This window comes from Candidatus Cloacimonas sp., from assembly GCA_035403355.1.
Lineage (GTDB): Bacteria > Cloacimonadota > Cloacimonadia > Cloacimonadales > Cloacimonadaceae > Cloacimonas.
Window position 1 is genome coordinate 1 of record DAONFA010000017.1, and the last position, 44,551, is coordinate 44,551.

The following is a 44,551-nucleotide window of genomic DNA, read 5'->3' on the forward strand; positions in this document are numbered from 1 at the left end:
GTGCGCTCTTTTTTATCCCTAAAATCCCTTTTATCCTGTTCATCCCATACCTATTTTTTTGGTTGATGAGGACGCCAACCCTCCTTTTTTTGGTTGGCGAGGACGCCAACCCTCCTACTCTTTTTGGTTGGCGAGGACGCCAACCCTCCGGATTTTTTATCTGCGTAATCTGTGAAATCTGTGAGAGCCATTCTTTTTTTATCTGTGAAATCTGTGTAATCTGTGAGAGCTATTCTTTTTTATCTGCGTGCGTTTTATATTATATCCACCCACGCTATTCCCTTATCCATATCTATTTTGTAAATAATAACTTTGCCTCTTTCTGTTGCCGGGTAGCTTTCGCTTTTAGCAGTAATTACAAATCCCCAGGGAATAAGTTCCAACCGCAAATAGCCATTGAGTCCTTTTCTAAAATATGTTTCCAGAGGGATGTTGATCCAGCTTTGCTGTAAATATTTCAACACCCAATAGCGTTCACTTTTATGAGCTATTTCTTTAATATATTGCAGTTGTTTTTCCAGGCAGGGAATATCTTTTTCCAATTCTTCCTTACTGAAGGGAGGTTTTTTCCCCTGTAAAATTGCTGTAATTTGCATTTGATTAACTAAATCCACATAGCGTCTTATGGGAGAAGTTGAATGCAGATAGGCAGATACCCCAATGCCGGGATGAAATTCCGGTTCCGTGGATAAATATGCCTGAAGGGATAGCGTATTATCATTAGAATCTGTATGTTGGCTTATATTGCGGTAAATTACAGGTATATTATGTTTTAAGGAAAAATCTGCCAGGCAGGAATTATACAGAATCATTAGTTCTTCCACAATTTTTCTGGCTGGACTTTGAGTATCCACACATTTCGCTTCCAAGCCCTGTTCCGTAGCTGTAATGTAATAATAGTAGCGTCCGTTTTCGGTAAGGGAATTTGCTCCTCTTTTTTGTGCCAGCTCAATACTCATCCGATTTAGAGGTGAAAAAAGCTCTCGGGCTATTTGTTTATCCACTTCCTGATAACTGAAATTAGTTTCTATGGCTACATTCATTCTTGTAATTTCGTAATGCTGCAATGTATAATTATCATCTAACCAAATAGTTAACGCAAGCACAGGATGTTCGCTATTTTGAATTAAGCTAAATTCTTGTTCAGAATAAGGGAAAGGAAAAAGAGGAATCACTGCATTTGCAGTATATAGAGAAGAGACCCTTTTTTGAGCTTGGGCAAAAAGTCCTCCCTGTAAATTAAGCCGTTCTGCAACCGCACTAACATAGAGATGTAATTTCCAAAAAGAACCCTCGCGGGTAAGATAGATTGCATCATCAAAATCCTTGGTGGTCTCATCATCTATGCAAAAAGCTTTTGCCAAAGGTCTTGTTTTATCCCAAGGCAAAAGTTCTTCACTACATAGCAAAGCGGAAAAGCCAACAGGAATTCCCGCACCGGCAATAACAGGATCAATATCTTCAGGTGTTTCTCCACAGAATTTCCGAAACTGCAAAATTGCTTCCTCCTGATTGAATTGAGGAAATCGGGCAGAGATTAGTTCCAGTAACTTTTGGGGTTTCTTATCCGTTTGCAGTTTCGGTAACCAGCAATAAAGCTGATGTTGATTCTCCTTGCTTAAATCGGCTCCTTTCAGCCAGGCATCAATATCCTGTAAAAACTGCTGTTCTTCTTGCTGTTTTTCCAGCTTTTGTTTATAGAGAAGGGATTCCGTCAGTGTTTTTAACCGGTATTTATCTTTTTTGCAGCTTATTTTATCTGGAGCGTTATGCAAATATAGATAGAGAGCAAAAATCCGGATATCATCTTGCAGCTTTAGTTTCTCAGCAATTTCCTGAAGAGTAAATTCGCTTTCTGCCAAGAAACTAAAAGCGGATTCTTCAAATTGCTCTGCGTAATTATAGACCTCTTTGCGGAAAGCTTGTATTCCCTTAACCGGCTCACTTTCCGGATGTTTTTCTCTGCCTTGTAGAACAAAACGGGCAGCAGAAAAAACAATGAGAATTCCCTCCTCCGTTATAACCTGATAATAGCTATTTTTTAAAGCATTCAAGTAGCCAAACTTAAGAATTCCCTTCTCGTAATAGGCAACAAAAGTAGGTAATGGTATATCTGCCAATTTGTTATCTCACTATTTTTATTGGCGCCCCAGAGATGACTTGAACATCCGACCAACGGTTTAGGAAACCGCTGCTCTATCCACTGAGCTACTGGGGCGCATTTTTTTATTTACCAATCTTGACAGTGGGCTTTTTTGTCAAGTTTACATTGACAGCCAATCGCTATTTAAAAAAATGAGAGTTCTTAGCATTGTAGCTAATATACGGAAAAAAAGGAAAAAAGAGAAAATGAAAATAGCAATCGTTGGTGCAACAGGTGAAGTAGGCAGAATGATGATTACCTGCCTGGAGGAAAGCAATTTAACTATTTCCGAAGTGGATTTATATGCTTCCAAAAGGTCTGCAGGAACTGTTCTGTATTATACCGATCAACCTTTAAAAGTACAGGAACTGAAAGAGGATTCGTTATTGAAACATTATGACTATGTTCTATTTTCAGCTGGAGCTGGGGTTGCCAAAACTTATGCCCCCATTTCCGCTCAAGCATCTGAAATAGTAATAGATAACTCTTCCGGTTTTAGAAGAGAGCCCAATATTCCTCTTGTCGTTCCGGAAGTGAATGGAGAATTACTTTTAAGCTATAGTGGCATAGTTGCCAATCCTAATTGTTCAACCATCCAGATTATCTTACCCTTGGCTGTTTTAGATAAACTCTTTTGCCTGAAAAAACTGATTGTCTCTACCTATCAATCAGTTTCCGGAAGTGGACATCAGGGCATTGTAACTTTGTTAAATCAACGCAAAGGGAAAAAGGATAAGGGTATTTATCCTCATCTGATAGATTTGAATGTTATTCCTCAAATAGGGGGTATTTTAGATAGCGGATATTGTCAGGAAGAAGAGAAAATGCACTTTGAAAGTCGTAAGATACTGAATAAGTGGGATTTGCTTGTTAGCGCTACAACAGTTCGCGTTCCAGTTATTTATGGACATAGCGTTGCAGTATATGCAGAATTTGAAAAAGAGGTAGATATCCCCAAGGCAGAAAAGACATTACAAAATTCTCCCCGTATTGTCTATTATCCCAATACCTATATTACTCCTCTGGATTTGGGCTCTTCCAATGACTCGCATATATGCAGATTGCGTTCTGGAACCGATGAAAAATCCCTGAATTTCTGGAATGTAGGCCATAATGTTCGTTTAGGCGCTGCAGCGAATGCAGTTAATATCTTAATAACTCACGCAAAATATGCCGGTCGTTTATAAAGATGGATATTATTGAATTGCGGCATAAACTGCATCGCATTCCGGAACTGGCTTTTCAGGAATTTAAGACCAAAGCTTTGCTGGAAGAAAGCATCCGGGAAATTCTTGAAAAGCAATCAAAGCATATTTGGAAATTACATTATTTTCAAAATAGTCCCGGTTTACTTTTAGAATATACTATTACCAATGAGCCATACATTTTATTTAGAGCCGATATGGATGGTTTGCCTGTTTGGGAAAAAACGGGGGTTGATTATGCTTCGGAACATTCCGGTTTGATGCATGCCTGTGGACACGATGTCCATTTAAGCATTTTGCTCGGTTTAATTCAATCAGTTGCATCTTCCTTGCCGAAGCGTAATCTGCTATTTCTTTTTCAGCCGGCAGAAGAAGGTGAAGGTGGAGCTCAAAGTGTTCTTGCGGAAGGTATTTTGCAAAAGTTTGAAGTTGATTCCGCTATCGCTTTGCATATAGGCAGCGACCTTCCTGTGGGCACAGTTTCCACCAGGGAAGGTATCTTTTTTGCTGTTCCGCAGGAATTCAATGTTTGTTTTTACGGAAAAGCAGCTCATATTGCCTTCCCCGAAAAAGGAATTGATGCCCTCTCAGCCGGAATTATGTTTATGAATACTATTCAGCGAAAGCTGGCTGAATTCAAAAAACAGGAACGCATCATTTTTCATATCGGTAAAATGACCGCCGGCACCATTCGTAATATTATTGCCGATAAATGTGTTTTGGAAGGAACTCATCGTTCTCTTTCCCGAAAAACAAGTCAAAAAATAAATGGCATCATAGAAGAGACCACAAATCTGGTAGCGGCGAAAACGAAAACCAAAGGCGAAGCTATATTTCTTGCTTCCTACGATCCCGTGATCAATAATCCGGAATTAGTTAAGCGATTACAGTATATTTGCCTGCAGCTGAAAATAAACTTTCTCCCTGCAGAGATAGCTATGACGGGAGAGGACTTTGGTTATTTCACAACTTTATATCCCGGATTGCTTTTTTGGCTGGGTAGTGGATGTCCCTATCCTTTGCATTCGGATCAATTCCTGCCTAAGGATGAATGCCTGGAAACAGGGATAAAAATTTTGAGGGCTTTCCTGGAATAGGGTTTAAATTGGTAACAAGGATTTTAGGATTAAAGGAATACAAGGAATTTTATCAGGAGTCCATACTGCTGAATAACTTTGCAGATAGAATTTAAGTTATTCAGCAGAAAGAACTCCTGTATTTTGTGGAGGTTGATGAGGACATCAACCATCCCGTAATCACCTTATTTCATCAGCAGCATTTTATGGGTTGCCTGATAGTTTCTGCTCTGTAAGCGGTAGAAATATACTCCGGAGGCAACACTGCGTTCATTTTCATCTTTTCCGTTCCAAACCAAGGTATGCATTCCCGAAGGTAAATCCTTATTTACTAAACTTTTTACCACTTGCCCTTTAAGGTTATAAATAACTAAAGAGGTCTTACCGGGTTTGGCAAGCGTGAAAGAAATAGTAGTAGTAGGATTAAAAGGATTGGGATAATTTGCGTTGAGTTTGGTTACTAAAACGGGAATTTCATTACCCTGATTTCCTTCATAAGGTAAAGCTATATTTAATATCGGGCTTGGTGTTCCATCCGCATTCTGATATTTAACTACGATATAGAATTTATATTGCCCATACAAAGTGAGCACTTCGTGATAAAAGGTCTCTGGGGAATCCTGAACAAGGTAAAATTGATCAGTATTGAATTTGCGATATACTTTAAAACCCACTATAGGTAAAACAGTATCCTCCGGTGCATTCCAATAGATATACAAATCACCTGTTTCATTATCTCCCGTATAGTTAATGCTTTGTGGTTGAGGTAAATCTATCAGGGTAAATTCTGTATAATGCACAGGATTTTCCGGAGTGATAATAATGGAAGTTAAAGTTGATGATTGATGATATGGCATAGTAGCAGTTACCGTATGAATTCCATTGGGTAAAAAGAGAATAAAATTACCTTCGGAATCCGGATTACAGGTAAATCGTTGATTAGATTTAAGAGTTGCCATTGAGGGATCAAGACCCGAACTGGGAAAAACAACGCCATATAGATAACCTGTTTTCATAATTACATTGTTGAGGTTAAAATTGTCTATAAACCATCCTACCCCTCCTGTTGCCCCATCTGAGCCAAAACGAAAACGGAACATCACATTCTGCCCTGCATATTGAGTAAGGTCAAAGCTTGCAGACAGCCAACCGCTGGAATTTCCTGTCCAACCCTGTTCCCCATTCAATCCGTTTAAAGAATTTCCGTTATAACCATTTACCGGATATAGCAAATTCCAGGCATTTCCGTTATTGGTGGAAATTGCTACATTGCCTCCATCATAACCATATTCACAGGAATAATAATGCATAAACTGCAACTGACTGTTTTCCCCTAATAAAAACTTTGGAGAATAAAGATTGTAAGTAACAAGATCAGGATAAGTTCCGCCTAAATTCGTTGCCCAAACCTTAGTTCCGGAATAAGGAGTTACTTGAACGGGAGTTCCCCATGTCCAACCTGTTTCAGAACTGAATAAACCGTTATTCAGCTCAAAATCCTGAAACACACCTGCATTATTGTAATTAATATTAAAAGTAGTACTGGTGGAGCTTCCATTAGCTGCCATAGCAGTAAATATAAAGGGAATTTGCGTAATAGAGGGCTCCAGCGATGTAGTATTGATGGAGAAAGAGGTCTGATAGATTTCGTTTGGTCCGATTGCCTCCACTGCAATAATCGGATTCTCTATCAAAACCTGCTGCAGAGAAGAACTTAATGTTGCCTGAATATCCGTTGCCTTTACAGCAGCGGTATTTTCCAGATTAACTATCAGGTTAAATGGTTCTCCGGCAGTTATTATTCCATCATAAGTTCCCAGGTGGTCATCTATAAAATAGGAATTATAACTTAAACAGGAGGCGGAAACCTGTAAACTGAAATAGCGTGTCCATTGCATTTCTCCGGCTGTAATTAACAGGTCAAAATTTACTACTTGGGCATCGGGACAGTTTCCGGCAATGGTGAAAGTGAAGGGCTGTTTATTTACACCATCCATTCCTGGTTCAAGAGGATAATATTCAGCAACGGCATTGGTTATTGTTACATATTGATTAGTAGTGCTGATTTGTCCAATTACATTTTCTGCCGTAAGATTCCCGGCATTTTGGATTTTCGTTCCCACTTCCACAATTTCACTTGGTTCGCAGATTCCATTCATATTGGAATCAGTGATATAAGTTGCTTCCAAAATTAGATGAGCAGATGAATGATAGATGGGAACATTGGTAATAAATAATGCCTTACCGTTACTTAAGGGAGCTGCAGCAGTAGGATAGCTATTATTAAAAGTATATTCCAAACCCACTTGCCCTGTATGATCTTCAATTCCGATAGTGCAATAGTTACCGTGTCTGTTTCCGGATTGAGAATCAATATTATTGAATGTTTGATATTGGAATTTGATAGGTCCGTCTCCAAAACTTGTAGGATAAGCTGCCTGGTCGTATAAAATACACTGGAAAGTTTCTAAGGCAGTTCCCCCATTGCCATTTTTCAGTTTATACCATTCTATTATAAAGGAATGATGATTACGGTCAAACCAGGTATAAATTCCACTCCCTGTTGCAGTTGCCAAATCATCCCAGAAGGGAGCAATCATAGGATTGGGACCCATAGGACCGGGTATCCGGTAATTCCTAAATTCCGCATTGGCAGTAACCCCCATAGCAATAAAACCATTGGAACAGACAGTTATTTGATTGTAGAGGATGCCATAAAACTGAAAAGGAAAAGGTAAGGATACAACTTCCAAAGCATCAGAACCAACTTGATCGCCTTCATTATTACTATTGAAACCATCAGAAATAGCTAAGGTAGTTCCCAAACCACCTTCCAAAGGCGAAATCTCAATCCAGTCATAAACCGCGGCTTCGGCATAATTAGTATCTGACCAATCATAAATTACATAGCCATAAGTATCAGGACCAAGAGGATCGTGTTGAGATACCAACCCTACCGTAAATGAAAAATCCAAATATTGTTCAAAACCATTGGCATTGTATAGCTTAAGGCGCATAGGAATAATCATTCCGGGTAAAACTTCCGGTCGGGCAATAAGAGCAAAACGATTAGTTCCACAAGTAACCTGAACTCCCGTAGGTAAATTACCGAATTCGGCATCGGCATCACTAACTCCAACTAAGTCATTCTGGGTATATAAAATGCCCATAATATTCTCTGCTTCTACGGTTCCGGTATTTTTAACCGTAATACTGAATTCTGCTGTTTCTCCCGGATCAAGATGTTGATTATTACTATCTATTACCAGGTAGGAACCAAATTCTACAAAGGGCGCTTCCACAGAAATAAATTCGGAAATATGATACAATGTAGAATTGGCATCACTCAGGTTCAAATATAACCGCAACATTGTTTGATGAGGAGTATTAGGGGCTATCTGAATAACTATTGGTAAAGTGTTTACTCCTGACTGTCCACCTGATATTGCAGGATAGCTAATAAGGGAATCTGCTATTGTAATATATGGGCTGTTGGAACTGATTGTGCCGGTTATTCCACTGATAACACTCATTCCCGTATTGGTTAAACCAATATTCAATTCAATTGTTTCTCCGCTTCCGGCAATTGCATTTCCATTACCTTGCGAAGGAGCTATGCTATCATCATCAATTGCTATACTTCCAGGAACCAGAGTAGCAATACTTTGCACAGGAATTATCATTTGACTGGGCTTAAAATTATGTTTACTAACTGTTAAAGTTGCATTTCCGGCAAGCATATCGGAAGGAAGAACTAAAATAGCTGTTCCATCAGCTCCCGTATAATTGCGGGCTAAAATAATACCTCCCATATTTAAAACTACTGCTGCACCTTCTACAGGATTTCCCGTATTATCATGAACTGCTACATCGTATAAACTTAAACCTAAAGGAATGGAAGTTTCTGCAACTACATTAAATTGAGACGGGATTCCAGTAAAGACCTCCATCGTGGGATCACCCATCAAATTACACCAGGCAGCAAAATCAATTGCATCACTCGGTGAGGAAACACCAAAAAGCTGATTTAAATATAAACGCCCGTTTAATAATGCTTCACCCATAGATCGCATTTCATAAGCAAAAATTCCGGCAAAGATTCCTCCGTGGATAGCATTATTGAAGGTAGTATGCGTGCTGGAGGTACACATTCCTATTCCGGTTACTGCACCCTTGGGAGCTGCAATAGTTCCATAGCGGACCATTCCTTCCACTTCTCCGGTGGAATTGTAATTATTGGTACCACAGGTAATATTTACGGCATGAAATAGTTTATAACCATTGTATAGAGAGGATTCGTCAGGTGGGACCCAATCAATATAACCTCTGAAACTATAAAAGCCCACTCCCTGATTTAGGGTCTGATTAATAATTGAGTAGTTAGGAGAAGAACCATAATCCTCTGTAAAAGTATAATCAGGATTGGTAAGTAAACTCATTTCCTTGATATACTTTTGAATATACATCGTAGAAATCCCGGATGGAGAATTATCTCCCGAAAGCATCATTCTATTTAACCAACTGGCATTAGCTATATTAATATCGCGTTCATAAAGATAAATTTTATTTAGAACTACCAGAAACTGCGATAAGTTCTCAACTGAAATACGCCCGATAAAACAATCGCCCAATTGATCGGTCCCTGCCAAAAAAGTATAATTATAGTCCGTTGCTCCACTGGATTGAGTATAATAAGGAATTGTATAACTGCCTACTGTATCACCTATAAAAACAACAAAATCAGGACGGGTTTCAACATTATTATATTTATTTTGGATATAATTTTTTATGCTGGTAGTGGAATTTCCTGCTTCGCTGGTAGCAGTGCTGGCAACCATTACATCCGCACCTTTCTGTTTTTTCCAGAGCACATACTCATTCAGGGCATTGGCAAAATTCGTATCGGTGTTGTTACCATAAATAATTAAATAGCGGGGTGGAGTATTAGCTACCATTGTATTACGGTAATCATTGAAGTTCAATATTATGGATTCATAAATCTTGGCAAAACTGGCGGAAATATTTGTCGGTTCACTTACCAGTTCATTTATTCCCTGTTCATCTGTAAAATTCAACCGGAAGGAGATATCTTGATAAACTGTTAAATCTCCACTTTGAGCATTGTAAGCGAAAGGATTTATTTGGATAGTAATAATCCGAAAGTCCCTTAAAATACTTGGTTCACTAATTTCCATCAGGGTTTCGGGATAGGTGCCTCCGCTATTATAATAACTATTGTTTATTACAAAGCTCTTGGGGCTTTCCAAATTATTTCCCTGTTGCACGGGATAGGGAAGAAAATCGGGAATAACGGTTTGTCGGGTAGTAAGCACTTCAAAATTTACGGTTCCTTTACAGGGAATGGCTATGGAAGTGCAAATTACAGGTAATTCCGGCATTCCGGAATCTAACAGGGTTCCGGAAAGAGGGAGCTCTATTTTCCGGTAAACCGTTTCACCTTGTGTTTCTTCCTGCAAGGTATATTCCGGTAAAGTAAAATTTACTTGCAGATAAGAGCTGTTTTTAACTCCCAAAGTGAAAGCGGAATTTAAATTAGCCGGCAGGTCATTTTCTCTATCGGCATAAGCGATGCTTAATGCCAGCAATGCCATTATCAGGATAATATTTCTCTTCATTGGACTTCCTTTATATACGGATAGGATAGTTCCTAAATGAAGCAAAAATTATTCCAATGAATATCAAAGATTATAGTATAGCATAAACTCCTGAGGATGGGGACGCGCTGAAATTGCCTCAAATTCCTTCATTTTTATTTCAATATGGCTTTCAATCAAGTCCTCGTTAAAAACATTTCCTTCCAGTAAAAATTGGTGGTCATCTTTCAGTGCCTGCAGTGCTTCTGCAAGATTGGCAGGAATAGAAAGCAATTGTGCTTTTTTATCTTCACTCCAGGCAAAAACATTATCATCATAAGGACCCAGATTATATTTGGCAGGATCAACCCGATTTTTAATACCATCCAAGCCAGCTAATAAAATTGCACTCATCGCCAGGTAAGGATTGCAGGTTCCGTCACCGGTTCTAAATTCAAAGCGTTTTGTTTCAGGTGTATTAGCATATTTGGGAATCCTGATAGCGGCACTACGATTGGCAAGACCATAGAATAATTTTACCGGTGCTTCAAAACCAGGCAGCAGTCGTTTGAAACTATTGGTTGAAGGATTGGTGAGAGCAACTAAGGCACGACCGTGAATTAAAATTCCCCCAATAAACCAAACTGCTTCTTCGGAGAGGTCTGCATAGCCACCTTTTTTATAGAACAGGTTTTTCCCGTCTTTATGCAGCATAATATGAAAGTGCATTCCGTTTCCGGCATTGCCAAAAACCGGTTTAGGCATAAAAGTTGCCGTAAGCCCATATTGCAAAGCGGTTCTGCGAATAATATCCTTCATAATCATTACATCATCACAAATTCGGGGAAAGGCAAGCAGTTCCGTTTCTATTTCTTCCTGCGCAGAAAGACCAACTTCATGATGATGATAACGAACTTTAATATCCTGCTCTTCAATAAGTTCCACAATTTTTTGCCGAATTTCATAGAACTGATCAAAAGGGGTATCTATATGATAACCCTTCATCCCTTGCATAGAAAGCGCATCCAGGTCTTCATTTTCCTCCGGAAGAGCTTCTTTGCATTCACTGGAGGTTATATTATAACCTGCGGAATAAGAATCAGAGTAATATTGAACGGAATCAAAAAGATGAAATTCCAGTTCCGGTATCCAAGTGGACATATCGGCTATGCCTGTGGAAAGCAAATATTGATGAGCCCTGAGAGCAACACTGCGAGGGTCTTTTTTTACTCCGATCCGGGTGTCCGCATCACAAATTGAACATAGCATTCTCAGTGTTGGGGTCTCATAAAACGAATCAAGATGAGCTGTTTCGGCATCAGGCATTAAAACCATATCGCCACTTTCCACACTTCTCATTCCAGGAATGGAAGAACCGTCAAAGGGTATTCCAATTTCCATCACTTCCGCTATATTCCGCGCTGGAAAAGTAATATGATACCATTTGCCATCCAAACCGCAATATTTAAGGTCTATGGCTTTCACTTTATTTGCCTGGATCATCTGTTGTAATTCCTTCAGTTCCATTTTAGTTCTCCTTATTCTTTTATTTAATTCTTTTTTAGCTGGAAAACGACATCTTGTCGTTTTTCCTATAAACCGGGCTATCCAGTTTTCTATTAAGTAACTTCAGACATCTGTTGCTGGAATTTACGAGGACTTCAACATTTCGGTTTCCGGCGTTATTTTTAGTCCCCAAAATCCTTTTCCTCCGGTTCATCACAATGAGGCAATATTTTGTAGCTGCACTCCCATTATTTGCATTACGAAATTTACCGGTGGAATAATGATTTTCCCAATAATATTCCAACCCAGCAAAGTAGTAATTATAATAAATGCAAATAAATACATCATTCCTTTGCGTTCCTGCATCGTCCATTTATAATATGCCTGATCAGTTAAAAACATTCCAATTACTTTTGAGCCGTCCAAAGGGGGCACCGGAATCAGATTAAAAAAAGCAAGCAGGAGATTAAGGTAGATTACAAAGAAACAAATATATTGGATTAAAACCGAAAAACCGCATAGATGAAAGATCAGGGCAAAAAAGATTGCCAGCAGAAAATTGGCAAGAGGTCCTGCCAATCCTGTTAATCCGGAATCTCTTTTATAATTTTTGAAATTATGAGGATTGAAAGGAACCGGCTTAGCATAACCATATATGAAACCAGCTGTTAAATATAAAAATAACGGCAAGATCACAGTTCCAAACCAATCAATGTGTTTCAAGGGATTCAATGTTAAACGCCCTGCTCTTTTAGCAGAATCATCACCCAGCCAGTATGCCATTAGAGAGTGGCAGAATTCATGGATAATAATGCTGTAAAAAACCAGAACAATTACTACCGCATTTAGCAGAAGCTGAGGTATATTAGGACTTTTCATATCTTCTTTATCTTTATGTAATTCCGTTTTCCGGCGCGAATGATATCTCCGTTTTTAAGATTAACTACAGTATCAAAGGCAGTAACCTTTTCTCCGTTTAAGGATACAGCTCCGCTTTGAATAAGTCGTTTGGCTTCACCGTTAGTTGCACATATTCCACTATCCACCAAAAGCTTGGACAATTTGCAGCTACTTTCGTGAACAGCAAAATCGGGTATATCAGAGGGAATTTCCTTGAAGGAAAATTGTTTTTCAAAAGCAAGTTCTGCCTCACTTGCCTCTTCTGCACTATGATATAATGTAACGATTTCCCTGGCTAAGCGTTTTTTAATCAGCATTGGGTTAGTTCCGGATTCCAGTTCTTTTTTAATTTTTTCAATTTCTTCTTCGGGCAGGGTTGTAGCATAATAGAAATAGTTCAAAATTATATTATCCGGAATGGACATCACCTTGCCGTATTTTTCTTTGGGAGAATCAAATACGGCAATATAGTTATTAAGTGATTTGCCCATTTTATTCACGCCATCCGTTCCAATTAGAATAGGAGATAGGATAGCAACCTGTTCTTCCAAGCCAAAATGGTGTTGCATATCTCTTCCACAGAGAATATTGAATTTTTGTTCCGTAGCCCCGAGTTCAACATCGCTATTAATGGCAACGGAATCATAACCCTGCAAAACAGGATACAGAAGTTCATGCATTCCCAAAGCTAAACCCTGTTCATAACGCTGACGAAAAGTTTGATGTGCCATAAATTGAGCTAAGGTAAACTTTCCCATCAATTTAATTACTTCGCTCATCCCCATATTTTTAAACCATTCACTTTGATAACGAACTTCCGTTTGCTCCGGTTTAAGCACTGTAAATAATTGCTCCATAAATCGTTCGCTGTTTTTTTTCACTTGTTCAGCTGTTAAGGGAGGACGGCTTTCATCCCTGCCTGTAGGATCACCAATTTGAGCAGTAAAATCTCCGATAATAATTACTCCGATATGACCTAAATCCTGAAATTGACGCATCTTCCGAATAGGGACTAAATGTCCCAAATGCACATCACAACCTGTAGGATCAATACCGTATTTTATTCTAAGCGGATTGCCCGTCTTTTCTGCTTTGGCAAATTTAGCTTTCAGTTCTTCCAGAGTTATTATTTCATCCACACCTCTGCTGATTAATTTCAATTCTTGTTCGTAAGCCATTTAATCATCCTGTTTTCAATATATTACTTATTTGGGGACAGGAACGGAGAAGCCAATATTTGTCAAGGTGGAAAACAGTATTAGAAAAAGGTATTAGACGCAGCGTAAATCCCTCGTTAAAAAAGGTTGAGACCACCGGAAGGTTGACCTCCCGGTCAACCAAAAACTCGGAAGGTTGACATCCCGGTCAACCACAAAATCGGAAGGTTGACCTCCCGGTCAACCAAAAAAACCGGATGGTTGATGTCCTCATCAACCACAAACCGGAAGGTTGACCTCCCGGTCAACCCAAAAACCGGAAGCACCTAAAATAAACAAAAAATCCCTAAAATCCCTTGAATCCTGTTCATCCCCTGCCTATTCATCCAAAATCCTGTTCATCCCTCACCTATTAAATCTGTGTAATCCGTGAAATCTGTGAGAGCTAAAACTTTCAATCCCCCAAAGAGATTCCCAACCCCCTTGCAGTAGCAACAAGATCGGAATTTACATCAATGTAATTATATTTTTCAATGGCTTCGGTTAAAGGGACAGCAACAATATCGGGATGACGATAAGCGACCATAGAACCCCATTTTTCTTCTAAAACCAATTCCACTGCTTTCACCCCAAACTGGGAAGCCAGTATTCTATCAAAGGCATTGGGAGTTCCACCTCGTTGTAAATGCCCTAAAATAGTTACCCGAATATCAATTGTGCAGCCGGCATTTTTAAGTTCTTGAGCCAAACGCAAACCGGCTCCTCCCAATTTTATTTTCATTGCGCCCGGTTCGTCACTCTCAATATAAATCATTTCTCCATCAACAGGTCTGGCTCCTTCGGCAATTACAATATTAGCAAAATCGTGTCCTCTATCAACCCGTTCATTGATGGCTTGCATAATGTTATTGATATTATAAGGAATTTCCGGAATGAGGCAAACCTCTGCCCCACCTGCAATTGCAGAATGGAGAGCAATCCATCCGGCAAAACGGCCCATAACTTCCAAAATTAAAATACGATGATGGCTGGCTGCAGTAGTAACAAGTTTATCCACAGCATCGGTAGCAATATCCACTGCGGTTTGAAAACCAAAGGTAAAATCCGTAGCGGAAAGATCGTTATCAATAGTTTTGGGAACTCCGATAACCGGACAACCCAATTCAAAAAGCTGTTGAGAAATGCGTTGTGATCCATCTCCTCCGATATTGATTAGTGCTTCAATATTTTGGTAACGAAGGCGTTCTAAAAAATCTTGGGAGCGATCTACGGTAGTCCAGGTTCCGTCAGAATTTTTTATAGGCCAGTTAAAAGGACCGCCTATATTGGTAGTTCCGATTATTGTTCCCCCCTGAACATGAATTCCGACAACTCTTTCAGGAGTTAGTTCCACAATATGCATCGGGTCTCGTAAAACGCCATTGAAGGCATCAATGCTTCCTAAGACCTCCCAATTATGTTCCAGAGACGCTCTTTTTACGATAGCTCTAATAACAGCATTGAGTCCAGGACAATCACCTCCGCCGGTTGCAACAAGTAGTCGTTTTTTCATAATTCCGCCTTTTTTTCAGGAAACACCCAAACCAGGTTTGAGGTATTTTCGGTTGATTATATATCCCTTTTAATCAATACTCTGTAGCCGGAAAGTTCTTTAAAGCCGAATTTTTCGTAAAGATGCCAGGCAGCGGGATTATTTACATTTACTTCCAGTTTTAGTTGATAGCCAATTTCGTTTGCCAGGGCAATACATTCTTCCATAAGCTTAGTTCCAATACCTTGATTTTGTTTTTCGGGTAGAACAGCCATGTGATGAATGTAAAGACGGCGGGAATCATTAGTTATCCATACAGTTCCAACAACATTTTCATCCTCTTCCGCTAAAATTAATACTCCTGTTTCGCTCAGATTATCTTGCACGGTTTTTAAGGAATCTTTACGCTCCGGATTGCTGATTCCTGTTCTCTCCCAAAGCCGGGAGACCTGCAGAAAAAGTTCGTCATTTAGCTGTTTAGTTCTTTTAACGGTAATCATCTCAGCCCAGTTCCTGCATTTTAAAAATATCGGGATGACGCGTGAAACGAAAAACGGTATCCCAAACTACTACAAATAACACCTTGGGATCGTTATCTACCATCATCAGATAATGCCCTTGGGTATAGTCAATAAATTTCAATTCCTGCAGCCGATTATTAGTTAAATATAGCTTAACCGTGCAATAGGGCTGCTTAAATTTCTCAGCATATTCAGCTTGGGCATTATCTACAAAGATATAGGTTTGCAGATTCTCCAGAACATTAAGAATTTTAATCATTGCTCTGTTTGCCGGATAAATATTAAATTCCTGATGGGCATCGTGATAGGTCCATTGGTAACCCTCTCGGGTAAGAGTATATTTATTTTTCGGATGAGTAACTTCAATTTTAAGCAGCTCATTCTCTTTATGGCTAACAATATGAGGAGAACGCCAATTAGCTAATTCCGCGTTGTAATTATTAGTAACTTTAGCTTTCAGCTGATAAATTTTGGTGGAACCGGCATAGCGAAAATAATCATAGGGATTGTTCAGATTGCTGAACAGAGTATGAATGCTTTTGTGCCCGTCACTTACAATTATATGCAATGCCTCTTCATCTTTCTGATGAAACTTTTCAATCGCTTCTTTACCTGTTCCCATTGGAGTTGTAGCATACTTAGCGGTAATCACCTCTCTGAAAAGATCGTGAATTTTTAAGCTATCCGCTTCCCAATGGACAGGGTATTCCAACCTCCAAATATTCTTTTGTTTAACCATTCTTAAAGTATCCTGCGCATCAAAAATCTCAATCCGTTTAATTGCCAAAGTATCCAAAGCAAAAACAGGAGCCAGTTTTTCTCTTGGACTGGTAGTTCTTAACAGAAAATATAATCCGATTAAGATAATTAACAACAGCAGTAAAATTAGTTTAGACCTCTTCATCTTGTAGCCCTATAGTGCGTTTACGATTTAGCGCAATTATGCCGCCAATGGCAATAAGAATTAAGGACGGTAAGATAGTTGCAGTAAGTTTTATTCCCAGTTTTATTCTTTGTTCCGTTTTTGCCGGATCACCCCAGGCAAGTTCTTTCTTATTAATATAATAAGGAATATCCAGAATACTTTCCTGCAAATGCCGAGACCTGATACTAAGCATATCATTGCGTTCCATCAGCCAGTCCACAGCATTAAGAATAAGCTGAAAGCGGTTATCATAAATAGGTTTATCGGAATCAACATAAAGTTCCCGATCTCCGAAAACAACTATCTTACCATCCTGAACGGTAGAAACGAAACCGGGATTGCGGGATTCGGGCTTATCGGTAAAATAGCTGGTAAATTTACCTTCCACAATTGCTCCAAGCGGAATAGGAGGATTTTGAAATACATCCGGATCGGGATGTAAAAACAAACGGGAATCCAATTGATAATCGGGTCCTTCCAAAAGAGCGCTTTTGGTAGAAGTAGCTAATATCGCTTGGAATTTCAAACCGGGCTTTCTGTTAAAAATGATGCCGTTACCCATATAAATTACGATGTTGGAAATATTGCGGGTAATGGGATGTTCTGAACCTCGCAGAACAGGATAAATCGGAAAAGAGATATTGGTATCCACACCCATCTGTCTGGAATCGCAAAAAATATCCATAGCTAAGTCACTGCTGAACTTGATGCCGTAGTTTTCCAGAAAATCAAACAAGTTGGACTGCAGTTCCCAAACCCGTTCACCGTCTGAAATAACTTTATCTGCTAAAACAACCAGTTTACCGCCTTTCATAATATATTGATCCAGATTGTAAAGTTGAACAGGAGATAAAGAAGCATAGCCGGAATGAAAAATCAGCACCGGTGTTTGTGCCAGTGGTTCCATTAAATTGGTAAAATGGATATTGTAATTGGCACTGAGTTCATCAGCATATTTCTGTTTAGGCATCAATAAATATAGCGAATCCGCAAAAGCAGAAATATCTGGCAATGTATAACGCGAAATTTTCTGTATTTTCAGGGTCATTGCATATTCCAGCTGGCTTTGCATTTTAGGCAACACATTCATAGATTCAAAATTGCCCTGATATTCAAAAACGAGCCCATAGACAATTTCTTTGGTAGTTGTCTTATCATTTTCAAATATGCGGAAATACATTGTTCCGATTCCAAATTGATTAGCTTTGTTTTTCAGTTCTTCCTGCGTAGGTCCGTTAATTACTTCGTAGTGGAATTTTCCTTTCCCGGCTTGTTTATATTCTTCTAAAAGGTCTTTCACATAACGGTCTAAAACCAGCATCTCAGCAGGCAGTTCCTTGCTGGTATATAATTTAACTACCATATTATCTTTCAATTTCCCTACCGCTTGCTTACTAACCGCAGAAAGGGAATATGCCTTATTCCTGGAAAAATCCCATCGGACTTTAGCATAAGAACCAATCAGCAAAATCATCAAGATTAAAGCCAGCTTAATCAGCAAGTTGGATAATATGGAACCGGTTTTTTTGGGCTGTTTCATCTTTAGCGCTCCTGCATCATATTCCTGCTTTGCAAATTAAACTGAGCCAGCAAAGCAAAAATAACTGTAACTGCAAGGAAAAAAAGAATATCCCGAGTATCTATCACTCCCTTCAGAAAACTGCTCAAGTGATAATCAAAACTTAAGTATTGCACAACCGGTAACAGAGAAAAAGGCAATATGGGTAAAATAAATTTCAATACATAAAAAACAGCCGAAATAAGCAACGCAAGCACAAAAGCAAGAATTTGATTACTGGGAAAACTGGAGGCAAAGACACCAATAGCAGTATATGCCAAACCGGCAAAAACAAGCCCGATATAGCCACAAATAATAGCTCCATAATCAATTCCTTCGCCGAAAATGACAATTATGCCGAAAAACACTAAAGAAAGGACTAAAATCGTTAATATCTGCAAAAAGACAGCCAGAATTTTTCCCCAGATAATGGAGGAAAGTTTTACCGGTAAAGTAGATAGTAATTCCAAAGTTCCGCTCTGTCTTTCTTTGGCTATGCTGCCCATAGTGATGGCAGGAATATAAAACAAAAAGACAATATGGATAATTTCAAATAAAAATCGCAATTCCGCTCTGGCTATTTTAAACACCATATTGGAAAAAATGAGACCGATAATAACTAAAAACAGGATAAAGACAATATAAGTGGAAACAGAACGCAGGGCAAGTTCATAGTCCTTTTTGGCAATTGTGAAAACTGTTCTCATTTCTGCTCCTTAATTTCTTCTGCTGCATCAGGTTCATTTAGTTCTACCGGAGATATTTCTTCCTGATTTGCATTTTCGGACAGTTCAGATTCGCTACTGTCCGCTCCTGTAAGTTCATAGAAAATAGATTCCAAACTTATATTGCCGGAGGATAATTCTAAAATCAGCCAACCCTTGTCACTAATAAAGCGTGAAAGTTCCTGCCGTAAATCTATCTCGGGTGTTTCATAAAATACAATTTTACAGCTGTTTTCATCCCGGGATAAGATTTCCAGCTCTAAAGAAGGATGCAAAGCTAAAAAAGCAGAAAAATCTATATTCTCACCTTGCACTTCCAGATTGAGTATTTTACTTCTTTTCAGGTAACCGGGCAATTTTTCAATAGCATCATCCACAATAATTTTACCTTTACTAATGATTACCACTCTATCACATAATGCCTGCACTTCCTGCATAATATGGCTGGAAAGCAACACCATTTTTTCTTTCCCCAAGTTACGGATAAGTTCACGAATTTCAATAATTTGATTGGGGTCAAGACCGGAGGTTGGTTCATCCAGAATTAAAATCCGGGGGTCGTGTAAAATTGCCTGTGCCAGACCTGTTCTTTGTCTATAGCCCTTGGAAAGAGTTCCAATTCTTTGAAATAATACTTCTTTCAGTCCACAGTTTTTTACTACGAATTTTAAGCGTTCCTGAAAATAATCCCTTTTCAACCGGCGTAAAGAGGCAAAATATGCTAACGCTTCAAACACCGTCATATCATCATAAAGAGGATTTTGTTCCGGTAAATAGCCAATTTGCCTGCTGGCTTTTAGCGGATCGGCAAAAATGCTTACTCCATCAATTTCTATGTTTCCGGAATTTGGTTGCAGGTAACCTACCATCATTCTTAAAGTGGTAGTTTTTCCAGCACCGTTAGGACCTAAAAATCCGACTATTTCCTGATCTCTGATACAGAAACTGATTTCATCCACAGCTTTAAGAGAACCGAAATTGCGGCTTAGTTTATCTATCTTGATCATTTTACATCATTAAGTTATTATTATTATTGGTAACCGGTTCATTCAGTAAAATCTGATCCCCTTCTTTTAATCCTTCCAATACTTCTACCTGCAATAAATCATTAGTACCAAGTTTAATGGGAGTAACAGTATAATTGGGAATGGGAGCAGTTTTCCCCTTGTTATTGCTATTTGTCTCTTTTGCAGGGCTTTTGGTCTCTTTAACCAGATATACAATATCCTGATTTATATCATTACTGAAAACAGCTCTAATGGGAATAACCAATACATTTTTTCGGGAATCAGCTAAAATAGTTACATTAGCTGTCATCCCGGGTTTAACGATTTTCCCGCTGGCATTAAGATTAATTTCAATGGGAAAAACCTTGGCATTGTTTTCTACAATTGCCTGAGGAGCAATTTTAACTACTTTGCCCTCATAATGTTCATAAGGAAGAGCATCCAAGCTAATTTCCGCTTTCTGATTCAGTTTAAACTTGGAAATATCCACTTCGTTGATGTTACTCTTCACAATCATTTTATTCAAATCGGCAATTTTCATTATCACAGTGCCTTCACCATAACTGGTTAAACTGGATTGAACCATTTCCCCTTCATTAATATTCCGCTCTATAACAACTCCACTGGCAGTAGCATAAACCCGGGTAACTTTTCCTGGAACATCCAGATCCCGAATCATTTCATATTGACTGCTGGCTTGAGCATATTCAATTTCTGCTTCTTTAAGGGCATCTGATGTTTTATTATATTCATCTTGGGAAATATACTGCTTTTGCAACAGGATTGTTTTATCTGCCAAATCCTTCCGGGCATTTGCCAGATTCATTTCTGCCTTTTGCAGCATCGCCTTGGTGTTAAACAAGGTATTTGCCTGATTGTAATCCGGCTCAATATCAGCAATTACTTGTCCCGAAGTAACATAATCATTTTCCCCGGCATAAAACTTAACGATTTTACCGCTTACCTTGGATTTTAACGAAACAACTATTTCCGGTTGCACTTCTCCTGTTATCACTATCCGGGAAGAAATATCTCCCCGCTTTACAGCATATATTTCCGTGTCCGTTTGCTTTGTTGATGCCGGTTGCTTTTTCTTACCGCAGGTTTTAACTGACAATAAAATGAGCAAGATCAGAACCGCAATAACTACTATAATCCACCATTTCTTACGCATAATACCTTTTTCCTGAATGTGTTATTATTTGTAAAACAAAAGTTGGCAAAGGGAATATTGTGTCAACTGAAAAAAGGGCAAGAGAGCAAGAAGTTAAGAAGTAGATAGGAAAAGAGAGCTGAGGGACAAAATAAAATTTCAAGATGAAAGCTTTGCTCCGGTCCTTATCTGGATTTATAAAATTATCTTGTGGATTGTGTTTAAATACCTGTTACAAGGTCATTTCCTTAACGACTCTTTAACGCTCCTTTAACGATACATTTACTTTGCTAAGGAGTCGTTAAAGAAGTTATCAAGAAGCATAAAAGATTTAGCTTGGCAGGGAATAATGAGCCGTGTAAATATAATTATCTGCTGTCAATGTAGTTCAGGAAAGCTGAAATAAAAAGAAAATAGAATTTTGGTTGACTTATATCCTGCTATGAAAAAAAAGGGATTTTACGAAAATTAGTGGTGAGACAATGAACAAGCTTTTTATGCCCGAACTGATTAAGATTGTAGAACAGTTCGAAAACAAAAATGCCTGCCTGCAATATATGGCTAACCTGCTTTCGGAAAGTGGTTGTTTAAGTTTTCCAGACCGTTTTCTGGCTGCAGTAAAAGGAAGAGAAGAAATAATGAGTACCGGTATCGGCAGAGGAATTGCTATCCCTCATGCCAGGGACTTAACTGTTAGTTGTTTACGCATTGCGGTTTGTTTGGTGAAACAGGATTTGGAATTTACCAGTTTAGATAATTCACCTGTCCATCTGGTATTTATGATTGCCGTTCCGCAAAGTTCTAATCAGGACTATATGAAAATATTACGTTCGCTCTCTGAATTTTTAAGGCAGGATGAAAACAGGGAAATATTATTACAAGCCAAAGACGAAAGAGATTTGTATGAAAAAGTTCAAATTCTTGAAGAAAAGTTGCTTCCTGAGCTTGGTGTTTAGCTTTCTTTTGATAATGCCATTATTGGGACAGCATCAGGATGCCGGAACTACCGGTTTTTCCACTTTGAAGATTATTTATTCTGCCAGAGCTAATGGTATGGGACAAGCGATGCTGGGAAGGGCAAAAAACTTTGACGGTATGCAGTTTAATCCTGCTTCAATCCTCAGAGTTCCCAATCAAGGTGTCTCTACTACTTTGGCAGACCATTTTGTTGGTTCCGGAGGCGGTTCTGTCAGCTATTTGGTACCCAAAAACATTTATACTTCTTACGGTTTTTTTCTTAATTACTGGAATTCGGGGTCCATTGATAGAACAGATATAGGTGCTAACGGAGAATTTATTGAGCTTAACGATACTTTTTCCGCTCAGGATATTTTAGCCGGTTTCACTTTGGCGAAATTTGTAAGCCCTGCTTTAGATGCAGGGGGAAGTTTTAAACTTGTTTTAGACCAGATAGACGGTAAATCTGCATCTGCCGCTTTATTAGATTTCGGCATTTTACATCATACTGCCAACGAACGCATAAAAGTAGGCCTGGCAGCCCGAAATTTGGGATTTCAGCTTACTCATTATACCGATAAAAATTTTTCGGAAGGTATTCCTCTTACTTATGGAGCAGGTTTAGGCATTGATGTAGGGAAAAATACTCTGCTGAATATTGATTTAACTAAGGCAAACGGAGAGAATTTTATCGGTAAATTCGGAGTGGAGCAACAAGTTCATCCTTCCCTTGTCCTTAGAGGTGGTTTTAAAACCAATGCGGGTGACTATGCTATGGGAGGAAATTTGGGTTGGAGTTCCGGAATCAGTTTAGGACTGGGTTGGGTTTGGAAAAAAATATCCTTGGATTACGCCGTTGCCTCTTACGGAGATTTGGGTTTAACGAATCAAGTAAGTATCAGATATAATATAGAATAATTACAAGTCAGGATGAATTTGGAAAGCAGCCGTTTTTTATTGGAATTGGGATGTGAAGAGCTCCCGGAAAAGCAAATAGCTATTGCCTGCAATAGCGTTAATTCATCTTTTGCCGATTTTTTGAAGGTTAATAAACTGAGCTGTAAAAACTATACTGTAAGCGGAACTCCACGCCGTATCTTTCTTGATGCTATTGCTGTGGAGGCAAGTCAAAAAGAGGAAGAAATCCTGAAAATCGGACCCGCGGTAAATATCGCTTACGATGCTGAAGGCAAATTAACCCCTGCGGGACAGGGCTTTCTAAAAAAAAATGCAGTGCAGGAAGAAGCAATATTCATTCAGGAAACGGAAAAAGGCAGGTTTCTGGCAGTAAAATATCTGAAACCGGGATTAACAACGGTAGAATTATTACAAAGCTGGATTCCGGCAATGATTTTACAAATACCTTTTGAAAAAAAAATGACCTGGAGTCAGCCGGAATTTACCTTTTCCCGTCCTTTGCGTTGGCTTTTAATTCTTTGGAATGATATACCGTTATCTTTGCCTTTTTTTAATGTCCCTTGCGGGAATATTACTTATGGCAACCGTTTTTTAGGGTTGGAAAAGAGCATCCCTATTAATAAGGCAGAAGAATATCTTCCTGCCTTGCGCGAACATAAAGTTATTGCTGATATTGAAGAACGCAGAACAGAAATAACTAACCAGCTGGCAAATATGTTTCCGGAAGGAGATTATCAGGTTATCCCCAATCGCAATTTGATTGAAACCGTAATGAATTTGGTAGAATTTCCTACTGCCGTAACGGGACAATTTGATAAAAAATATTTGTCACTGCCGGATAAAATAATAATCAGCACTATCAGTCAAGCACAAAAGTATTTTGCCGTGCAAGATAAACAGGGTAATTTAAGCAACCGGTTTGTTTTTATTGCTAACGGAAATCCGGAACACATCCAAATTATCAGGCAAGGCAATGAAAAGGTTGTAAATGCCCGCTTAGCTGATGCTTTGTGGTATTGGAATGAAGATACTAAGCACCCGCTGCAGAATTGGACCCTGCACTTGGATAATGTTATTTTCCAGGCAAAACTGGGAACGATGGCAGAAAAAACAAAGCGTATAATCCACTTGGTAACTGCCTTGGCTGAAGAACTGCAACTAACCGAAACACAAAAAGCAAAAGCTATTCGCTGTGCGGAACTCTGCAAAGCGGATTTAGTTACTAATATGCTGGGAGAAAAGGAATTTACAAAACTCCAGGGATATATCGGCAAACAATATGCTTTAGCTTCCGGAGAAGATGAAGAAGTAGCAGAAGGTATTTATGAACACTATATGCCCCGCAGTGCCAATGATAAACTACCTTCTACAATAGCGGGAACCCTTGTTGCCATTGCAGATAAAATTGATACTGTAGCTGGAATTATCGGAATCGGTATGCTGCCAACCGGTAGTGGCGATCCTTTTGCCTTAAGACGCGCTGCCAATGGAATAGTGCAAATTGTCAGTTTCCGGAAATGGGATTTAGACCTCTTTGCTTTTGCGGATAGAGCTTTGGCATTGATTAACCGACAAACGGAACTGGATATTAATGCTTACCCCAATGTGCATAACTTTTTGGAACAAAGGATTACAGGATTGCTGAAAACAAACGGTATCGCTTATGATGTAATAGATAGCGTTATGCACATTGATAAAAGCCATCTGCACGATTTGGAAAATAGAGCAGAGGCATTAAATGACCTTAAAGGAAAAGATGATTTTATTCATTTGGTAATAGGATTTAAACGGGTAGCCAATATAATTGCCGAAACGAAGGAATTTATTCCTCTGCAGAAGGATAAACTGCTTGAACCGGAAGAAATTAACCTGTATCAATCGCTCCAGGTACTTCATCAGGATATTGATTCCGCTTTACAAAAAAAGGATTATCCCCTGGCTTTGCAAAAACTGATTCAATTCGGTAAAGTGATAGATGATTTCTTCGCTGCCGTGCTGGTAAATTGTGAAGATAAAACTATAAGTGCCAATAGGCATTCCCTGCTGAGGGAAGTGAAAAAAGAATTTTTAAGGGTTGCAGACCTGTCTTTGATCGTTCTGGAAACCGGACAATAGGAATAAGTTATGTTTTTAATAGATGATTTAATGACCAGAGCTAAAGCTACCGGTGGTAGAATTGTGATGCCGGAAGCAACTGATGCTCGTATGCTTAAGGCAGTTGCCAAAATTGAAAAAGAGGGTTTGGCAAAAGTAACTCTGCTGGGAAAAAGAGAAATTATATTACAAACCGCTGAAACATTGCAGATAAAGCTTAATGAGGTTACTATCATTGATCCTGAAACCTCAGATAATATAACTGCTTTTGCTGAAGCATTTTATACAAGAAGAAAAGATAAAGGCGTTACGCTGTCCGAAGCAAGAGAAACTGTTAAAAATCCTCTCTATTTTGGCGCTTCCATGGTTAAACAGGGAATCGTAGATGGAATGGTTGCTGGAGCAGTAAATACTACAGCAGATGTTTTACGCGCAGCTTTACAGGTAATAGGTGTGATGTCTGGATTGAAAACTGTTTCCAGTGCATTTATTATGCCGGCACCCAATTTTAGAGGCGAGGGAAGAATTTTCCTGTTTGCCGATTGTGCCGTTATTCCGAATCCTACTTCAGAACAGCTTGCCGATATAGCAATTAGCACTGCTTTAACCCGTAAAGCAATAATTGGAGATGAACCCAAGGTTGCCTTGCTATCTTTTTCCACTTTAGGTAGCGCTAAACATGAAATGGTAGATAAAGTTACTGCTGCAAAAGCTATTTTGGCTGAACGCAAAGTGGATTTTGATTATGAGGGAGAATTACAGCTGGATTCGGCTATAATTCCTGAAGTGGCAAAACGAAAAGCACCTCAAAGTTCCGTAGCGGGAAATGCCAATATTCTTATTTTCCCTGATTTACAAGCAGGTAATATCGGTTATAAACTGGTGCAATATTTAGGTGATATCAAAGCCATCGGACCTATAATTCAAGGTTTGGCGGCTCCGGTTAGTGATTTATCCCGCGGTTGTTCTGCAGAGGATATTGTTAATACAGTTGCTTTCGTTTTGCTTTTGGCAGAACAACAAAAAAGATTATAAAAAAAGATATATGGGAGGTAAAGATGGCTATCAAGCTATCCAACCGCTGTCGTTTAATTAAGCCCTCGCCAACTTTAAGCTTATCTGCCAAGGCAAAGGAAATGCAAGATGCCGGAATTGATGTTATCAGTTTCAGCGTTGGAGAACCGGATTTTAATACTCCGGATTATATTAAGGCAGCCGCTCATAAAGCTATAGATGCCAATTTTACGCGTTATACCAATAATGCCGGAATTATAGAATTAAGACAGGCAATTTGTGAGAAACTGTTACGCGATAACGGATTGCAATATTCTCCCAAAGAAATTCTGGTTTCCCCGGGAGCAAAAGCATCCATTGTGAATGCGTTAACTGCTGTCTGCGATATTAAGGACCAAGTTTTAATGGCAACTCCCTATTGGGTTAGCTATCCCTATCAGGTTGCCCTGGCAAATGCAGAACCTGTTTATATTCCTACCCGCGAAGAAGATGGGTATAAAATTCTGCCTGCGGAATTAGAAAAAGCAATTACGGAAAATCCCTGTTCCAAAGTTCTAATTATCAATTCTCCCGGCAATCCTACAGGAACAGTTTATACTGAAGCAGAACTTGCCAATATAGCTGAGGTCTGCGTGAAACATAATATCCTGGTTATTTCCGATGAGATTTATGAACGCCTGGTTTATGATGAAGTGAAACATATCTCCATCGCCAGTATAAATGAAGAAATTAAACAGCGCACAATTGTAATCAACGGAGTTTCTAAAGCTTATGCAATGACGGGCTGGCGTCTTGGTTACGCTGCCGGACCCGCAGATATTATTGCAGCCGCAGGAATGGTTCAGGAACATACAACTTCCTGTGTAAATTCTATTACTCAAAGAGCTTGTGTAACTGCTTTAAGAGAAGAGGATGATTCCATAGAGCAAATGCGTCTGGAATTTGCCCGCCGCAGAGATTTCCTCTTTGCGGAATTGCAAAAACTGCCTCACATAACTTGCTTTAAACCTCAGGGCGCTTTTTATATTATGCCGGGAATAAAATGGTATCTGGATAATAATAATCTGAATATTAGAACTTCGGATGATTTCTGTGCTAAATTACTGGACGAGTATTATGTAGCTCTGGTATCAGGTAATTCTTTCGGAATGGAAGGAACCGTGCGTTTTTCTTATGCTAACAGTATAGAAAATATCAAAGAAGGAGTTCAGCGCTTTGCCTCTTTCCTGGCAGAGCTTTCCTCCGGGAGGTAAAATATGGATGATTTCAACGATAAAATGAAAGACCGCTGGCAGGATAAACGAAAGAAGGCATATAACTGGCCCAAACTGATTTTGATGGTGCTTGCTTTAATAGCCATTCTGTATCTGATGAATCATCTGGGAAATACCAAAAATGTGGTAACAAACCCGGCTGCAAGCGTTACCGATACTTTACAGGCAGATACATTACAAATGGAGAAAACACCTTGAGCTTAGTAATAGTTGGTTCTTTAGGATTAGATAATATTTCAACGCCTGCCGGCGAAGTTCAAAATGCCTTAGGCGGTTCTGCAATTTATGGAGCTTTAGCAGCTTCTTTATTTACCAATACATATATTGTAGGAGTAGTAGGTAACGATTTTCCGATTGAGGGTATGAATCTATTACAACAAAAAGGCATAAATCTGGACGGAGTTGAAATAAAAGAAGGCAAAACCTTTCGCTGGAGCGGAAAATATACTACTTGGAACAGAGTGGAAACTATATCTACGGAATTAAATGTTTTTGCCGATTTTTCTCCGCATTTGCCTGAAAGCTGTAAAAGCTGCCATAGTTTACTGCTTGCTAATATTCATCCCGCTTTGCAGTTACAGGTATTAAATCAGGTATCAGGTTATTCTCACCTTGCCTGCGATACGATGAATTTCTGGATAGAACTATGCCCCAAAGAGATAGAAAAGGTTTTAAACAGGGTAGAAATTGTTTTTATGAATGAGGACGAAATTCGGGATTATACCTCAAAACCGGATATCTATTCTGCCGCAAGAGAAGTTCTTGCCGTGGGTCCCAAGTGGGTAATCGTAAAAAGAGGTGAATACGGTTCCGTAGCTATTTCCGCGAATGATCTGTTTTTCGCACCTGCCTATCCGGTTGAAAATGTTAAAGATCCTACCGGAGCAGGAGATAGCTTTGCCGGAGCTTTTATGGGTTATTTAGCAGACCACGATTTGCTAAATCATTCTATTATCAAGGAAGCTATTCTTTATGGAACAGTTATGGCGGCTAAGAATGTCTCCAATTTCAGCATTCAGGGTTTAACGGATATAGCAAAATACGAATTAGATTCCTACAAGGAAAACTTGATTAAATGGACATCCTGAAAAATAGTATGGATTATTGTAACGCCGGAGTTAATATTGCTGCAGGTGAAGCAGCGGTTAAAGCAATTAAAAATAAAGTCCGCTCTACCTATAATACAAATGTTCTAAGTGAAATAGGTAGCTTTGGCGGATTGTATAAAATAGATAAACAAAGCTGGCAAAATCCTGTGCTCGTTTCCAGCACGGATGGCGTGGGCACAAAACTTTTAGTTGCTATAATGGCAAATGAATATCACTCTATTGGGCAAGACCTGGTAAATCACTGTGTAAATGATATCTTAGTCCAAGGGGCTAAACCCCAATTTTTTCTGGATTATATAAGCGTGGGTAAATTGGAACCGGCTATCGTGGAAATAATAATTAAGGGGATGATTGTTGCCTGCAAACAAAATTCTTGTGCTTTGATCGGAGGTGAGATGGCAGAAATGCCCGATCTCTATAAAGACAGGGAATTTGATTTGGCAGGAACGATTGTAGGAATTGTTGAACAGGAACAAATCCTTCCCCGTTCTAAAATTAAACCTGGAGACCAGCTTATCTCTTTGCCCAGCAGTGGATTGCATACAAATGGTTATTCCCTGGCTCGGAAGATTATTTTTACTCAACAAAAACTATCCTTAGAGAGCTACCTGACCGAATGTCAAGCTACAATAGGAGAACTTCTGTTAAGCATTCATCGCAGTTATTTTCCCCTGCTGGAAAGCTATCTGACCAGTCCCGATTTGAAGGGCTTAGCTCACATTACCGGAGGTGGAATTGCCGGTAATTTGAAAAGAATTCTTCCGGAAAATATCGGTGCCCGCATAACTCTTAAAAAAGAGGATATTCCCCCTTTCTTTCACTGGTTGCAACATACTGGAAAGCTTTCCGATGCCACAATGAGAGAAACATTTAATTTGGGAACCGGAATGCTCTGCGTAGTAGAGAACAGCTCTATTGACAAATACTTAACAATAAAGGGAGCAAGATGGGTCGGCGAAATAGTAGCCCGGAACCAGCTAATAGACAAAGTAGAATTTATTTAATGAAGCTTGGACAGGAGTTTTTTAGAAGATGTTTCTCCTTGCCAAAAAGGAAATTTGGATTAAATTATAAAAAAACCTCTTGACTATTTTCTCAATATCAGAAACAAGAGTTTTGATATAGATACTATAGCGGAAGAAAAGTTGCAAGCTGCTTGGGATTTAATAAGAAATAAAGAATAAAACCCGAAAAAAAAGGGAGGTCTTCGATGCGAAGAAATGCATTGATCCTGCTAATAATATTGCTTGTGGTTACAGTATTTTTAGAAGCTGCCACTACAGGAAAACTTGCTGTGCGCGTGCGCGATAATTCAGGCCGTCCATTGGAATTTGTCAATATCGTGGTATCGCAAGGAAATCAGCGTATTACCGGTAGTCAAACAAACGCTAAAGGAACGGCTATCATTATAAATATACCCCCTGGCTTATATACGGTTAAATTTTCCCTAATCGGTTATGACACTGTGGTTTATAGTGATGTTAAAATTATTGTGGATCAAACTACTACTTTAGCCCCCACCTTAAATAAAAGCGGATTTGAAATGAAAGCCGTAACGGTTACCGCTACAGAAGATAAGGTAGATAAAAACCGTATTGGCAGTGCCCGCAACATAGAAATGAATATCATTACCGATGCTGCTGTTTCAGATGTTTCCGATATCGTAGCTCTGCAAGCCGGGGTTACTAATATAGGCGGTGAACTCCATATTCGGGGAGGGCGCACAAATGAAGTTAATTTTACCGTTGATGGAATGAGCGTTTCCGATCCGGTAGATGGCGGAGCCACTTTACAGGTAGATACTGACGCCATTAAAGATATGAAAATTATGACCGGCGGTTTTCCTGCAGAATATGGCAATGCCCAATCGGGTGTTATAAATATCGTTACTAAGGATGGAGACCCTTACTTTTCGGGAAAAGTAGAATATAATACCGACCATCTGATTTGGGAAGGACGCAATTCTGATGTCTTGAAAGTAGCTATCGGGGGTCCTGTAGTCCCTTTTGGTTCGCAAGCATTAAAAGAAAAATTCACCTTTTATTTGAATGGCGCTGGAGAATGGCTGGATGGCAGGTTGAAAGATTACTATATCAGTGACCCCAACAGTGATTTTTCTTTTAACGGCAGGTCTTTAATTGATGCCGACTATCCTGTTTACGATCCTTATGCCGGAAGAGATAATATTTTGGGTATTGATATTGGCAACCGCAATTTCAATTCCTACAATGTAAACCTGAAAACAAAATATGCTATAAAACCGGGACAGGTAACAACTTTTGCTGTTCGGGGTGATAGAAGTTTGAACAATCCCTTCAATGAATATGCAGGTGAAAACAGATGGCGTTATGCATTACAGCATTTTAAGGAAGATGAAACAAATCAGCGCCAGTATATTGGTACTTATGACTATGTAATAAACGATAAAATGAATGTGAAGGTTAAAGCCAGCTATTATCAGAAAGATATTTATGAAGGACCCAAAGGCATAGACCGTGATTCTTATATGTTTATGACTATTGATCCTAATAATATCCCTTCTGATTATGCTCAAAGAGTTGCTTTGGGAGATTATGGTTATTCCAGCATTGATGCTAATGAGGATGGTATTTATGATTATGGCTTTTTACCTTCGGACTACTGGGAATATCGTTTGGAAAGCGTTGTAGAGCCAAGACCAATACCCGGTTATCTTCCTCCCGGAACCCTTTATACCAAATTTATTGATGATAATACAAAAACCATCAGCAGCCGGGCAGATTTTGAATGGCAAATAAATGAAACCCACATGGCAAAGACCGGATTAGAGATTATTAAACATAACATTAAGAAAAATCAATTGGAGAATTTTCTCTCGGTTGACGAAAAACGACGCGTCAAGTATTTAAACAGTATCTACGATATAAAAACCTTTGATTTGGCTAACTATGTTGATGCAAATCAAGATCAATATCTGGATGATGAATATGTTCCTGAGGGTGTGTATGCAATTTATTCTACTGAAACAGTTCCTACTTCCGTATCGGATTTAGTGCCTGTATATAAACCCCAGGATTATTATGCTGCAGCAAAAGCAGCTGCCGGAAAGCGGGACGGTTATAAAGCTGAACCCTGGCAAATGGCATATTATTTGCAGGATCAGATGGAATGGGAAGGAATGATCGTGAATGCCGGCTTGCGTTTTGATTTATGGTATTTAGGGACAAAATATTATGTGGCTCAGGATGACGGTAGCTATGATTTACGCGAATTTGATAAAAGTGATCTGTGGCAATTGATGATTTCTCCGCGGTTAGGTGTTTCGCATCCTATCACGGATAAAGATGTGCTGCGTTTCGCTTATAACTATCAGAATCAATTGCCTCAAATGAAATATATATTTACCAGTAAAACCCCTGAAGATGCTTATGGTGCGGAATCAACAATCAGTGTAGGTAATCCCAATTTGGAACCGCAAATAACGGTTACTTACGAAGTAGGGTTTTCCCACCAGATAAGTGATGATTATGTTCTGGATTTGACTGCCTATTACAAAAACTTGTATAACTATGTAAATACAAAGAAAGAACGCGATGAAATTGAACAAACGGTTTACTGGTATAAATATTACTCCGATGATTATGGCTCTGCCCGGGGAATTGATATGCAGATTGAAAAATTACTCTCCAATTTCAATACCTGGTCTTTTGCTTATTCTTTGGCTTGGGCACAAGGTAACAGCTCTGCAACGATTATTCAGGATGAAACAACTAATCTGCGGGAATTTCCTTTGGATTGGGATGTAAGGCATAACATCAGTGCCAGTTATACATTCCGAATTGCACCTGGAGAAGAGTATTTTATTCCTTTTACAGATTTCATTCTACCTTTGGATGATATTAGTTTCAATATCAATTGGTCTTATGCCTCCGGAACCCCCTATACTCCTCAAAATCCTGATTCAGGCCACGATTTGGATACTAACAGCAAAAGAATGGATAGCACTCAACAAACGAATCTGAAGATAACCAAAGGTTTTATCCTGTCTAATAAAATGAATATTAAGATTTTTGCAGAAGTAGAAAACCTGTTTAAAAATAAGAATGTGATAGATGTTTACCAAAAGACGGGATCTTATTGGTGGAATGGTGATCAAATAGAAGAAACGAACCTTCCGGGTTATGTTTATCCCGAGGTCTATTATACTCACTATCTTGCCAGTGATAATCCACTATTTTATAATGATTTCCGGGGAGTGACCCTCGGTATTTCATTTAACTTCTAAATTATTCCAAGGAGGAATTAATAAAAATGAGAAAATTCATCGGAACAATGCTGCTGATAGTGATGATGACCTTTTTCTGTGCAAGTATTGCTTATGCACAGGAAAGCGCTGCTACTGCTAACAAAGGTGGTGGCTTACAGAATTTTGCAGAGCTGGTATTTGGCAGCGGATTAGTAAAATGGTTCAAAGATGGTGGCTGGGCTATGTGGCCAGTTCTCTTCCTGGCAGTATATGGTTTAGCATATATTATCTGGAAGTTTATTGCCCTGCTCAATGGTAAAATAAACTTAAATGCTTTCCTTAATAAGGTTGTTCCCTTAATTAAAGAGAAGAAATTTGATGAAGCAAGACAAATTGCCAAGAATACAAGAGGACCTGTAGCTGCCATTATTTATGCTGGTCTGGAAAAAGTTGATAAAGGGCTTGGTGCCGTGAATGAGGCAATTGAGAATGCTTCAATGATAGAAATGAGTTATCTGGAAAAGGGATTCATTGAATTATCATCTTCCATAACTTTAGCTCCAATGTTAGGATTTTTAGGAACCGTTGCGGGAATGATTACTGCTTTTGATTCCATTGCTGCTGCCAGAGCAGTTGATGCTACCATTGTGGCTACAGGTATCAAAATTGCTTTAATCACTACAGAAGCCGGATTGATTGTAGCTATTCCGGTGCAGTTTTTTAATAATGTCTTTATGACGATGGTAGATGGTTTAATAATAGATATGCAGAGAGCTTCAGAGAAATTAACTGAAGTTTTATCTGAAAGCTTAGGTATCGCAAGATGAAAATCTCCCGGAAGAGGAAATATAAGGCAACAATACCAACTTCCTCCACTGGTGATATTGCCTTTTTGCTAATCATCTTCTTTATGTCCACTACCAGGTTTGATATAAAAGAAGGTATAAAACTGGTTCTACCTCAAGCAGCTGAAGCACAGGAAGGAAAAACTCAAACCCTTACTCTAACCGAAAAAGAAATGACTCGTTTCCAGATTCTTCCCGATGGCAAAATCGCTATTAATAGAGAGGAGCCCAGAGATATAGCCAATGAAGAATTGGATGTGATTATTCAGAAGAAAGTAAATATCAATCCCGATATGATCTTCAAGGTTATAACCGATAGAGAATCAAAATACAACGATATGATTAGAGTAATTGATCGCCTTAAAGCTGCTAAGATAGAAAAGATTTCTCTATCCACAAGTTAGGAGATATTATGGCTAAATTTAGTGGAAAAAAAAGACGCGATGTTGCCATTCCGCAAGCATCCACTTCCGATATTGCCTTCCTCCTGTTGCTGTTTTTTATGGTAACTACGGTTTTTGTGCAGGAAAAAAAGTTTTGGGTAGAACGCGACCGTTGGCCCTTAGCAGAAAGTATTGAACGCATTCCGCGTAATCATACCAGCACTATCTATATTATGCGGGATGAAACAATTCTTCTGGATGATATACCTACCCGCATTGAGAGCTCTGAAGATGTTTTCGTTTCTCAAACTCTTATCAGGAAAAAAGCGGAAGATTCGGAACTGATTGTTTGTTTTAGAACCGACCGCGATACAAAATATGGAGTAATTTCAGATGTAATCCGACAACTTCAGGATGCTAACGCTCTTGTAGTTGCCTTTGAATCTCAACCGTTACTGAAGAAATAAAGGGGGATACAATGAAGACACAGAATCAGGACTGGAAAGATATTGCCAATGCTCAATTCAGTAAGGCACTGGCTTTAGCCCTCACTCTGCTTATTTTTGGTATTATGGTAACGCCGAAAGTGGAAGTCCGTAAACAGGTCTTTCAGAACCAGCAAGTGGAAGTTGTTGATCTTCCTGTAGAAGAAAGACAGCGGATTGAAGCACCTCAAACAGAAGTTGATGTTAATGTTACATTCCAGATAAGCGATGTATTGGGAACCGAGGAAGTTGATATGGCAGCTTTCCAGGAAGCCCTGTCCCAAATTGGCAATATTTATAGTACAACTGCACCAGTTCAACAACAAGAGGATGAAACACCTGTCAATTTTGTACCTTATGATGATGCCCCGGTAGTTATCGGAAAAATTGAACCTGTCTATCCTGAATTTGCCAAAAGAAATAAATTACAGGGAACAGTTATTCTGGAAGTGGAAGTATTGAAAGACGGCAGCATTCGGGAGATAAGAGTCCGTCGGGGTATTGGAGGTGGTTTGGATGAAGCAGCTATTGAAGCAGTTCGGAAAGTAAAATTTCAACCCGGAAAAAGCAGTGGTCAACCCGTGGACTGTATGGTCATTATTCCGGTAGAATTTAAAATTCAATAATTTTGGAGTGTTTAATGAAGTTTTATAAAATAGGAATCTGCCTTTGCCTGTTGCTAATCTTTGCTTCAAGCACAGCTTATGCAGCAATGGCAGAACCCTCAACGGGAACAAAAAAACTGGATTTAACCAAATATCACAATGTGGGAAATATCTGGTTACGAGTTAGTAACTATGGATTCTTCGGCTCCGGAGATGACATTGTTCCTCAATATCCTTCTCTGGAATATCCAGGCGGCAGCGGTGTTGACTATTTATACCAGGGAGCTTTGTGGTTCGGAGCCAAAAAACTGCGTCGGGACAAATTTAATAAACCCTTATACTGGTTAGTTTACCCTCCATCCGAGATTCAAGATACGATCATCACAGCAGATGATCCTCGCTGGAATCCATCTAAATCCGCAGTATTGGATACTTTAGTAAGTGTAGGTTTTGACGGGGACTGGGATTTATACGAATTCTTGCCCGCCTATAATCCTTTGCTGGTTTCCAATTTGGCGCAAACTGATAACTATGCTTTATATAATAATCAGGATGGTATTAGTTATGCTACAACCAGAAAACAAAAGCGTGGTGTGGATGATGATGGTGATGGTAGAATTGATGAGGATGGTGCCGGTTTCACCTTTCCTTTTAGAGTTAGCTCGGAATTACCAACGCAATTCAGTGAAGATTTCGGAGGCCAGTTTTTAGCTGATGTTCCAGCAGGTGCTTTTACTATCCTGGATGATCCCGCCAATGCCGAAATCTGGTTTCCTTTAGGATTTATGGATTTATCATACAGAAGTACATATTCCAACTATGCTTTTTCCGCACCTTATGATGATGACGGCGATGGCAGATTAGATGAAGACGGGGCTCCCGTTTCCGAACAGGACTACATTTCATTTTACTATGATTACTGTCCTTTTGGAACATCTGGAGAAAGGGACTATGGAACACACTCCGGATCGAGCAAGCATTTTCCGTTAAATATTAGAGTGCGCCAGATGAGCTATCAGTGGAGTTATGAATATATTAAAAACCTGGTATATATTGAATTTGACATTACCAATATGAACCCTTTGGATTCTCTTTATGATTGTGCTATGGGTATTTATATGGATAGTGATGTTGGTCCTCAAACCTGGGGTGCCGATAAAGCATCCGATGATAAATCCGGCTATGTTAAAGGAACAGGTTATGAATTTGCCTATACTTATGATGCCGATTTTGATAACGGACTTTCCCCTGGAATTGTAGGAGCACGTGTTTGTACCCCGGATCCGGAACAGTTGCAATTTCATTGCTGGTATTGGAAAGTAGGAGAAGGACCTTACGATGGAGATCCTCGTAAAATTCCGAAACCGAACGAGACCTCCAATGAAAAATATTGGTTGCTTACCGGGCGCAATCCGAAACCCTCATCAACTACTTATACTGCCCTGCGTCCAGAACAGGAAGATGTAACTGAATGGGAACAACCGACTCCTAATGACACCCGTTTCCTGTTCTCCTTTTATGGCGCGCAACCTGGCACTGCTGAATACAATGAATTGGATACCAATGGAAACTATTACAAGCGGTGGAATTTGGCTCCTTATAAAACGATGAAAATAGTGGTGGCAGTTTTCCCCGGTAATAATAAGGAAGACCTGAAAGCAACTGCCAGCAGAGCCAAAGAAATTTATGGTGAGGCACAAAACCTGATAACTGTTACTCTCCCTGATACTTTTCCTCATTACAGTCCTTATGTGCCACCCGACATTCCTGGAATGTATGCAGAACTTGTAAATAATGGAGACCGCTTGGATGTTTATTGGGATAATCGCAGCGAATTTTCTTATGACTCTAAAACTGCAAGTACTTCAATAATTGGCTGGCAAAATCCCCAAAGTTCTTATTTAATTTCCGGGCTTGATAGTGATCCTACACCCTATATAGCTAATAACTGGGCAGATATACCGGTGGAATACAGACCGGATATGTCTTTACCTTCAGATAAAATCTGGAATATGAATGCCCTGATTAATCCTTATACCGCTTCTCGTTTACGCAGGGATTTTCAAGGTTATACATTATGGGGTAGAAGCGGTAGCGGTAATCAGGAAGATTGGGAAATGATTCACCGGTGGGATAAGGTTGAAACAGCACAGGATCATAGCGATTATACAATCAACAGTTCATTTCCCACTTATTTTATTAATTTTGGCGGATATTTAGGCATTGATACGGGCTTGCCGAATAAAAATGAGTGGGATGCAGATGTATCTGAGTATCATAAATTTTACCGCTATGATGATAACTACATCCTGGTTCCCAATGGTGACGATTTTTACGGTTGGCCTATTTATGAACCAAATCCTGTAATTAATGGAACTCCGCTAAACGATATAACGGATTGGCGGACAATTCAAAATTACGCCAATTCTATTACCGGACCTGATGCTGCAACTACAAAACTTTTACAAGCACGGATATTCAAGCATAGTGCTATACCCGATAATGTTTTCTATGCTCTATACGAGCCCAAACTAATACCTTTAGAAGGATTTGCTATTCCTGCTCCAACCGGTGAAGGAAATACAGTGCCCGATACTTTAGCCCTAAGTAAACTAAGAAAAGAAAGATTAGCCAGGCGCTATTACTACTCCAATATTATGTATCCTCGCAAAGGTATTGAATATTATGTTGCTTTAACTGCTTTTGACCGGGGAATTCCATCCAAAAATCTGGACTATCTGGAAAGCGGAAGGGATGCTGATTCCAATATGAAAGTATTCTTCCCGGGCACTTTAGCCAGAGATAATATGGATAATATTATGGTTATCCCCAATCCTTATATTGGTAGAAGCAGCTTTGACGGACGCAGAGAAAATGACGAAAAGGGAGATAAGAGCCGCCGTTTGTGGTTTATCAATCTTCCCAAGCGTTGCACTATCCGGATTTATACTTTAGCCGGAGATCTTGTGCAGACCTTAGAACATAATGGAGCTCAGGAAAATGATATTATAACTATCTCTAAAGCTGCCACAACAGGTATTGCAGCTGATGGAATGCATTCCTGGGATTTACTAACTAAAAACAGACAGATAACAGCTCCCGGTGTATATCTGTTTTCTGTGGAAAACAAAGCTGACGGTAAAAACAAAGTCGGTAAGTTTGTTATAATCAAATGAGGGAGGAACTGTGAAGAAAATACTTATAATTACCTTGGCAATTGCCTTAGCCGGTTTACCCCTGTTTATTGCTGCCAAGCCGTTTGGTAAAAGTGGAACGGTAGCTTTGCAGTTTCTCAAGCTGGGTGTGGATGCTCGTGCAATTGGTATGGCAGAAGCATATACAGCCGTAACAGATGATATTTCTTCAGTTTACTGGAATCCTGCCGGGTTAGCACCTGCTTTTGAAAATCAGGTCTTTGTCTCCCATACCAATTGGCCTGCGGACATTATGCACGAATTTGGCGCTGCCACATATACTAATGGAGTTTATACTGTTGCCTTATATGGAAGTGTCCTCCATATGGATGATATGGATAAAACAGAAGAAGAAGCATTTGGACCCACGGGTGAAAAATTTACCTGCAGTGATATGGCTTTCGGAGTAGATTTCGCTCAGCAGTTTACTAACAAATTTTCTGCCGGAGTAGGAATTAAATATCTGCGGGAAACCTTATATGATTACAGTGTAAATAGCTATGCAGTTGACCTCGGTTCTATGTATAATACTGGGTGGAAAAATATTAAAATTGGAATGGCAATGCGCAATTTCGGTCCTGATATCCGCTATCGGGTTGATGATGATGAAGATGGTAGAGACGATGAAGACCCCTTTGATTTGTTTGATAACGATGGTGATGGTTCCATAGATGAAGATGGGATTGAACTGGATAGCAAAATTCCTTTAAGTTTCTCTTTAGGAGTTAGTGGAGACCTGATGCGGGAAGGAAGTAACCACTGGATTGCATCTCTTCAAATGGATAATGTAATAGACCGATTAGAAACCTGGAACCTGGGAACAGAGTATAAATTGGGAAATCTGTTTTTACGGGGTGGTTACCAATTTAACTATGATACTAATGGTTTTTCTGCAGGAGTTGGCTGGCAGGTTACAACTTCCTTTGGTATCTTTAATATAGATTATGCCTATACCGATATGGGCGATTTAACTGAGTCCTTTATTAAAAGTGCTCATCGTGTCTCTATTAAAATGAAATATTAAAAGAATCACAAATGATTCAGGAGGAAATAATGAAAAAAATCCTATTCACAACACTATGTTTGACCCTGCTTGTTGGTATTGTTTTTGCGCAGGAAATGATTCCCGCTACCAACAAGAAGGCGATGGAGAATCCACCCTGTAAACCTTTTATTTCTGCAAACCGAACAGTACCGGAATATTCTTTTACTGTTCCTCCAACTGCTTTAATGACCTCCTATTATGATTATATGATAGGAAGTTATAACGGTTTGCCTCTTCGTGTTATACCTTCAAATATTTATGGAGGAAAATATTTCCTAACCTATCATGGTAAAAGAAATGCCACTGGAACACGCCGCGTTTTTTATGCCTATCTTGCTGAAGACGGTAGTATCATTAGCAATAACGAAATTACCCCAGAAGCAAATAACGAAGGATATCCCACCGTGGCTGTTGATCCTGTTTCCGGAAAACCAATTTATGCCTGGCATGCTAATACCGATGCTGATACTCAAATGGAAGTGCAGCTTGCTTCCGACGCCTATTTTGAGGGCTTAGCAGGAATGTTTACTATCATCACTCTGATTGATAATCCTACCACTATTTCTACTTCTCCGACTGAAAGCACTTCTGATAATGAATTTATATGGCCCACCGCGCAAATAGGTCCTTCTCCCAATGCTGGGATGAGAAGGGTTTATGTGATTGCCAGAAATTCCGTTACGCATACTTACGGTCCTTCCGAAAATCCTTATATTGCCTGGGCTGATTTTAATGGTGACCTAATAGAACAAGGCATTTCGCTTGATTGGAATTATACTTCCATACCTGAAATGAATCAATGGAATGTAGATGAAGAATGGAGAAGACCTTTCCATTCCATTATTACCGATGATTCAGGCAATGTTTATTACGCCGGCTATCATTTTGCTACTGAATCCGATGGCACCACAGATATTCCTGAGCCGGATTTGGATGTGTTTAAATGTGGAAATTATGGAGAGGGAACCTGGGTGCGGATTAGCGATTGGAGCAAATTAGCTTCCTGGAATCCCAATACCAGCCCCACAGATACAACTGGAACCTTTACCGTCTCCGGATCTAATGAACCTTATGGAGATAACGAAATATATTGGACATTAATGAATTCCAGTCACTTGAATGCTACAATTGATGATATCGGACGCATTCACTATCCCGGTGTTTGGGGATTAAATAATTGTGACGGTTATTATTATCCTAATTTTCAATATACTAAAGAAGTTATCTTTGATCCTGCCCTTCCGGAAGGTTCTCAGTTCAAAGTTAATGAAATATGGCCTCAAAAAGACCCCGAAAACGATCATGACGAATATTATCAGCCCTGGGATAATGTCCCGCCTTGGGGAGAAGAAGAATATGAACAAGACCCGGACACTGGGGAATGGTATCTTTCCTATAATCTTAGCTGGGATTTTCCCTATTGGGATCAGAGTGCCCATGGTGATGCTATGTTCTTCCATTGCAGCAATATGAAAGTTACTGAAGGCAATGGCGAAGGTATGTTAGCAATGGTCTGGCAAAACTGTGCCCGTGCTAAAGCTATTAATGCCGATGGCGATACAGATTATACTGCCTGGGCAAATACTCCTGAAATTTGGATTTCTGTTTCTTCCGATAACGGAACTAACTGGAGTGAACCCATTTCCTTAAATAATATTGAAACCCCTGCATTTGCCGGTATTAAACCTATGTGGGTTTACCCGGCAGATAAAGTAACCTATGTTGGTGAAAGTAATGGCCAAAAAGTTGGAAAACTTGGCATTATGTTCTACGACGATTTTACTTGGGGTGCTTTTGTTATCAGCCCTGGAGTTGGCGCTACCAATGATGGTGGAAGAGTAATGTTTACAGAATTAGAAATCGTTTTTCCTCCCAATGCCGGAGAGGATCCTTCTGTAAGCCCTGTTACCAAAATCCTCAATCAGAATTATCCCAATCCTTTCAATCCTGAAACCACAATCACTTTTGATATGCCCAAAGCAGCACATGCTAATCTCTCCATTTATAATGTTAAAGGACAGTTAGTTAAGACCCTTTATAACGATACAGCAGCTTTCGGTAAAAATACAGTGGTCTGGACAGGTCTTGATAACAATGGAAATAATGTATCCAGCGGACTCTATTTCTATCGCCTGACTACCAATGGCAAAGTGGAAACCCGCAAGATGATGTTAATGAAATAGGAACTATTACTTAAACAATGATAATGCAAAACCCCGGATTTTGTTCCGGGGTTTTTTTATCTGGAAGAACAATGCATCCAGCGGTTCCACAAATCCCGGAAGAACAATGTCCTCGTCGTTCAAGCACAAGAAGGGGTTGACCAGGAGGTCAACCATCCGATTTTGCCCGTAGGGGCTTTTTGTTCAGGAAGAACGACGTCCTCGTCGTTCCACAAATCCCGGAAGAACCATCAACCTTCTAAACATTCTAAACATTTAAATTCCCTGTAACTTACATTGCGGACAGGAAACGACGAGGACGTCGTTTATTCCGGAAAATTTTCCGCGGGGTTGACGAGGACGTCAACCTTCCGGATGAAGGGTGCCTCCGTCGGTTCATAAATCCCGGAAGAACGACGTCCTCGTCGTTCATAAGAACCATCAACCTTCTAAACCTTCTAAACCCTCTAAACCTTCTAAACCTAACTTTCCTTTTATGTCTTTTCAATAAGAAATGTATATGAATTCGTATAATCCTGTAAATCCGGATTGCAAATATGCAGGTATCAACTTTGTTTTTTCAAAAGCAGCCACATAAAAAACGGGCAGCCGATAAACGCCGTTATAATTCCTACAGGCAATTCTATAGCCAGCAATTGTTTCGCCACCAGATCACAGGCAAGTAAAAAAATACCTCCCGACAGCAATGATAGCAGATATATTTTTTTTTGTCCGGAGGGTACAAAATAGCGAACTATGTGAGATATTATCAATCCTACGAAACCGATTATTCCAGCGTAAGACACACTAATTCCAATTACTATGGATGTGAGGATAAAAATCTGTCTTCTTAACGCTAAAACATTGATCCCTAAGCTGGCGGCATAGAGATCTCCCCCGCTTAAAATATCAATAGCCGTAGATTTAAAATAAAGATAGATGAGAATAGCGAATGAAACTACCAGCAGAATTAGAAAAAAGACCCATTCACTGCTCGTAAAAATATGCCCCAAATTTCCCATCAGAGTTCCCAATATCAAAGCTGTATCCTTTTGGTAAAGATACATAATCAGCGAAATACCGGCAGAAAAAAACATCCCGGCAATCACCCCGGCAATTAGTAACCGGCTTTTATCAAATCTCCCTTTTTGATGTGCCAGTTTCCACACCAGGAGCATTGTAAAACAAGCACCAATAAAACCACCCAAGGGCATTAAAACAACCAAACCGGAAATACCGAGCAAAATACTGCCAAAAGCCGAGCCCGAAGAAATACCCAAAATATATGGTTCGGCTAATGGATTGGCAAGCATCAGCTGATAGATGGAACCAATGCCGGCTAAAGCCATACCGGTGAAAAGAGTTAATAAAAGGCGCGGAATTCTAACCTGGATGATAATATTTTTATTGGGTTCCCCTACGGTTAGATATATCGCAATAACGCCCAGTCCGATCAGCAACCAGAGAATAAGAATTACCTTTTTTTTCATTGTTCATTCTGCCAGGAAGCAAATATATTTGCCAAGACCTTCATCCCTTCTACACAGCGCGGAGTGGCACGTTGAATTATATCAGGATTGATATCCCGCTCAAAATATATCCTCCGGTTTTTAATTGCCGGTATATTTTGCCAGCCCTTGCGGTTAATAATATTTTCCAGGGTATCCTGCGAATAACAGATCATAATATCCGGATTAGCGGATATTACGGCTTCGGGATTAACTCTGGCATAATCACGTTCCAGGGTAGGAAAAATATTATCACCACCGGCAGTTTCTATCAATTCTCCTATAAAAGAGGCATCAGATACGCTCATCAAGGGATTGCGATAAATTTCCAGATAGACCTTAGGGTGAGCTTTTCCCCGGGAATTTTGTTTTATGGCTTCCAGTTCTCGGCTTAACCGGCTCACCAAATTCATTGCTTCATCTTTTCTATCCAGCAAAATTCCTATTCTTTCAATAGCTGCCAGCATTTCACTAATGCTTTCCGGATAAATCACTTCCACCTGAAATCCCAAATTTCTAAGGTCTGAAGCCATTCCTTCCTGCTCTAAAGAACTGCAAAAAATATATTTCGGATTTAGTGCTAAGATACTTTCAAGGTTAATTTTACTGAAAGAACCAACCACTTTTTTATCCTTCAGGGAAGGAGGATAATTGCATTCTGCCGTAATCCCCGTAATTTCATCTTCGGCATCAAGGGCACAAATAATTTCTGCAATTTCGGGAGAAAGAACCACAATTCCCTGCTTTTGTTTCTTATCCGTTTGCTTGCAGGCAAAAACAAACGCCATTACGATGAGCACAGATAATATTAATGTCTTCTTCACTTATTCTATCCTGTTATCTTTTTCTTGCGTTATTTATGGCTGAAATAAAGGGTAATTACCTTCCCTTACAGGGAAAATTTGCTTTCCTTCCACCCCGCTGTAAGCGAACTCTATCTATTTCTTAAGCAGATAGTTGCCTCTTTTTTTTCAGCAGTATCAGCAATGTTCTTCGTTACCCGGGAAAAACATCTTATCCCGTTTCTGTGTTGCAATCAAAGTTAAAATTTAACTCCTCTTAGGAAATACCGCTAATGCCGGAAAAACAAGGGTCTCCCCAATCCGGAAACGAGATTATACCTTAGTAAGGATTAAGCTCTGGCTGTCAAGAAAAATGACTTTCCTTTCTTTTTTTAAGTCCTTTCTTTAAACTTTACCGCAGGGCATATCATTCCCGTATCGTGCCCGTATCGTTCCCGTATCGTTCTCGTATCGGATAACGGAATTAGACGAGAATTTTATTACCGCTATAATGGAAAGAAGAAAGCGAAAGCAATTCCAATTTCCACTGAAAAAACGCCAAAGATGCTTGTTTTACGCTGATTTGATGTTCGCCCGGAATAAACCCGGGAAAGTTTTATATATAAACAAAACAAGGCATTCAAAAGCAAACCGGAAGGCAAAATTATTGCTTGGTAAACGGGTGTATAGAACTTTAAGATAGCATACCAATGGTTTACAGCAAAGCGGAATCCTGCAGCCAATATGCTATATAGCATTGTTTTAGTTAGAGTATCCTGTTTCTGAATTTGAAGGCATTCCCACAAAAAAACGATGTGGATAAGTCATAACATACTGTTGTATAGTTAGATATATGGTGTAAATGTCCAAAGTATTAATTTTGTTATTCAGTGAAAAAATGGATTTTCCCTCAAAAATTTTCGTAAACAAAATTGGCAATCGAGAATTTT

General features: G+C 39.3%; 33 protein-coding genes and 1 tRNA gene. 18 read left to right on the forward strand and 16 right to left on the reverse strand.

From position 1 onward, the window contains the following. Positions 1-254 precede the first annotated feature (254 nt). Both PLE33_05375 and PLE33_05380 read right to left on the reverse strand, forming a co-directional pair. Positions 255-2,120, reverse strand: coding sequence for an RNB domain-containing ribonuclease (locus tag PLE33_05375; protein HPS60675.1), 1,866 nt, complete (start codon positions 2,118-2,120; stop codon positions 255-257). 22 nt (positions 2,121-2,142) lie between these two features. Beyond that, positions 2,143-2,218, reverse strand: a tRNA-Arg gene (locus PLE33_05380). 131 nt (positions 2,219-2,349) lie between these two features. Between PLE33_05380 and PLE33_05385 the strand changes: the two genes are divergently transcribed. Together PLE33_05385 and PLE33_05390 are read left to right on the forward strand one after the other, a co-directional pair. Next, a complete protein-coding gene (locus PLE33_05385; protein HPS60676.1) occupies positions 2,350-3,330 on the forward strand; it encodes an aspartate-semialdehyde dehydrogenase in 981 nt (326 codons plus the stop codon). A 2-nt stretch (positions 3,331-3,332) separates the two neighbouring features. Further along, complete coding sequence (locus PLE33_05390; GenBank protein HPS60677.1) at positions 3,333-4,445, forward strand: amidohydrolase; 1,113 nt, start codon at positions 3,333-3,335, stop codon at positions 4,443-4,445. A 164-nt stretch (positions 4,446-4,609) separates the two neighbouring features. On the opposite strand, the gene PLE33_05395 is transcribed toward PLE33_05390, so the two are convergent. From PLE33_05395 to PLE33_05445, 11 genes are all read right to left on the reverse strand, one after another. After that, positions 4,610-10,060, reverse strand: coding sequence for a C25 family cysteine peptidase (locus PLE33_05395; GenBank protein HPS60678.1), 5,451 nt, complete (start codon positions 10,058-10,060; stop codon positions 4,610-4,612). 63 nt (positions 10,061-10,123) lie between these two features. Further along, positions 10,124-11,545: a type I glutamate--ammonia ligase gene (gene glnA, locus PLE33_05400; protein HPS60679.1), complete on the reverse strand. Its 1,422-nt coding sequence runs from the start codon at positions 11,543-11,545 to the stop codon at positions 10,124-10,126. A 192-nt stretch (positions 11,546-11,737) separates the two neighbouring features. Next, the gene (locus PLE33_05405) at positions 11,738-12,403 is read right to left on the reverse strand and encodes a site-2 protease family protein (GenBank protein HPS60680.1); all 666 of its coding nucleotides are present in this window, start codon (positions 12,401-12,403) and stop codon (positions 11,738-11,740) included. Beyond that, complete coding sequence (gene tyrS / locus PLE33_05410; GenBank protein ID HPS60681.1) at positions 12,400-13,602, reverse strand: tyrosine--tRNA ligase; 1,203 nt, start codon at positions 13,600-13,602, stop codon at positions 12,400-12,402. The genes PLE33_05405 and tyrS overlap by 4 nt, the downstream gene beginning before the upstream one ends. A 433-nt stretch (positions 13,603-14,035) precedes the next feature. Next, the gene (locus PLE33_05415) at positions 14,036-15,133 is read right to left on the reverse strand and encodes an ATP-dependent 6-phosphofructokinase (GenBank protein HPS60682.1); all 1,098 of its coding nucleotides are present in this window, start codon (positions 15,131-15,133) and stop codon (positions 14,036-14,038) included. 56 nt (positions 15,134-15,189) lie between these two features. After that, positions 15,190-15,612, reverse strand: a complete 423-nt coding sequence (locus tag PLE33_05420) for a GNAT family N-acetyltransferase (GenBank protein ID HPS60683.1) — start codon at positions 15,610-15,612, stop codon at positions 15,190-15,192. Position 15,613: 1 nt separating this feature from the next. Continuing rightward, positions 15,614-16,537, reverse strand: a complete 924-nt coding sequence (locus PLE33_05425; GenBank protein HPS60684.1) for a DUF4340 domain-containing protein — start codon at positions 16,535-16,537, stop codon at positions 15,614-15,616. Continuing rightward, a complete protein-coding gene (locus tag PLE33_05430; GenBank protein ID HPS60685.1) occupies positions 16,524-18,098 on the reverse strand; it encodes a GldG family protein in 1,575 nt (524 codons plus the stop codon). Before PLE33_05430 ends, PLE33_05425 begins: the two co-directional genes overlap by 14 nt. 2 nt (positions 18,099-18,100) lie before the next feature. Further along, positions 18,101-18,823 carry an ABC transporter permease subunit gene (locus PLE33_05435; protein HPS60686.1) on the reverse strand — a complete coding sequence of 241 codons (723 nt, stop codon included), beginning with the start codon at positions 18,821-18,823 and terminating at the stop codon, positions 18,101-18,103. Then, positions 18,820-19,848, reverse strand: a complete 1,029-nt coding sequence (locus PLE33_05440; protein HPS60687.1) for an ATP-binding cassette domain-containing protein — start codon at positions 19,846-19,848, stop codon at positions 18,820-18,822. The genes PLE33_05435 and PLE33_05440 overlap by 4 nt, the downstream gene beginning before the upstream one ends. Position 19,849: 1 nt before the next feature. Further along, on the reverse strand, positions 19,850-21,022 hold the full coding sequence (locus PLE33_05445; protein ID HPS60688.1) for an efflux RND transporter periplasmic adaptor subunit: 1,173 nt from the start codon (positions 21,020-21,022) through the stop codon (positions 19,850-19,852). Positions 21,023-21,483: 461 nt separating this feature from the next. On the opposite strand from PLE33_05445, the gene PLE33_05450 reads away from it, so the two are divergent. The 16 genes from PLE33_05450 (at position 21,484) to PLE33_05525 (ending at position 41,332) form a co-directional block, all read left to right on the forward strand. After that, positions 21,484-21,957 carry a PTS sugar transporter subunit IIA gene (locus PLE33_05450; protein HPS60689.1) on the forward strand — a complete coding sequence of 158 codons (474 nt, stop codon included), beginning with the start codon at positions 21,484-21,486 and terminating at the stop codon, positions 21,955-21,957. After that, entirely contained in the window at positions 21,905-22,876 is a 972-nt protein-coding gene (locus tag PLE33_05455) for a PorV/PorQ family protein (protein ID HPS60690.1), read from the forward strand. The genes PLE33_05450 and PLE33_05455 overlap by 53 nt, the downstream gene beginning before the upstream one ends. 12 nt (positions 22,877-22,888) lie before the next feature. After that, the gene (glyS, locus tag PLE33_05460; protein ID HPS60691.1) at positions 22,889-24,991 is read left to right on the forward strand and encodes a glycine--tRNA ligase subunit beta; all 2,103 of its coding nucleotides are present in this window, start codon (positions 22,889-22,891) and stop codon (positions 24,989-24,991) included. Between the two features lie 9 nt (positions 24,992-25,000). Then, complete coding sequence (pta, locus tag PLE33_05465; GenBank protein HPS60692.1) at positions 25,001-26,005, forward strand: phosphate acetyltransferase; 1,005 nt, start codon at positions 25,001-25,003, stop codon at positions 26,003-26,005. Between the two features lie 23 nt (positions 26,006-26,028). Continuing rightward, entirely contained in the window at positions 26,029-27,237 is a 1,209-nt protein-coding gene (locus PLE33_05470) for a pyridoxal phosphate-dependent aminotransferase (GenBank protein ID HPS60693.1), read from the forward strand. 3 nt (positions 27,238-27,240) lie between these two features. Beyond that, complete coding sequence (locus PLE33_05475; protein ID HPS60694.1) at positions 27,241-27,456, forward strand: hypothetical protein; 216 nt, start codon at positions 27,241-27,243, stop codon at positions 27,454-27,456. Continuing rightward, complete coding sequence (locus PLE33_05480) at positions 27,453-28,346, forward strand: PfkB family carbohydrate kinase (protein ID HPS60695.1); 894 nt, start codon at positions 27,453-27,455, stop codon at positions 28,344-28,346. The genes PLE33_05475 and PLE33_05480 overlap by 4 nt, the downstream gene beginning before the upstream one ends. Continuing rightward, positions 28,334-29,371 (forward strand): phosphoribosylformylglycinamidine cyclo-ligase, encoded by a 1,038-nt coding sequence (gene purM / locus PLE33_05485; protein HPS60696.1) that lies wholly within the window; start codon positions 28,334-28,336, stop codon positions 29,369-29,371. Before PLE33_05480 ends, purM begins: the two co-directional genes overlap by 13 nt. Positions 29,372-29,616: 245 nt before the next feature. Then, positions 29,617-32,631 carry a carboxypeptidase regulatory-like domain-containing protein gene (locus tag PLE33_05490; protein HPS60697.1) on the forward strand — a complete coding sequence of 1,005 codons (3,015 nt, stop codon included), beginning with the start codon at positions 29,617-29,619 and terminating at the stop codon, positions 32,629-32,631. A gap of 26 nt (positions 32,632-32,657) precedes the next feature. Continuing rightward, a complete protein-coding gene (locus tag PLE33_05495; GenBank protein ID HPS60698.1) occupies positions 32,658-33,419 on the forward strand; it encodes a MotA/TolQ/ExbB proton channel family protein in 762 nt (253 codons plus the stop codon). Continuing rightward, positions 33,416-33,841: a biopolymer transporter ExbD gene (locus tag PLE33_05500; GenBank protein ID HPS60699.1), complete on the forward strand. Its 426-nt coding sequence runs from the start codon at positions 33,416-33,418 to the stop codon at positions 33,839-33,841. The genes PLE33_05495 and PLE33_05500 overlap by 4 nt, the downstream gene beginning before the upstream one ends. 8 nt (positions 33,842-33,849) lie before the next feature. Next, on the forward strand, positions 33,850-34,287 hold the full coding sequence (locus tag PLE33_05505) for a biopolymer transporter ExbD (protein ID HPS60700.1): 438 nt from the start codon (positions 33,850-33,852) through the stop codon (positions 34,285-34,287). Positions 34,288-34,298: 11 nt separating this feature from the next. Next, positions 34,299-34,931 (forward strand): energy transducer TonB, encoded by a 633-nt coding sequence (locus tag PLE33_05510; GenBank protein HPS60701.1) that lies wholly within the window; start codon positions 34,299-34,301, stop codon positions 34,929-34,931. Positions 34,932-34,945: 14 nt separating this feature from the next. Then, on the forward strand, positions 34,946-38,086 hold the full coding sequence (locus tag PLE33_05515) for a hypothetical protein (protein ID HPS60702.1): 3,141 nt from the start codon (positions 34,946-34,948) through the stop codon (positions 38,084-38,086). A gap of 10 nt (positions 38,087-38,096) precedes the next feature. Beyond that, positions 38,097-39,128: a PorV/PorQ family protein gene (locus tag PLE33_05520; GenBank protein ID HPS60703.1), complete on the forward strand. Its 1,032-nt coding sequence runs from the start codon at positions 38,097-38,099 to the stop codon at positions 39,126-39,128. A gap of 29 nt (positions 39,129-39,157) precedes the next feature. Next, the gene (locus PLE33_05525) at positions 39,158-41,332 is read left to right on the forward strand and encodes a T9SS type A sorting domain-containing protein (GenBank protein HPS60704.1); all 2,175 of its coding nucleotides are present in this window, start codon (positions 39,158-39,160) and stop codon (positions 41,330-41,332) included. A gap of 545 nt (positions 41,333-41,877) precedes the next feature. On the opposite strand, the gene PLE33_05530 is transcribed toward PLE33_05525, so the two are convergent. The 3 genes from PLE33_05530 to PLE33_05540 form a co-directional block, all read right to left on the reverse strand. Continuing rightward, the gene (locus PLE33_05530; protein ID HPS60705.1) at positions 41,878-42,801 is read right to left on the reverse strand and encodes an iron ABC transporter permease; all 924 of its coding nucleotides are present in this window, start codon (positions 42,799-42,801) and stop codon (positions 41,878-41,880) included. Then, positions 42,798-43,643, reverse strand: a complete 846-nt coding sequence (locus tag PLE33_05535) for a helical backbone metal receptor (GenBank protein HPS60706.1) — start codon at positions 43,641-43,643, stop codon at positions 42,798-42,800. The genes PLE33_05530 and PLE33_05535 overlap by 4 nt, the downstream gene beginning before the upstream one ends. Positions 43,644-44,107: 464 nt before the next feature. Beyond that, positions 44,108-44,359 carry a hypothetical protein gene (locus tag PLE33_05540; GenBank protein HPS60707.1) on the reverse strand — a complete coding sequence of 84 codons (252 nt, stop codon included), beginning with the start codon at positions 44,357-44,359 and terminating at the stop codon, positions 44,108-44,110. Positions 44,360-44,551 lie beyond the last annotated feature (192 nt).

Bases quoted from the DNA above. Each gene is read 5' to 3' on its own strand.
- PLE33_05470 (HPS60693.1), top strand. From the start codon at position 26,029: ATGGCTATCAAGCTATCCAACCGCTGTCGTTTAATTAAGCCCTCGCCA.
- PLE33_05455 (HPS60690.1), top strand. From the start codon at position 21,905: ATGAAAAAGTTCAAATTCTTGAAGAAAAGTTGCTTCCTGAGCTTGGTG.
- tyrS (HPS60681.1), bottom strand. From the start codon at position 13,602: ATGGCTTACGAACAAGAATTGAAATTAATCAGCAGAGGTGTGGATGAA.
- PLE33_05475 (HPS60694.1), top strand. From the start codon at position 27,241: ATGGATGATTTCAACGATAAAATGAAAGACCGCTGGCAGGATAAACGA.
- PLE33_05540 (HPS60707.1), bottom strand. From the start codon at position 44,359: ATGCTATATAGCATATTGGCTGCAGGATTCCGCTTTGCTGTAAACCAT.
- PLE33_05395 (HPS60678.1), bottom strand. From the start codon at position 10,060: ATGAAGAGAAATATTATCCTGATAATGGCATTGCTGGCATTAAGCATC.
- PLE33_05390 (HPS60677.1), top strand. From the start codon at position 3,333: ATGGATATTATTGAATTGCGGCATAAACTGCATCGCATTCCGGAACTG.
- PLE33_05385 (HPS60676.1), top strand. From the start codon at position 2,350: ATGAAAATAGCAATCGTTGGTGCAACAGGTGAAGTAGGCAGAATGATG.
- PLE33_05415 (HPS60682.1), bottom strand. From the start codon at position 15,133: ATGAAAAAACGACTACTTGTTGCAACCGGCGGAGGTGATTGTCCTGGA.
- PLE33_05530 (HPS60705.1), bottom strand. From the start codon at position 42,801: ATGAAAAAAAAGGTAATTCTTATTCTCTGGTTGCTGATCGGACTGGGC.
- PLE33_05495 (HPS60698.1), top strand. From the start codon at position 32,658: ATGAGAAAATTCATCGGAACAATGCTGCTGATAGTGATGATGACCTTT.
- PLE33_05500 (HPS60699.1), top strand. From the start codon at position 33,416: ATGAAAATCTCCCGGAAGAGGAAATATAAGGCAACAATACCAACTTCC.
- PLE33_05450 (HPS60689.1), top strand. From the start codon at position 21,484: ATGAACAAGCTTTTTATGCCCGAACTGATTAAGATTGTAGAACAGTTC.
- PLE33_05445 (HPS60688.1), bottom strand. From the start codon at position 21,022: ATGCGTAAGAAATGGTGGATTATAGTAGTTATTGCGGTTCTGATCTTG.
- purM (HPS60696.1), top strand. From the start codon at position 28,334: ATGGACATCCTGAAAAATAGTATGGATTATTGTAACGCCGGAGTTAAT.
- PLE33_05420 (HPS60683.1), bottom strand. From the start codon at position 15,612: ATGATTACCGTTAAAAGAACTAAACAGCTAAATGACGAACTTTTTCTG.
- PLE33_05430 (HPS60685.1), bottom strand. From the start codon at position 18,098: ATGAAACAGCCCAAAAAAACCGGTTCCATATTATCCAACTTGCTGATT.
- PLE33_05515 (HPS60702.1), top strand. From the start codon at position 34,946: ATGAAGTTTTATAAAATAGGAATCTGCCTTTGCCTGTTGCTAATCTTT.
- PLE33_05425 (HPS60684.1), bottom strand. From the start codon at position 16,537: ATGAAGAGGTCTAAACTAATTTTACTGCTGTTGTTAATTATCTTAATC.
- pta (HPS60692.1), top strand. From the start codon at position 25,001: ATGTTTTTAATAGATGATTTAATGACCAGAGCTAAAGCTACCGGTGGT.
- PLE33_05525 (HPS60704.1), top strand. From the start codon at position 39,158: ATGAAAAAAATCCTATTCACAACACTATGTTTGACCCTGCTTGTTGGT.
- PLE33_05505 (HPS60700.1), top strand. From the start codon at position 33,850: ATGGCTAAATTTAGTGGAAAAAAAAGACGCGATGTTGCCATTCCGCAA.
- PLE33_05440 (HPS60687.1), bottom strand. From the start codon at position 19,848: ATGATCAAGATAGATAAACTAAGCCGCAATTTCGGTTCTCTTAAAGCT.
- glnA (HPS60679.1), bottom strand. From the start codon at position 11,545: ATGGAACTGAAGGAATTACAACAGATGATCCAGGCAAATAAAGTGAAA.
- PLE33_05405 (HPS60680.1), bottom strand. From the start codon at position 12,403: ATGAAAAGTCCTAATATACCTCAGCTTCTGCTAAATGCGGTAGTAATT.
- PLE33_05435 (HPS60686.1), bottom strand. From the start codon at position 18,823: ATGAGAACAGTTTTCACAATTGCCAAAAAGGACTATGAACTTGCCCTG.
- glyS (HPS60691.1), top strand. From the start codon at position 22,889: ATGAATTTGGAAAGCAGCCGTTTTTTATTGGAATTGGGATGTGAAGAG.
- PLE33_05510 (HPS60701.1), top strand. From the start codon at position 34,299: ATGAAGACACAGAATCAGGACTGGAAAGATATTGCCAATGCTCAATTC.